The organism is Bacteroides fluxus YIT 12057 (assembly GCF_000195635.1).
GTDB classification, from domain to species: domain Bacteria; phylum Bacteroidota; class Bacteroidia; order Bacteroidales; family Bacteroidaceae; genus Bacteroides; species Bacteroides fluxus.
Window position 1 is genome coordinate 1 of sequence record NZ_GL882673.1, and the last position, 43,619, is coordinate 43,619.

Annotated in this window: 26 protein-coding genes; 5 read left to right on the forward strand and 21 right to left on the reverse strand. The window is 43.7% G+C overall.

The genetic code is table 11. The features are described 5' to 3' along the window. Positions 1–172 precede the first annotated feature (172 nt). Genes HMPREF9446_RS12435 through HMPREF9446_RS12450 form a run of 4 tightly spaced genes read left to right on the forward strand, consistent with a single transcriptional unit; the run spans position 173 to position 5,194 of the window. Entirely contained in the window at positions 173–1,504 is a 1,332-nt protein-coding gene (locus tag HMPREF9446_RS12435; RefSeq protein ID WP_009126030.1) for a TolC family protein, read from the forward strand. A 41-nt stretch (positions 1,505–1,545) separates the two neighbouring features. Beyond that, positions 1,546–2,637 carry an HlyD family secretion protein gene (locus HMPREF9446_RS12440; protein ID WP_009126031.1) on the forward strand — a complete coding sequence of 364 codons (1,092 nt, stop codon included), beginning with the start codon at positions 1,546–1,548 and terminating at the stop codon, positions 2,635–2,637. A 13-nt stretch (positions 2,638–2,650) separates the two neighbouring features. Continuing rightward, positions 2,651–4,291, forward strand: a complete 1,641-nt coding sequence (locus tag HMPREF9446_RS12445; protein WP_009126032.1) for an efflux MFS transporter permease — start codon at positions 2,651–2,653, stop codon at positions 4,289–4,291. Positions 4,292–4,327: 36 nt separating this feature from the next. After that, positions 4,328–5,194 (forward strand): helix-turn-helix domain-containing protein, encoded by an 867-nt coding sequence (locus HMPREF9446_RS12450; protein WP_039969446.1) that lies wholly within the window; start codon positions 4,328–4,330, stop codon positions 5,192–5,194. Positions 5,195–5,567: 373 nt separating this feature from the next. Here the strand turns inward: HMPREF9446_RS12450 and HMPREF9446_RS12460 are convergent, their stop codons facing one another. Both HMPREF9446_RS12460 and HMPREF9446_RS12465 read right to left on the reverse strand, forming a co-directional pair. Further along, on the reverse strand, positions 5,568–7,376 hold the full coding sequence (locus HMPREF9446_RS12460; RefSeq protein ID WP_148345810.1) for a RagB/SusD family nutrient uptake outer membrane protein: 1,809 nt from the start codon (positions 7,374–7,376) through the stop codon (positions 5,568–5,570). 30 nt (positions 7,377–7,406) lie between these two features. Then, positions 7,407–10,517 carry a SusC/RagA family TonB-linked outer membrane protein gene (locus tag HMPREF9446_RS12465; protein WP_148345812.1) on the reverse strand — a complete coding sequence of 1,037 codons (3,111 nt, stop codon included), beginning with the start codon at positions 10,515–10,517 and terminating at the stop codon, positions 7,407–7,409. A 389-nt stretch (positions 10,518–10,906) separates the two neighbouring features. On the opposite strand from HMPREF9446_RS12465, the gene HMPREF9446_RS12470 reads away from it, so the two are divergent. Then, positions 10,907–14,935 (forward strand): hybrid sensor histidine kinase/response regulator transcription factor, encoded by a 4,029-nt coding sequence (locus HMPREF9446_RS12470; RefSeq protein WP_009126038.1) that lies wholly within the window; start codon positions 10,907–10,909, stop codon positions 14,933–14,935. 78 nt (positions 14,936–15,013) lie between these two features. Here the strand turns inward: HMPREF9446_RS12470 and HMPREF9446_RS12475 are convergent, their stop codons facing one another. The 19 genes from HMPREF9446_RS12475 to HMPREF9446_RS12560 all read right to left on the reverse strand — a co-directional run bounded on the left by HMPREF9446_RS12475 (position 15,014) and on the right by HMPREF9446_RS12560 (position 43,409). Beyond that, positions 15,014–16,165: an MFS transporter gene (locus HMPREF9446_RS12475; RefSeq protein ID WP_009126039.1), complete on the reverse strand. Its 1,152-nt coding sequence runs from the start codon at positions 16,163–16,165 to the stop codon at positions 15,014–15,016. Positions 16,166–16,183: 18 nt separating this feature from the next. Beyond that, entirely contained in the window at positions 16,184–18,112 is a 1,929-nt protein-coding gene (locus HMPREF9446_RS12480; RefSeq protein WP_009126040.1) for a hypothetical protein, read from the reverse strand. A gap of 17 nt (positions 18,113–18,129) precedes the next feature. After that, the gene (locus HMPREF9446_RS12485) at positions 18,130–20,280 is read right to left on the reverse strand and encodes an alpha-glucuronidase family glycosyl hydrolase (protein ID WP_039969442.1); all 2,151 of its coding nucleotides are present in this window, start codon (positions 20,278–20,280) and stop codon (positions 18,130–18,132) included. A gap of 15 nt (positions 20,281–20,295) precedes the next feature. Next, positions 20,296–22,242, reverse strand: coding sequence for a glycoside hydrolase family 97 protein (locus HMPREF9446_RS12490; protein ID WP_009126042.1), 1,947 nt, complete (start codon positions 22,240–22,242; stop codon positions 20,296–20,298). A gap of 20 nt (positions 22,243–22,262) precedes the next feature. Then, positions 22,263–23,390 carry a glycoside hydrolase family 88/105 protein gene (locus tag HMPREF9446_RS12495; protein WP_009126043.1) on the reverse strand — a complete coding sequence of 376 codons (1,128 nt, stop codon included), beginning with the start codon at positions 23,388–23,390 and terminating at the stop codon, positions 22,263–22,265. Positions 23,391–23,398: 8 nt separating this feature from the next. Next, positions 23,399–24,877 (reverse strand): glycoside hydrolase family 125 protein, encoded by a 1,479-nt coding sequence (locus HMPREF9446_RS12500; RefSeq protein WP_009126044.1) that lies wholly within the window; start codon positions 24,875–24,877, stop codon positions 23,399–23,401. A gap of 15 nt (positions 24,878–24,892) precedes the next feature. After that, entirely contained in the window at positions 24,893–26,086 is a 1,194-nt protein-coding gene (locus HMPREF9446_RS12505; protein WP_009126045.1) for a glycoside hydrolase family 76 protein, read from the reverse strand. Between the two features lie 327 nt (positions 26,087–26,413). Then, complete coding sequence (locus tag HMPREF9446_RS12510; RefSeq protein ID WP_009126046.1) at positions 26,414–27,853, reverse strand: sensor histidine kinase; 1,440 nt, start codon at positions 27,851–27,853, stop codon at positions 26,414–26,416. A gap of 20 nt (positions 27,854–27,873) precedes the next feature. After that, on the reverse strand, positions 27,874–28,995 hold the full coding sequence (locus HMPREF9446_RS12515) for a sensor protein KdpD (protein ID WP_009126047.1): 1,122 nt from the start codon (positions 28,993–28,995) through the stop codon (positions 27,874–27,876). A 149-nt stretch (positions 28,996–29,144) separates the two neighbouring features. Beyond that, positions 29,145–29,717 (reverse strand): K(+)-transporting ATPase subunit C, encoded by a 573-nt coding sequence (locus HMPREF9446_RS12520; protein ID WP_009126048.1) that lies wholly within the window; start codon positions 29,715–29,717, stop codon positions 29,145–29,147. A gap of 12 nt (positions 29,718–29,729) precedes the next feature. Then, a complete protein-coding gene (kdpB, locus tag HMPREF9446_RS12525) occupies positions 29,730–31,778 on the reverse strand; it encodes a potassium-transporting ATPase subunit KdpB (protein WP_009126049.1) in 2,049 nt (682 codons plus the stop codon). Between the two features lie 32 nt (positions 31,779–31,810). After that, positions 31,811–33,517: a potassium-transporting ATPase subunit KdpA gene (gene kdpA, locus HMPREF9446_RS12530; protein ID WP_009126050.1), complete on the reverse strand. Its 1,707-nt coding sequence runs from the start codon at positions 33,515–33,517 to the stop codon at positions 31,811–31,813. Positions 33,518–33,535: 18 nt separating this feature from the next. Beyond that, entirely contained in the window at positions 33,536–33,616 is an 81-nt protein-coding gene (gene kdpF / locus HMPREF9446_RS19475) for a K(+)-transporting ATPase subunit F (RefSeq protein ID WP_087943576.1), read from the reverse strand. A 549-nt stretch (positions 33,617–34,165) separates the two neighbouring features. Then, the gene (locus HMPREF9446_RS12535) at positions 34,166–35,509 is read right to left on the reverse strand and encodes a sigma-54-dependent transcriptional regulator (RefSeq protein WP_009126051.1); all 1,344 of its coding nucleotides are present in this window, start codon (positions 35,507–35,509) and stop codon (positions 34,166–34,168) included. Between the two features lie 192 nt (positions 35,510–35,701). Beyond that, positions 35,702–36,889: an AGE family epimerase/isomerase gene (locus HMPREF9446_RS12540; protein ID WP_009126052.1), complete on the reverse strand. Its 1,188-nt coding sequence runs from the start codon at positions 36,887–36,889 to the stop codon at positions 35,702–35,704. Between the two features lie 18 nt (positions 36,890–36,907). Then, the gene (locus tag HMPREF9446_RS12545) at positions 36,908–38,290 is read right to left on the reverse strand and encodes an MFS transporter (protein WP_009126053.1); all 1,383 of its coding nucleotides are present in this window, start codon (positions 38,288–38,290) and stop codon (positions 36,908–36,910) included. A gap of 75 nt (positions 38,291–38,365) precedes the next feature. Beyond that, positions 38,366–39,538, reverse strand: coding sequence for a glycoside hydrolase family 130 protein (locus HMPREF9446_RS12550; protein ID WP_039969443.1), 1,173 nt, complete (start codon positions 39,536–39,538; stop codon positions 38,366–38,368). Between the two features lie 534 nt (positions 39,539–40,072). After that, positions 40,073–40,960, reverse strand: a complete 888-nt coding sequence (locus HMPREF9446_RS12555) for a helix-turn-helix domain-containing protein (protein WP_009126055.1) — start codon at positions 40,958–40,960, stop codon at positions 40,073–40,075. A gap of 169 nt (positions 40,961–41,129) precedes the next feature. Then, the gene (locus tag HMPREF9446_RS12560) at positions 41,130–43,409 is read right to left on the reverse strand and encodes a glycoside hydrolase family 3 N-terminal domain-containing protein (protein ID WP_245532277.1); all 2,280 of its coding nucleotides are present in this window, start codon (positions 43,407–43,409) and stop codon (positions 41,130–41,132) included. Between the last annotated feature and the right edge of the window lie 210 nt (positions 43,410–43,619).

Below are 43,619 nucleotides of genomic sequence, written 5' to 3' on the forward strand. Positions count from 1 at the left end.
TAATTTTACCCCCTCAGTTTTTTACGTTGACCCATGGTTTGCGCCAACACCCAAACCAATGTGACAAGGTTCGACATAAAAAAAGGAAAATATGAATAGAAACACATGATTTATGGATAGTATTCTTGCGGTATAAGCCACTAAATTTGTGCTTATTTATCGCATAAGCATTATGAAAAGACTACTATTCATTTTTTCTTTTTTCTACCTGTCGGTTGCAAGCGGAAGAGCACAAGAAACCCTGACACTTGAGAACTGCCTTGAAATGGGTATAGAAAATAATCTGTCGTTGCAGAGTAAACGCAATGAAATACAGAAAGGCAAATACGGCATTTCTGAAAACCGTGCCAAACTACTGCCACAAATCAACGCTTTCTCCAACTATAACGACAACATTGATCCCCCCGTATCCGTCACCGACGGTTCCGCATACGGGACACCTTATAATATAACCCACACATTGCGCTTCAATGCCAATGCCGGAGTGCAGTTGCAGATGCCGCTCTACAACCAGACACTCTATACTACTTTGTCCATTGCCAAGACAATGGACGAAATGAACCGGCTCTCCTACGAGAAAGCAAGGGAGGATCTTATCCTGCAAATCTGCAAGATGTACTATCTTGGACAAGTCACCGCGGAACAAATCGCTTTGGTCAAAGCCAACATTGCCCGCTTGGAAGAACTGAGGGATATCACATTGGCTTTTTACGACAACGGAATGGCTATGGAAGTGGATGTCAAACGGGTAAACATTAACTTGGAAAACCTGAAAGTACAGTATGACAATGCCAAGGCAATGCTGGAGCAACAATTGAACCTTCTAAAATATATCATCGACTATCCTTCCGAGAAAAATATAGCATTGACCCCGGTCAATACAGATGACATCATGCCGGTTTCACTGACCGGTCTATCAGAGAACCTCTACGAACTGCAACTGCTGCAATCACAAAAACAACTGGCCGAACAACAGAAAAAGATAATCAGCAACGGTTACATTCCCTCACTGAGCCTTACAGGCAGCTGGATGTTTGCAGCTTACACAGACAAAGCCTACCATTGGTTCCATTCCGGGCCATCCAATCATTGGTTCCGCTCCTACGGCCTGGGGCTTTCCCTGCGCATACCTATATTCGACGGACTGGACAAGCGCTATAAAACACGAAAGGCCGCCATTGACATTGAAAATATAAAGATAGCACAGGAGAATACCCGCAAGAATCTGCAAACTCAATATCTGAACGCTACAAATGATTTGATGAACAATCAACGCAATTTCAAAAAACAAAGAGACAATTACCTTTTAGCAGAAGATGTATATGCAGTCACAATGGACCGCTACCGGGAAGGCATCACTTCAATGACCGAAGTATTGCAGGATGAAATGCGGATGAGCGAAGCGCAGAACAACTACATAAGCGCACACTACAACTACCGCGTCACCACCCTAATGCTGCTCAAACTCACCGGCCGGATAGAGTCATTGACAGCCAAGAAATAGAGACTGAGAATGAAGTATAAATTTAAACAGCATAAAAAGAAATGGGAACAAAAGAAAACGATAGCACAGCAAGCACACATCAGGAAAAAGCAAAAAAGCTGAAAAAACTACGCCGTTGGCAAATCCTGGTCAGCCTAATGGGAGTGGCAATCATGACATGGGGAGTGATCCAGGTGGTATGCCTTTTCTTGGACTATAAAAACAGCGAAACCAGCAACGACGCTCAAATAGAACAGTACATATCCCCCATCAATTTACGGGCATCGGGGTACATCAAGAAGATTTATTTCACAGAGCATCAGGAAATACACAAAGGAGATACCCTATTGGTACTTGATGACCGTGAATATAAAATACGGGTAATGGAGGCCGAGGCTGCACTGAAGGACGCATTGGCCGGAGCCACTGTCATCGGAGCCACTCTGCAAACCACCCAAACTACGGCCTCCGTTTACGACGCTTCCATCGCAGAGATAGAGATACGCCTCGCCAAGCTGGAAAAAGACCGCCAGCGCTATCAGAACCTGGTGAAGAGAAAAGCCGCCACCCCCATACAACTGGAACAGATCGAGACCGAATATGAAGCGACCCACAAGAAACTGGAAGCCGTAAAACGGCAACAAAAGGCTGCTTTGTCTGGAGTAAATGAAGTTTCACACCGCCGCGAGAATACGGAAGCTGCCATCCAACGGGCAACGGCTGCTCTCGAAATGGCCAGGCTGAACCTTTCCTATACCGTAGTAACCGCTCCTTGCGACGGCAAGTTGGGACGCCGCACGCTGGAGGAAGGACAATTCATTACGGCCGGACAAACCATTACCTATATCCTGCCCGATACCCAGAAATGGATTATCGCCAATTATAAAGAGACTCAAATAGAGAACCTGCGTCCGGGACAAGAGGTGACCATCACCGTAGATGCCGTCAGTGACAGAAAATTCACGGGAAAGATTACAGCCATTTCCGGAGCCACCGGTTCCAAATATTCCTTGGTTCCCACAGACAATTCTGCCGGAAACTTCGTAAAGATACAGCAACGCATACCGGTACGCATTGATTTCACCGACTTGTCCAAAGAAGATAACGAGAAATTGGCGGCAGGCATGATGGTAATTGTAAAAGTAAAACTTTAATCGTTGACTCCGCATGCCCTCATATCCTAAAAATTATCCATTTTATAACTGGGTGCCGAAACCGGTAGGCATCATCATCTTGATATTCTTTTTCCTGCCGATACTTACGGTGGGCGGAACCTATTCGGTGAACAGTACGGAGATGATGAGTGGACTGGGTATTATTTCCGAACACATCCAGTTCACCAACTTTGCCACTTCCATAGGTATGGCAGCCTTCTGCCCTTTCCTGTATCGGCTGGTACTCATCCGTAGGGAGAAAATGATGTGCATCGCCGGCTTCTCGCTGATGTACATATTCAGCTACATCTGTGCCAAAACGGACAGTATATTCCTATTGGCACTCTGCAGCCTGCTTACCGGATTCCTGCGGATGGTATTGATGATGGTCAACCTCTTCACACTCATCAAGTATGCCGGACACATCGAAGCCTATGAGAAAATCACTCCCGGCAACGAACCGGAAACCGAAGAAGGATGGGACAAACTAGATATTGAGCGAAGCGCCGCACAGCCGGCCATCTACCTGTTTTTCATGGTACTGGGGCAGATAGGTACTTCACTCACGGCATGGCTTGCCTTTGAATACGAATGGCAGTATGTTTACTATTTCATGATGGGACTGCTGCTGCTTTGCATTCTCATTACATTCATCACAATGCCCTATCATAAATACGCCACACGCCGGTTTCCTATTAATTTCAAGCAGTTCGGCAATGCCTCCGTCTTCAGCATCATGCTGGTTTGCGTCACATATATACTGACGTACGGCAAGGTACTCGACTGGTATGATGACTCTACCATACAATGGGCTACGGCCGGCGCCATCGTTACCGGTGCCATATTCATCTACATAGAAGCTACCCAACGCAATCCCTACTACCAACTGGATGTATTCAAGCTACGTACCATCCGCATCGGATTCCTGCTCTATTTTCTGTTGATGGTACTGAATTCAAGCGCCATGTTTGTCAACGTGTTTACGGGAATAGGCATGAAACTGGATAACTTCCAAAACGCTACACTGGGTAATTGGAGCATGTTAGGTTACTTTATCGGCGGCATTGCAACAATCTGGCTCAGCGTAAAAGGAGTACACTTCAAATATCTGTTTGCAGCCGGCTTCCTGTTCTTGGGACTGTCTGCCATGTTCATGTACTTCGAGGTTCAAGGTGCCGGATTGTATGAACGCATGAAATATCCGGTCATAATCCGCTCTACGGGCATGATGCTGCTTTATTCACTGATACCGACATTCGCCACCCAACGCATGCCCTACAAATACCTTTCCTCCTGGATTTGTACCATGCTCACCGTACGTATGGTGCTGGCTCCCGCCATCGGTACGGCTCTTTATACCAATCTCTTGCAAGAGAGACAACAACACTACGTCACACGCTATGCACAGAATGTGGACATGCTGCATCCCGAAGCATCCGCTTCATTTGTACAGACCATGCAAGGGATGCAATACCAAGGCAAAAGCAAGGCAGAATCCGTGAACATGGCTGCCATATCCACCAAAGGGCGCATCCAGGTGCAAGCCACGCTTTCTGCCGTAAAGGAGATGGCCGGATGGACACTGTACGCCTGCCTTGCCTGCATGATATTTGCAGTTGCCATTCCCTATCCTAAACGGAAATTACTAACTTAGCACCGTTTTTAGTATGAAGCAATAATTTCGTATATGATGAATACTTTGCAAGAACGCTTATACCGTCTTGACCATGCGCTACAGAACAAGGAGAACATTTGCAGTTCGGAAGGCATGCTCCATACCTTTCCGGCTTCCTTAAAAAGACCATTCCTTATAAACGGTGCAGGTCTGGTAATCTGCCGCCGGGGCAGTTTCATGTTTTCTCTGAATCAGAAAAACTACTCCGCCCAAGCCGGAGAGACTCTTTTCATACCGGAAGACTCAGTCTTTCAAGTCCTGCAGGAGTCAGACGAGGTAGAACTGTTTATTCTGGTTTACCAGATAGACCCCATACGGGACATCATCGGCAATTCCGTAGCCTCCATGTATCTATACTCACAGCTTCGGACAGAGCCTTGTTACGTATGGAACACCGGAGACGAAGAAGAAGTATTGAAATACATGTCTCTACTGGACAGCACACTGGAAATGGAAGACAACACCTTCAACCGCTATGAACAGAAACTGCTGCTACTTGGATTGACCTACCGGATATGCTCCATCTACAACCGCAAGCTCATGAATCTGAAAACATCCGTAGGACATAAGCACGACATCTTCATCCGGTTAATCCAGCTGATAGACAAATACTATATAGAACAACGTGGCGTGGAGTTCTATGCCGACAAGCTCTGCCTGTCTCCGAAATATCTCTCGGCACTATCCAAATCCGTCTGTGGCTACACAGTACAGGAGCTGATATTCAAATCCATCGTCCGGAAAAGCATTTCCCTGCTTAAGAACACACAAAAAAGCATCCAGGAAATTTCCGACTATTTCAATTTCCCGAACCCCTCCTATTTCGGTACGTTTTTCAAGAAACAGACGGGGCTGTCCCCGCAGCAGTACCGCAAAAGGTAAAACCATATTCTCAAACATTCATACATACCCTGTGTAGAGAGTTCTTCTTTGAATGGAAAACTTTATTCCAAGCCTGTGAATATCCGTTCGCAGCTTGTGAATACATGTTCGCAGCCTGCGAATATCCGTTCGCAGCCTGCGAACAGAGTTTTCTTCTAACTCTGCCACTTTTTAGTCCTAACTCCGGAAGTTTTCCCGGCAGCTTGCTTGAAAGTTTCCAAGAGACACTTCCCTACAAAGCATATGGCGTCACTCCAAACGATAATTCCACCGACCGATTCATCCATATTATAACAAAGAAAGCCGCCTCAATTAATGAAACGGCTTTTTCTATGTTTTATCCGGTTAATATACCGGCAAGAATTGATTTCAATTACCAGTTCGGATTTTGCGGATAAGGTTCTCCTGTCGTGACACGGTCAATCATTTGTTGAGGTATAGGACGCAGCCAATGCCTGTCTTCAGTTATGTTTTCATAAGCCTTACCATCATCATATTTACGAACCCGGTCAATCAATGTACCGGTACGAGCCAAATCAGCCCAACGGCAATGTTCAGCCAGCAACTCACGGGTACGTTCTTCCAGAATAAAGTCGAGTGTCACATCGCCCGGAGCAATATCCAATGCTCCGGCTTCTGTTGTTTGTTTATTACGGGCACGTTCACGCACGACATTGATATATTTAGCAGCGTTTATATTGTCTCCCAACTTGAATGCAGCCTCAGCAGCCAGCAAATACGTCTCACCCAAACGATAAATGATATAAGAGCGGTCTGTGTTGTCATTAGGAATGGCACGGGTCCTATCCAAAAACTTCATGATAGTCGGGAAAATGGCGCGGCCATTATAGGCATCAGGTGTAAAAATCAGATAATGGTTGCCTTCACGATGCTGCGTTTTAGCTCTGATTTCTTCAGCGGACATGTAATAACCGGGATAGTACATTGCGGTATCGCCAACAACAGTGTAGTCCCAATTAAAAGATTCATCCTTACCATCGATTACATAATTCACAACCCCACCCTTTTGCGTTTTAGTAGCGTACCAAACAGTCTGGAAAGTTGCCTCATAGCGTGTATCTTTATCACGGTTATCAAATGCATTGTAAGTATAACCGGTAGGATTAATCCAAGAATAGCAACGACCGTCATTAATATTACGCTCCCCCAAATATTGGTCATAACCGTTTACGAAATAATGATTCAGCGTACTACGCCCGCCGAAAGTATTGTCATCATCCCAGTCCATACGGGCTACGAACAGTTCTTCTTTATTCTTGCCCGAAGGAGCATCATTAGCCTCATCAAATACATCCGCGTAATTATCCATCAGTTTCAACCCCAAAGAAGGAGCATCCGATATCAGTCCGGTTGCCATATCATAGGCTTTCTGGTAATATTCCTTAGCTTTCGCAGTATTATAATATTTGGTTTGTGTGTTACCTTTATAAATAGGATTGGCCGGATCCTTGTCAAAGACCCATCCCAATGTCAAGTAAACCCGTGACAGCAGATGGCGTGCCGCAGCGGCGGAAGCACGGCCCGATTCCAGATTATTGAGTTGCGGGCTCGGAGAACAGAGTCTTACGGCATTCAACAAATCAGGGACAATAACCTCTTCATAAACACGTACCATATCATGGCGCTCGGCCGAAGTACTTGGAGCCGCATTATAGGTCGTGGTCAGCGTGACATCACCAAACTGCTCCACCAAATGGAAATAATTGTAAGCACGCATGAAATAAGCCTCACCCAAATACTGGTCGCGCTGTGCAGCCGTCAATGCAGAAGTAGTGACATCTACTTTGCCGGCATTCTCAATCATATAATTCAAAGTATTGATGTGAACATAAGCATCGTTCCACAACTTTCTGGGATATTCATTGTTTGCATTATACTTTTCCAAGTCATAATTTGCAAGATCCGCACAACGATTGCTGCCGCCTACATTGTTCTTCAGTTCATCAGTACCGGGATTCATCAGTCCGTGAATTCCCTCTTCCGCGCTATATGTAGAGCGTACATTGGCATAGACAGAGTTCAAGGCCATTCCAAAACCGGAAGGAGTTGACATGAAATCCTGCATCACATTCGAGTGATTCTCTTCCTCTAAGAGATCAGAACAACCGGCTGACAGCAATACCAGTGATGACAAGGCAAGTGTCGATAATATCTTTTTCATATTCATTCTACTTATTATTCAATTACTAATTTAGAAAGTCAAATTCAAACCAAACACAAACGTACGTGTAGGGGGAGTCTTCAAGTTAATGGTGCTTGTGGTCTCCGGGTCAATACCACCGTCCTCACGATACTCCTTGCTGAACCAAGTATAGAGATTGGAGCCTGTGGCATATACACGGGCTGATTGTATGTTAAGCTTGGAAAGGAACGTCTTAGGAATATTATACCCTACAGTAAGGTTTCTCAATTTCAGATACGAACCGTCATAACGTGCCAGCAGTCCTTTGTTGGAAACCGTAGCAGTAGTAGGCTTCGGCCAGCGGGCCGTTGTATTGTCCGGTGTCCAATAATCTACGTTCAAGTTATTGTAGCCCCCTTGCAATGTATTCATCCAGCCATTATGCATATCTGAAGTGATGGTTCCCCCGCAACGGAACGTCCATAAGAATGAAAGGTCAAAACCTTTCCAGGCAAAACGGTTATTGATACCGCCTTCAAATTTAGGTGCACGTTGTCCGATGAATACCTTGTCATCTTCATTGATAATTTGTTTGGCTTTCGGAGTCACACCATCTTCTTCGTAATCTACATGATGATTCTTGATTTTAACCGTACCAATCACAGAATTGGCTCCGGACGTCGCATAACCGAATGATTCTGCCAACGCGCGGTCTTCTGGGGTGTCCTGCCACAAGCCATCATGCTCATAAGAATAGATCACATATCTATCTTGCCCTAAAAAGAACCCGGCATCCTTGTCGTATTCCACTCCCTCGCCAAGATCCATTATCTTATTACGGTTTCCAAAGATATTCAAATCAGTTGACCAAGAAAGCTTATCCTGCCCATCGCCTGCAATATTGACTGTAGTCACGTTGAACTCCAGACCACGGTTACGGGTAGCACCACGATTGGTCAAATAGGATTGGGAATAGCCCGAAGTAGAAGGCAAATTCACACCCAGCAACAAATCTGTCGTGTTTTGTTGGTACCATTCAATCGTACCCGTAATACGGTTATTCAAAAAGCCAAAATCGATACCTACGTTCCAGGTTTCGGTATTCTCCCATCCTAAAGATTTATCCGGAACAGAACCCGGACGAACTCCCATCACCCCATTGGTTCCTAATAAATATTTACTGCCAGTATCCAATCTTGACATGGTCTGATAAGGAGAAATCGCCGTACTGCCTACATTCCCCCAGCTAAATCTAAGCTTCATGCCTGAAAGGACATCAGCATTGACTTTCTGCATGAAATTTTCACGCATAAGATTCCATCCTAACGCTACGGAAGGAAACGCGTGCCACTTGTTGCCGTCCGCCAAACGGGAAGAGCCGTCATATCTCACAGTTGCCGTCAACAGGTACTTTTCTTTATAATTATAATTCAAACGTCCCATATAAGAAAGCAGTCCCCATTTTTCATAACCGCCTCCACCTGTCACATTACCTTGCGCAAGCCCGGGATTATAATACTGGATGTTGTCATCGTAATAATCATTGCCGGACACATTGTTTTTTGTAAACTCTTTCTCTTGAGCCGAGAACAAACCGGTCACATTAAAATTATGGATGTCGTTGAAAGAGTAATCCCAAGTCAAGATATTTTCCAAAGTATAATCTACGGTATGCTGGTACTCCCCAAAAGACCAGTCAAGCGCCCCCATACGTTTGGTCGTATTGCTGGCCTGAAACTGACCTATTGAATAATATTTCAGATTCACACCACCGTTAAAACGGTACTTTATGCCAAGAGGCAACTTCACATCAATATAACCGGTGGTGAAGGTTGACAGACTTTTACGATCATCCACCACTCCGTTTTCCTGTGTATCCAACAAAGGATTCCATACATTCTGCCCACTACCCGGCAAATAAGTACGCAAGGAACCATCTTCCTTATACGGAGTAGTGAAAGGGGAAGCACGTAAAGCCATTTCCATAGGATTGGTATCCTGTCCTTTGTTAATGATATAGGTATTCAAGGTTGAAAGACCAACTTTCAGGAAACTGGTTATTTCCGTATCAAGAGAGAGTTTGGCCGTCATGCGTTCAAAGCTATGTGCTTCATAATTGTTCTGCCCCTTATAATATCCTACAGAAGCACTATAAGTAGTACGCTCATTACCCCCATTGATAGCCACCTGATGATTCGTCGTCATACCGTTGCGGAATATCATGCTTTGCCAGTCCGTATCATTTCCGGCCAAATAGCCTTCCATTTCTTCCTGATCCCGGAAAACATCCCCCACGCGCATCAAATTCGGATCATCAATTCCGGTATAAGCATCCGGATTAGCATTGTAAGTAGCCCATTTCTTCAGCTGGATATATTCGGAACTATTCATTACATCATATTCCTTGATGGCAGTTGTAATACCATAATACCCACTGTAACTAACATTTACTTTGCCTTTGTTCCCCCGTTTCGTTGTAATCAAGAGTACACCATTCGCACCACGGGAACCGTAAATAGCCGTTGCCGAAGCATCCTTCAAGACGCTGATACTTTCCACGTCATCATTATTGATTTCGTTCAACCCGCCAGAAAAAGGGATTCCATCTACCACAATCAAAACATCGTTACCGCCATTGAGCGAACGTTCACCACGCACACGAATCTGCGGAGCAGCACCCGGATGCGTATTGCCACCTGCCATCTGTACATCAACACCGGCTGCAAGCCCCTGCAACGCCGCACCTATGTTACCGACAGGTGCCTGCTGCAACGCTTCGCTCTTTACATTCACCATAGCTCCGGTAATGTCGGACTTCTTTTGGGAGCCATAACCGACCACCACCACTTCATTCAGCATCTCGGCATCATCAGCCAATACGACCTTGACTGAAGGACCTGTCACTTTTACCTCTTGCGACTTATATCCGATAAAAGAGACAAGAAGAACCGAATTCCTTGAAGCATCAATAGCAAAATTACCGTCTATATCCGAAATAACGCCGGTAGTAGTACCTTTCACTACAATATTAGCTCCAATCACAGGTTCGCCGGCAGTATCCACAACCTGCCCCTTCACATGAATGGCTTGCTCTATAGCCGCCATTACATTTACACCATTTACGAGAAATAGGCATACCAGCAGGGGTATCCATAATACATGTGTTTTTCGTAACTTCATAATGTACATTTTTAATTTTAAGATTATAAATTATTCCTTATTGCAAATTCCGTTCAAGATCCGTGATAATGAATATACCGAAAAAAAGTTAAATCAAGAAGAGTCATCCATTGCCAACATAACTATCAGTTTTAAGGTCGATACTTTATTTTTCTGTCTGCAAAATTAGTTTTCCAATAAATAAATATAGTCAGCAAGTATGCCAAAAGTATCTATTTCAAGCGATTTGGAGCAAAAGATACACATTTGTCACAAATGGAAACAAAGCTGTTTTTTTATATCATCCTAACTACATTATCATTACAAATTCCCAAAGTATTTATGTTCCACTTTACAATTTTTCTCTTTATATTTGCGCATTGCATGCGCTAAATACACTACAACATACTATGAAAAGACTTATCCAACATTTGGCAATTCTGATTTTATCAATCCTGGCTACCCATTCATACGGATATAACCTGCGTCAGTTTTCCAATATAGACGGTCTATCCAACAGCGCTGTTCTTTCTTTGTACCAAGACAATGAAGGATTCCTCTGGTTAGGGACTTGTGACGGGCTGAATTTATATGACGGACTGAATATACGCCCTCTTACTTTTGCCGGAGGACAAAATCTATCGGGCAATATCATCGAAAACATCCTTGAAACAGAAAACGGCGTCTTATGGATTCAAACGAATTATGGGCTGGACAAACTAGATAAATACAAAAGAACCGTAACCAGCTATACACAGTTTCAAGGCGGATACATATTAAAGAAAAACTCCAAGAATGACATTTTCATTCTTTCTGAAAACAACATGCTCTATTATATCACCGGTACCTCCGATGAATTTCACAAACTGGCCATTCCCCAATTGAACAGAGAAGACATTATTGATATACACATCAGCAACAGTTACCTGTGGGCATTTACCAATCAAGGCATATTGAAATATCAGTTAGAATCCCACGATAACCGATACTCCATCAAAAACACTGAAAAAATAGAAGATACCCCCTTGCTGTATTGTTTTACAAACAACCATACAGCTTATATGATAGACAAGCAACACACCCTATACGAATACGAAATAGAACATAACTCAAAGAAACCCATCATCAACCTGAATAAAGAGATTGCCGCAAGAGGAATCATTTCAGATATCATCAAAGACAATGACATGTTCTTCATCGCTTTCAAAACCAACGGGGTACTGAGGCTTATCCCGCAAAAAGAGAAGTACGAGACAGAGGACATCGGAATCAAATCCGGCATATTCCGACTGCTGAAGGATCATAACCAAGATATCGTATGGATAGGAACCGACGGGCAGGGAGCCTATCTATACTCAAACGGACACTATTCCATCCAATCCATCACCTACAACAACTTGAATTTTAATATAGCCAAACCTATACGTTCCATTTTTCTGGATAAAGAGAATTCCTTATGGCTGGGGACCAAAGGAGAAGGCATATTGAAAATAAACGATTACAACGTCAACAGCAATACGCTGAATTACCATACAGAATTAATCACAAGCTCCAACAGTTTGCTATCGGACAACTCTGTCTATGCTTTTGCAGAAAGTTCCCATCCTTTATTCTGGATAGGCAACGACGAAGGTATCAATTACTATTCATACTTGGAGAAACGCATCAAACGCATACCCTGCAAAGAACCAATCAAGTATGTGCATGCCATCTATGAAGAACACGATTCCGTCCTATGGATATCTACCGTGGGCACGGGCATCCTCAGAGCCAGAATTGCAGGAACCGCCTCCGCTCCCCAACTGACAGATATCAAAAGATACACGATAGACAACGGTAACTTCTCTTCTAACTATTTTTTCACAATGTATCATGACGAACGCGGAGAACTCTATTTTGGGAACAGAGGTTATGGCACTTTCCGTATGAAAGGCGGACTATTAGAACCCGTACCCCTTAAAAACAACTATAAAGACAAAACCGCCAACGACGTATTCGCCATTATCAAAGACAATGATACATTATGGTTAGGCACCAGCTACGGTCTCATAAAACAGAGCAGCGGCAAGGAATGGTGTTTCAACAAAGAAAATGGCCTTCAGAACAGTACCATACATACTATGTTGAAAGACAATAGCGGAAACATCTGGATAGCCACCAACGGAGGACTGGAACGCTTCCATACCAATAACCATGAAATCCAAAGCTATAACCGGATAAACGGCATGAATATCATTGAATTCAGTGACGGTGCCGCACTGAAAACAAAAGACGCCCTGTTTTTCGGAGGCATCAACGGCTTGGCAGTCATACGCGAGAATCCGGCTTACCATACAACCGGCAAATACTCTCCCCCCATACGCTTTACCCGGCTAAACGTATTGGGAAAAGAACAAAACCTGCATGACTATATCCAGACCACCAACAACGACTCGAAGCTGGTGCTGAAATACACCCAGAACTATTTCACGATTTCATTTATAGCCATGGACTACATCAACTCCAACAACTATTCTTATTTATACAAAATAGACAAGAAAGAAAGCGGATGGATTGACAATGGCCTTTCAAACTCCGTATCCTTCACCCAGATGTCCCCCGGCGACTATACCCTCTACGTAAAATACAAGAACCGCACCAGCGGGGAAGAGAGCAAGGTTTACTCCATGAATATCCATATCCAGCCGCCCTGGTATCTCTCGAATACCGCCATACTGGCTTATCAAATATTGTTGCTTACTTTTATCCTTATCCTTATCCGCATTTATGCTTTGAGGCAACAGCGGAAGCACAAACTAATGGTACTCCAGCTGGAACAAGCCCATAAAGAAGAAGTGTACGAAGAAAAACTACGTTTCTTCACCAATGTCACTCATGAATTCTGCACGCCACTTACGCTGATATACGGGCCTTGCGAACGTATTCTGTCGTATGGGAATACCGACTCATTCATCCGTAAATACATCCTGCTGATAAAACAGAATGCGGAACGGCTAAATTCCCTAATCCAGGAAGTTATAGACTTCAGAAGGATAGAAACCGGACATAAGATACGAAAGATGCAGCAGTTGTCTGTCAGTGAGATATGCAACGACATCACCGCCTCCTTTGCCGAGCTGGCCGAACAGAACAGAATCAAGTTGGAAAACCTTATAGAACCCAACCTTTCTTGGAACTCCGATGCAAGCTGCTTCACCAAGATCATCAACAACCTAATATCCAACGCCTTCAAATATACGCCTACAGGAGGAACCATACGTATCACCCTAAAAACCGAAAGCGGCAAGCTATACCTTGCCGTCTATAATACCGGCAAAGGAATAAAAAAAGAAGACAAAGAGTCCATCTTCAACCGATATAGCATCCTGGACAACATAGAAGAGAATGCCGTGAAAGGACTTTCTTCACGCAACGGGCTTGGCATGGCCATCTGTCACAGCATGGTAGAGTTGCTTGAAGGACAGATACAAATAGAAAGCGAAGTAAACCAATATGCCGAGTTCATTGTAACTTTGCCGGAACTACCCATATCGGAGAAACAGGAAGATACAGAAGACTTGCCCGCCACATCCCTCCAACCATCGTTGGTGTCCATACCGGTGGCCGGCATATCCCAGCTTCCTCCTTCCGAGCCGGATGAAGCGAACCCCGCCAAAGGCCAAATACTGGTGATTGACGACAATGCGGAGATTTTGACACTGCTTCAAGAAGCCCTGTCAGAATATAAGGTAGTGACCGCCACAAACAGCGAAGAAGGTTTGGATATGCTGAAAAAGGAATATCCGGACCTCATCATCACCGATGTCATGATGCCGGGTACGGACGGAATAGAGCTGACCAGACAAATCAAGCAAAACAAACATACGATGCATATTCCGCTTGTCATTCTCTCTGCAAAGAACACGAATGAAGAGAAAATCGAAGGATTGGATTCAGGAGCAGATGCCTATATCGGCAAACCTTTCAACTTGAACTATCTGAAAGCAATCGTATCGCGACTGATTGAAAATTATAGCAGAATAAAGGAGTACTACAACTCTTCAGCATGTGCCTACGAATTCTCCAACGGACAACTCATGAAAAAGGAGGACAAGGATTTCATGCAGTCCGTCACGGAATTCATCAGCGGCAATCTTGAGAACACAGAGTTGGGACCGGAAGACTTGGCCGACCACCTGCAAATCAGCATCCGCAACCTGTATCGGAGGTTCAAGGAGATGGACCAGTTGCCGCCCAAAGATTTTATTAAAGATTACCGGATAAGCCTTGCCGCCAAATTACTGAGGACAACCACTCTGACCGTGCAAGAAATCATCTACCAATGCGGGTTCGGCAACCGTTCGCACTTTTACAAAGAATTCGACAAGCGGTTCCAGATGGCTCCTAAAGAATACCGCAATCAAAACAAGCAGAAAGACAGTTCCCTGGAGTGTGGCTAATACTTATAAATAAAAGAAAGCCCGACTCCGCAAAAGAGAACCGGACTTCGTAAAAGAGGGTCCAGATAAGCTCCGGGCTTATTTTCTACCTGCCGCTTTAAACGAACAATACAGCAAATAAAGCATACAAACAATAAGTATCAGCAGCCCTGCCGTCTGCGATTCCGTACAATCTGCCACCACCCCCATCAACAACGGCACAAAAGCTCCGCCGCACATACCGGCCATCATTATCACCGACACATTGTTTGCTTTATCCGGACAAACTCTTAAAGCAATTGAGCAAATAATCGCAAATATGGAAGAACAGCCGAAGCCAACCATACCCGCCAGAGTTAAAATACAATATTCGCCTTCCGCAAAAAGTAACCCCAAAGCAGCAACCAACATAATCAAGACATGAATACGAAAGTTTTTCAGTTCGGAAAAACTAATCAGCAACATTGTACCGGTAAATACCCCCAGGGTTCTGAAAGCGAAATAAACGCTGGAACTTAATGTGGCGTCCTGCACTGTATGGCCACAATGTACCATCATTAACTTTGGGATACATACATTCATCCCAACATCAATTCCTGCCGCACAAACCGCCGCCAGAAACAATAATAAGACATGGTTGTCCTTCAACAAGGCAAAAGATTCCGCAGAAGCGGCATAGGCACAGCCCCCTGCTCCCTTGACAGAAGTGAACGACAGACACAATGCAGCCATTAAAGCAATCACGGCAAATACCGGAAATACATAATACCAATTCCCCCAGAAACTCATGGCAAAGGCAGCGACAAACGGTCCGCAAAAAGCAGACACCCCCTTGATCAATTGGGTAGAGGTCAGAGCCACAGAAAGAGTATTACCCGACACAACGCAAAAAAGCAAAGGATTCAGAGCAACTTGCAGGGCAATATTTCCCACCCCCAACAATGTAAAAGCGATAAAGCAGCCCAACAAGCTATACATCCCAAAAGGTATAAACATTCCAAGCACCGTCAGCCCCATACCATAAAGCGCTACCTTCCTACAGCCAATCTTACTTGCCAAAGCAATTACCGGAGCAGGCAAAAACAGGAAGCCAATAAATACTACAGCCGGAAATAAACCGGCCATAGTATTACCCAATTGAAAATCACTTTGTATATAACTGACAGAAATACCTACAATGTCACAAAAACCCACTATATAGAAACTGAATAATACAGGAAACAGAGCCAATAATGAAACCTTGCCTTTCATAATACCTGCGTTTTTGCGTCATCTTTCCGTCTGGTGATAATCCAGAGTGATCTTTTCTCCATCCTTTTCTATCTCTATGAAAGTGGAATCAAACAAAGCCTTACAGTATGGATTATCATATCTATACTCCCAACGCAGCGGCATTTCCTTGCCTTGCACATAGAAAGGAGCATCCCAACCGTAGGACATCTTGCCTTCGGACGGAGATTCATAACGGATGTCCAACCCGTTATCTTGAACCAATGCGGCAGATATTACCTCTATGAACTTTGAGAAGCTTCCCCATTGCGATTTCGAGCCAGTTTCACAAATCCAGATATTTTGCCGGCCTTTCGCCAGAAAATCACATATTTCTCCTCGGTCGTCGGCCTTCAATTCCGCTGTATTTCTTGAGTATAGAGCAACATAACCATCATCCTTACGCCCAAAAATCCATGAACCGGAAATATGTACTTCATCAAAAGCTTTCACCGGGAAATAAGCATGAGAAAAATCATTCTTCTGATTGCCTGGTATATTATAGAGGCAAATGACTACATTCTTACTTTGAGCCGCACGGGGTAGAATTTCATTGCCCGCCCAATAATTGGGCGACCAACGCAGATTCTTTCCGCCCGGATGATTGGTATAGACCAAAGCCTCATTGCCCAATGTAGCCTGCCAGATATGCTGCTGATAACCCGGAGCGCCTTTCCTGTAATCCAGTGCGCAGCTCAGCATGTAGTCCGGAGTACGGTAAGTCTCTATATTTGCCTCGGAAAGAGCAAAGCGATCCAGATGCATATTCACCAGTTTACCATGTTCCGCAACCTGTGCATCATATTTCTTGATATATTCATCATAATTACGATAAGGCCATACATCATATTTTTCCGAAATCTGCTTGGACATGCGGATTGCCAAAGGATGTATAAATTCCTGCATTCCCCAGAAAAGATGACAATCCAATTCTTTTTCATACGAAATACCGTATGAAGGCGCATCTTCCACATTTATACTTACCCGCTGACGGTTTAACAAAGGAGTATCATAATCTACCGCTATTTTCCGGATAACTTCCGGACAACGGTAGGAACTGGTAGCAAGTGCCACAGGAGCTATGACTTCATCCCGGTCGTATGTCCCCACACCGAACACCAGCTTTGCCAACGGGGCTGTATTGTGCGCCCCCATAATGATGGAATGGGCATAGTTCCGTCCACTTGCCGAACCAAGAAAACCTTCATAGTTATTCAGCGCTACATCAAACATAAGCAAGTCCAGCACCATGCCTGCCTTGGAACGAATATCTTTGTCTTCAGCAAAATCATACAAATTGGCCAACAACAGCACCTCCACCTCATAGTAAGTGGACATCCATTCGCTAAACCCAAAACGGAAACGGTATTCCAGCCATTTCATCAGTCTCTCTTTTGCATGCGCCATGTGCTGCTTACCGTTCATGCCATTGGTGAACTTGGCCTTTTTATAGAGCTGGCCCGCCAGCAGTTCCGCAGTATGATAAAGTGCCTGGTGGTTTTCAGTATGATAACAGCGATAGGTCGTATCACGCCGTCCATCGTCCCACCAGTACTTGAAGTCCAGAATACACTCTTCAATACTTCCCTTTATCTCTTCCGGGAAGAAAGGTTGCCGCCTGTCCTGATAAACCATGCGAAGCAAGCAATTGAGAGTGAAATCATTGCAATCACGGTTCGATTTAATGACAGAAATCACCTCCCACATTTTATCCATTTCCAGAGGACGCCCCGAAGCGGCACGCGCAGCCTGCCGGAAAACACCGTAAAGGGGATGCCCGCTGCCGTTCTCGGCATAGTAATCAAGGAATTGTGTACGGCGCTCTTCGTAAGTGCCGCGAGGATGGCTCCAATACTCATCCCGCTGCCGTGCCTGTGTCGGTCCTGCAAATAACCAGGCCAGCAATATTGCAAACATTACGTACTTCATGTTTCTCTTTATTTTGTTTATTCATACAGTCCTTTCCAGTCGTGCGGAAAAGGAATGGTCTTATAATATTTCAATGAATGTTCCGGTTGTTCCAGGTCGGCGGGAATAGGCAGTCCCGAATATTCCTGAAAGAAAAGCAAACAGCCGTCCCGCCACCAGATTGCCTCCTGTTCCTGATACTCCAGCAGAGACGCAACGTGGTCAAAACGTTCACGGTCAATCTTGCCTTTCAGACCGCTCCATAGCTTTTGCATCAACCGGACTTCATCTACCCCTTTATAATAGTGACAGACCAATTCGTCCCACAACGTTTTTCCCGAAGGCATTTTATAATCCCAAGGAACACGATGGAACCACAACAAATACTCTGGAGGGCATGTTTTTATATTTTCAAATTTTTCATAAACCGGAGAATGGTACTGCAGGACAGCCCCTGTACCGCCGGCAGTTCTGTTCACTCCGATACTATCCTCAGTGATTTTGTGATAGTCGAAGGCAGTCCACACCGGATCATCGTGCCAAGGTTCGGGACCATTATGCGTATCGTAATTCATAATATGATTCAAGCCAAGAGGCATGGTATAGTTCACGTATGCTTCACGAGACATCTGCATAATTCGTAAGACAGGACTCAATACGCTGTCCTCATTAGAGAAGGTCATTTTAGCCCAATCTTCCGCAATCTCGGCAGAACTCGCATCCGGATTCCATGCCAAACGACCAAAAGCATACCAATTGGCCTGGCCGAACAGGTGTCCCGTCCAGTTAAGGTCCGTCCCGATATTAGGCACGCCGGCAATGGCCGAGATGCCATGAGTTTTTTGGTAGTTTTGTAAAACCTTTGAAACCGTAGATCCCTTACCATTCTCGTAAGTATCCGATTGAAGGGTTTCCTCAAACAAAGTACCCAAATACACCAGATGTCCCGCATGTCCAAGATTCTCCTGCGTAATCTGGAACTCTAAAGAAAGCGGTGTATCGGGCATTCCTCCAAATAACGGATGGAAAGGTTCACGCGGCTGGAAGTCGATAGGTCCATTCTTCGGCTGCACAAAAACATTCTTCCTGAACTTTCCGTCAAGTGGCTTGAATTCATTATAACCATTAATTACACGATCTACCTGACGTTCGTTCTGATAGACAAAAGCCCTCCAAAACACGATACCTCCGTATGGCTCCAAAACCTCCGCAAGCATATTCGCACCGTCAGCATGGGAACAGCCATAATCCTGAGGTCCCGGTTGCCCCTCGGAATTCGCCTTTACCAGAAAGCCACCGAAGTCAGGAATCAAAGAATAGATTTCTTCCACTTTGTCTTTCCACCATTTCTGCACCTGCGGGTCTTTAGGATTGGCCGTATCCAACCCTCCTATCTCCCGGGGAGCGCTGAATTTAGCGGTCAAATACACTTTTATGCCGTATGGACGGAATACATCCGCCAGCCCGGATGCCTTTACAAGCCAATCCGTGCGCAGACTTTTGGCTTGCGCATTCACATTATTAAGTACTGCCCCATTAATACCCACAGAAGCATTGGCACGTGCATAATCAATATAACGCTGCTCCTTATAAAAAGGAAGTCTCTCCCAATTCCAAATGCTATAACCGGCATAACCACGCTCTACCGTTCCATTCAGGTTATCCCAATGGTTCAGTACACGATATCTCAACTTGGGATTCTCCTTTATCGCCAACTGTTCCAAAGGCTGTGTGGTCTGCATCAATCTAAGATAATGGAAAACGCCATACAGCACCCCTATGTCTGTCCGGGCTGCTATGACTGTAACCATTTTGCCCTCCATCTTACTATTCTGAATCAGATAGCCTTCATCAGACAATCCCTCAATTTCAGGATAAAAAGCTTGTTTCCGGAATAAAGGTATAGATTGAGGCGTGCCAATAATCAGCATATTATCTTCCAAAGTTTCCGTTTCTGCAAGATCTATACCCAACAATCCAGACAGGCCGGCCCGCAATTCTTTCTTTGCAGCAGCCAGGCTTCCTGTTTCTCCCGGAAACAGGACTTTCCGGTTTCTCTGACGATAGGACTCAGAGAGTTCATTATTACCTAATGGTTTATAACGTAACCATAATTCATAACCACTTTCCGCATGCAACCATTGCATACAGCATAGTAGAAGAAACAGGCATGTATTTCTCAAATTCATAATACTATCTTATTTCTATTCAATCTTACCGGCCCATCCGCCATTACGCACCAACTTCATTGTCAACTTGGTAGTGCTTGTCACTTCCGCCTCTTTCCTCTTATAGTCCATCGCCTGGCAATCTGCATTAATGCCATCTTCAAAATAAGTCAGATGTAATCTTTTATCTTTCGGCAGAAAATCGAGGTTCACTTCTATTTCACGTCCTGTATTGTTAGTGATGGCACCAATAAACCATTTCTCCCCACTACGGCGGGCAATAACGACATATTCGCCGACCTTCGCTTCCAGTACTTTTGTTTCATCCCAAACCACCGGAACACTGGATATGAATTCAGTACAGGGACGCTCGCGATAGTAATATACCGGATTATCCGCCAGCATCTGCAATCCGCTCTCGAATACAACAAACAAAGCCATCTGATAAGCACGGGTTCCCGATCCCATTGCATTAGCACGAGTAGAACGATTATCCTCGGGTTGAGCAGAAAACATAGAACCGGGAGTAAAGTCCATTGGCCCCACTGCATTACGCATAAACGGTAGGTAAATGGAATTTGCCGGTTTACAATTGCCTCCTTGCTCCATACCCAATACCCCCTCATACGAAAGTACATTCGGGTATCTGCGTTCCAACCCTGCCGGTTTAAAGGAACCATGGAAATCGACAAACAGTTTATGTCTGGCAGCTTCTTTGGCTACCCGTTCATAATAGTTCACCATCCATTGGTCACTACGATCCATAAAATCAATCTTCACACCGGCAATTCCCCAATCTGCAAAAGTCTTGAACAAATCAAAATGATTCTCTACAGTCAGCCAGGTTAACCACAATACAATCTTCACATTACGCTCCTTACCATATTTTATCAACTCCTGTAAATCAATTGTCGGGTTCGGCGTGAACGGATCACGGGTACTCTTTGCCCAACCTTCATCCATGATAATATAAGGAATGCCGAAGGTAGAAGCAAAATCAATATAATACTTATAGGAATCCATATTGTAACCGGAGCGGAAGTCCACCCCATACAGACGGGCATCGTGCCACCATTCCCAACTTACCTGTCCCGGTTGAATCCAACTATAGTCTTCCAATTCACAAGGAGAAGAAAGATTATAAACCATTTCATTGGCAACAAGATCCCTATCATCATCCGAAATGACAAAGAAACGCCACGGGAAGCTTCTCTTGCCGGAAGTCTTGGCTATATAATCCGCCTCTTTTAATATCCTTACACTACGGTCACCGTCTTCACCGAACTCCAACGGACATTTTGGAAAAAGAGACTGCATGCCATTATTCCCAGTACTCTGCAAAAACATACATGGATAATCCCGCAAATCAGCTTCGGATATCAATATCTTATATGGCTTGTCCGTTTCCAGAAGCACTGGCAGGTAGCTCATACGGTCTGCCGGTTTATACTCCCTTGTCTGAACATGCGTATATGGATATTCATAAGATGTTTTAAAACCATTTGGCTGAGACATGTGAGCTAAATAATCCCCCGGGAAATGGATTACAAAATCTTCTCCCGTCACTTCAACCTCTCCTTTCCTATCTGTCACAAAACGATAGGCCAAACCTTTATCGAATACACGAAATTCTATAGCATAGTTACCCGCCATGTTCATACGCAAGGTATTGCAATGATTCTTTACCACTGCATTCTTCAAAGGAATCTCCCGCTTCACACTTTCATCAATCTTACCGCGTTTCACTCCCTTCAGTCTTGGCTCTTTTCCTAAGATTTCATCACCCAATGTCAGTGTTAAAGAACAGTTGTCCAACAACAAGTCATTTCCCGAATATACCGAATAATATACTTTGTCTTTCAGTTCGATATTCACCTTCAGTTTGCCGTCCGGTGACTGTATACTGATTTCCTTGGCAGAGACTTTCCCTCCATACAGCCATAGCACCGCCACCAATACAGATATAAAATATTTATGTATCATTACTTTTTATCGTTATAAGATTATTTTTCCAAAAATGCATTCACACACCACAATACAGGAGCTTGTCCGTGCATGTTTCCCAACAAGGTACGACGATTTAGGTAAAACTGACGGTCATTGGTCTTATTCGTCCCCTCACAGACACCTGCAACATCGCCATTTTTATCAATATGTCCCACCAAAGCAATCCATGCCCTACGAACTACCGGCGCATACGTAGCCTCATCCAGCCAACCTTGCTTTACTCCTTTAATCATAGCATAAATGAACATAGCCGAACCAGACGTCTCCGTCCAAGTTGTCGGGTCATCAACCAATTGCCCCCACAATCCGTCTTCTTTCTGATATTTACACAGAGTATCCATCATCTTCCGATACGATTCCAAAATACGGGGACGATTTGGATTATCCTCGGGTAAGAGGCCAAGTAATTCTGTCATACCTGCCGCCATCCATCCATTGCCCCGTCCCCAAAAGAAAGGAACGTCTTCGGCATGATAGAACAACCCGTTGGGGCGCTGTATCTTATCCAGATAAACCACCATTTCGGCAGCCGCACGATCAATGTATTTCCTGTCTTCAGTGACAAAAAAGGCTTGTGACTGGATAGCTGAAATCATAAACATATCATCAATCCAATAACGTGTCTGCCACGACAACCCCTTATCCAACAATGCCTGATATTCCTCTTTACGTTTCGTATTACGAGGCATTTTCCACTGCTCATCGGCATACCAGATTCCCATTTGATAATAAATCTCCTTACCGGTCTGCGCATATAATTGTAGAGGTATCGTTCCAAATACAGTATGATCCACATGGTCGGGCAAGGGTTGCAGCCGGCGTTCAGGCCCAAAAATCGGCAGAAAGCGTTCTTCCAATTGCCTGAGCAGCTTTTTATTGTTAGTTATATCCGCATAGCGCAAGGCTCCAAACCATGCGCAGGTTTCAGGATATGTAATTTCATTGGGAGGTGCAGGATTACCATTAAAATTAGGATGCGGAACTTCCACAAAACGTTTACTGACCAACTCCCCCACAGCTTTAGGAGACACTCCATCAGGCCAGTCCTTAAATGCCTTTTGAGCAGACACCCCAAAAGGCATACAAACCATTAAGCTTGCTATTATCAATTTACGCATATCCATTCTTCCACTTATTTGATATTATTCAATATATCCAATTTCCCATCACCGATAAGTTTCAATATCAGTTCACCGAACAATGTATTCTGCCAGGCAAACCAGGCCCGGGTAAACTTTTCGGGGTTATCCTTATTGAAAGACTCATGCATGAATCCCGTACCGGCATCCGTCTTCATCAACATCCTGATGCAGTCTTCAATTTCTTTGTCATCCTGGCTGGTAAAAGCCTTCATCATGATGCTCATAGGCCAAATCATATCATAACCAATATGCGGGCCACCGATACCTTCCCCCGCCTTACCCTTGAAAAAGTACGGATTATCCTCGCTCCACACAAAACGACGGGTATTCTGGTAAACAGGGTCGTTAACATCTACATCTCCCAAGTAAGGCATAGCCAAAAGACTGGGAACATTCGCATCATCCATGAACAGCTGGTTACCGAAACCATCTACTTCAAAGGCATAAATTGTTCCATACTTAGGATGATTAAAGGTAGCATACTTCTTCAGAGCGGCTTCTACTTCGTCCGCAAGTACCTTGCACTCATTGGCAAGCCCCTGTTCCTTGTTTACTTCGGTAAGTATTTCAGCCGCTTTACGCAGAGAAGTTACCGCAAAGAAGTTAGCAGGAATCAAGAACTGGTAAGTAGAAGCATCATCCGAAGGACGAAAAGAAGATACTATCAATCCTACGGGCTTCACCGGATGCCCGTATCCGTTATTTTGCATCGTATCTAGCTGGCGTTCGGTTCTGCGCATGAATTTATAAGGACCGGGACCATCTTTACGCTGCTGTTCCTTAAACGTTTTCAGAATATTCTTCACAGTTTGAATCCAGTCGGCACCAAAAACTGACGCATCTCCGGTCACTTGCCAATAGTGATAAGCCAATCGCAAAGGATAACACAAAGAATCTATTTCATATTTACGTTCATGCAGTTCCGGCTTCATATCTGTTATGTCACTCATCCAATCTCCTCCGGTGGGACCATCATTAAAAGCATTGGCATAAGGATCAATATTGATGCATTTCCAATGGCGCAATATCACTCCACGAAGCATTTTTTTAAGTTCTGCATCAGAATTAGCCAACTGGACATAAGGCCATACTTGGGCTCCCGAATCGCGCAACCACATGGCGTGGATATCACCGGTATAAACAAACGTATCGTCTTCACCGTCCAGTTTACGATAATGTACTGTAGTATCCAGTGTATTGGGAAAACAATTTTCAAACATCCAAGCCAAATAAGGATTGGTCAACATTTCTTTTACTTCCGCTATTTTCTTCTCTACGATATCCGATATGAACAGTCGTTCCTTTTTCTCCGGACGGCGGCTGACATACTTTCCGATATTATCACATACCGCAACCGCATCATTTCCCACACTCTTCACAATGGCATTACCTTCTGTCGGATAAAAAGATAGCCCCAGTATAAAGGCTGAAGCAGCTACCATCTTTTTGCTAATTAGTTGTCTTCTCATGATATTTTTAAGTTTCTATTGTTTCAAAGTTGATAAGCGGGCATACATTTCCACAAGAGCAGCCTGAGTAAGCAACCATTTATATGTTTTCTTACGAGACTCTTTTACAAACTGTTCATCTTCAAACAGGCCATTATCATTAGGATTGTGCGTCCACAAATAAGATAGGGTATTTTTGAAGTCATTCAAATATTGTGGATTCTGATCTATTTTATATAATTCCTCAAATCCACGTAGCATAATAGCAACAAACCAGATATTACCATTCTTCAAGACTCTGAAAGCAGTTCCATCCAAAGTTGCAAAATCTTCAAAAAAACGATCGCTACATGCCTTAGCCAGATTTTGTGCATCAGTCAGATATCGGTTATCACTGGTCAATCCATACATAAGCGCAGCAGCCTGCATCATTTGACCACTATTGTACTGATACTTTGTCTTTCCTATCGTTCCATCCAGTTTCTTATTATCAAAATACAGATAGTCAACAGTATCCTGCAAATTCTCTTGGGTCCAATGATACAAATCCTTTCCAGCCTGCAAATACGCTTCATCTCTAGTGGTCTGGTAAAGTTTGAGAGCCAACACCGATGCCGGAGCGTTGGAACAGGTATTCTTTGAAAATTTCTTTTGTTCACACCAATAAATACCTCCTCCCAACACGCTGTCACAGCCACTTTCAAGAAATTTCCAAATATTTTTGGAAGAATCCAGATATTCTTTTCTTCCAGTCAGTTGATACGCCTCCAAAAAATCAAGTCCCAACCAGATATTGTCATCATAAAAGCGATCTGAATACCCAGCTTCGAACAAATAGGACTGATAACAAAACGGCTTCCTAACTGTATCATAGTATTGACTAAGTCCCGGCAAGATAATAGAATCCAATAATTTACCATATTTTTTATCTCCCGTAGCTTTCAACAATGCATTTACAGCAGAAAACAAACCAGACGTCGGCCACAGATAAGCCACTTTATCCTTCCGTACTGTATCATTGTCCGCCAGATAAGTCACTAACTCATTTTCTTGCTTCGGATAGTTCTCATTAAATAAACATTGCTCCTGTATCTTATAATATTTAATCGTACTGTCAAGTAATTGGCCGGCATACTCTGTAAACTGATTATCACTTACTGAACGTACGGGATATGAACAGCTTTGCAATAAAACTCCAACAACAAAAAACAAACAAATTGCAGTTCTCATAATATTATCTTTTTATACATGGTTTTTAGAAAGAGAAGCCCCTGCCTATCAGGCAGGAATTTCTCTTTACCGGTTATCCCTATATCCTCTTACCAATCTGATTTAAAAATTATTTCACTGCAAATATAAACAGAAACAAAAGCTTTTTATTATCTACCTCTGACAATAGTGTATGAAAGACGAATTAGGCAGAAACAAACACAGCAACGACTCTCAACATGAATGTCCTCATTTCTGCCAAATTCGTGTACAAATCTTGTATAAATCTCTATTTTACAAAATCATACAGTCTTTTTATTCTCCAAAAGCCATGGCCCTGATTCCCATTTATGCCTTCAACCGAAGTATAAAACGGCTCCCCTTACCTAATTCACTCTGAACAGTAAGTGTACCACCATGTGCTTCTACAAAGTCCTTAGAAATAGACAACCCTAGACCGCTTCCCTGTACTTTCGTACCAGGGACACGAAAATAGCGGTCAAAAATACTTTGATGATAACGCGGATCAATACCTTTCCCAAAGTCCTGCACATACATTTCCACAAAATCCCCGTCATGCTTGGCGCCGATAACGACCCTCCCGTTCTCTTTGGAATAGCGGATAGCATTGCTCAACAAATTAGTGAGTACCCAAGCAATCTTTTCACTGTCGACAAACAATTTAGGCATTTTTTCTTCCGGATACTCCACTTCTATCTGAATACCGAATTTATCAGCTTGTACCTGATTGGCCTTGATGGCATACTCTATCAGCTCAATGGGCTTCGTTATCTTAGGCATCATCTGCAGTTTACCGGCTTCTACCTGCGTCATGTTCAGTAGTTCTCCGGTAATTCCAAGAAGTCGATCAGCATTTTCCTTAATGCTGTTTGACAATTGCTCCTGCTCATCGTTCAACGCCCCTACCCGTTTGTCCTCCAACAACTGCAGACTCATCAAGATTGCGGATATAGGCGTTTTCAGCTCATGAGAAATAGTCGAAATAAAAGTAGTCTTGGCACTATCCAATTCTTTGAATTCTGTAATATTTTTCAGTAAAATCACATCACCAAGATTATGAGGTTCGTCATCATCAGCCTCTGTATTTATAATGGTAATGTAAGAAGCTTTAAAGTAACTCTCCTTATTGTCTGCATAAATCTTCAACGGTTCTTTCTTTTCACCCGGATTTACCAATTCACGAACTAAACGGCGAAGCAAATCATTCTTTAAAGAAAGTTCCTCAGCCGAACGGCGAATTACCTCCTCCCGTTTCAAATTCAGCACAGTTAAAGCCTCATTATTAATAAAGAGAATTTCCCTATTACGGTTCAAACCAATAATAGGCTCATCAATACTATTCACAATAGCTTCAAGAAATTTCTTAGCAGAAAGTATGTCGTTCAGCGTACTGGCTCGATACTCCGTCAGTCGTTCCGCCATCCGATTAAAACCATCAGCCACTTCACGAAATTCCTCGTGTCCACTCATATCCAGACGTTTCTCATAATTATGGTTCGCTATTTCAAGAATCCCACGTGTCAGTTCTTGAATAGGTTTGCTGATAGAACGGGGAAGCCATACCAACAATATGATACTGGCAAAAATACATACTCCACCTATCACAGAAATCCAGAGCAACGCACGTTGCAATCCCGGTACAGCAGCAGGACTATCCGGCTCCGTAGCCGTCAGTATCTGTAGATTCACCACAGAAAGAGCAACCAGCAAAATAATCATTCCAGCCAATACCCCTACGCTGAGTATCAATTTTGTACGAATATTCATAATGTCCCTAAGAATTAATATTATGCAAGTATAATCAAATCTATATTTATTTGTGCCAAATCACGCACAAATTTTCGGTATTTCAATATCATAAACAATGATTTCGGGAAAGAAAGTGACGGACTTCCCATGCAGACGGTTGTTATCTGTTTCTCCCTACAAGTATCAACAATGCTTCCCAACACATCCGGTGATTGTACCTGAACAACCTCCCCCCCCAGTTCGGTCACCAATTTGAAGTGGTTCAACAAATATCTTTGGTTTGCCAGTCCGATACGGTCGGCACTTTCCCTAGGGGTCTGTACATAAAGGGCAACGAACGAAGTATTGTAACGGGTTGCCAGACGCGCAGCTTTACGAATGATACGGCGTGGTGTTTTCTCGTTGCTGCTGATACATGCCAGAAACCTCTCATGACGGACTCCCACACTGGTAACCACTTCATTCTCCACTTTCTTTTCTACCCGTAAAGCCACCTCTTTCAAGGCCAGTTCACGCAATTGGAGAATATTTTCCGTTTTGAAGAAATTATTCAAAGCAGTAAGAACTTTCTCCGGCTTATAAATTTTGCCGGCTTTCAGCCTGGCAATCAATTCTTCCGCAGTCAAGTCAATATTCACTACCTCATCTGCCTCTTGCAAAACGCTATCGGGAATACGCTCCTTCACCTCAATACCCGAAATGCCTTGTACTTCTTCATTGACACTCTCAATGTGCTGGATGTTGACAGCGGAAATCACATTGATACCTTCGTCAAGCAAATCCATCACATCCTGCCAGCGTTTCTCATTCCGGCTACCTTCCACATTGGTATGTGCCAGTTCATCCACCACTACTATTTCAGGGTGTATCTGAATAATGGCATCCAAATCCATTTCTTCCAGTTCTTTCCCTTTATAGAATATCTTGCGACGAGGAATAACAGGCAATCCTTCCAACATGGCATCCGTACCGGCACGCCCATGGGTCTCTATATAGCCTATCTTCACGTCTACCCCATTGTCAAGCAACTCGTGTGCTTCCTGAAGCATACGATAAGATTTACCTACACCGGCAATCATGCCGATGTAGACCTTGAACTTGCCACGCCGCGACTTTTTAATCAAATCGAGAAAGTGTTGTACGCTTTCTTCCCTACCCATTTCTTCTGTTTTTTATTTGTTGTTATATATGCTACATAACCCGTAACGGTCATCACGACCGCCACGGATATCCAACATTAATTCATGAGTTCTACAATTATATCTAAATAAATCATGGCCTTAAGGTAGCACCAAATACAACTAAAAAATTACCTATTCTGATTGGCTTCTTCCAAAGCGATGTTCAGTTCCAATACATTTACGGTTTCCGTACCAAACAATCCAAGAAAGGGTTTGCTGATGTTCTTATCTACAATGGCTTTCACTTCAGCCTCGTTCATGCCACGTGCCTGAGCCACACGTTTCACTTGTACATAAGCACAAGCAGGCGTGATATGTGGGTCCAGACCAGAGCCACTGGCGGTTACCATTTCAGCAGGCACATCCTTGCGGCTCAGATAAGGATGATGTACCAGAAAAGTATCGATACGGGCTTCCACTTCTGCCAGATATTCATCGTTCGTAGGCCCCTTGTTACTGCCCCCCGAAGCATCGGCTGTATAATCACCCGCAGACGGGCGTCCCCAGAAATAAATATCTTGCGTAAACATCTGGCCCACATTGGCAGCACCTACCACTTTACCATTGAGGGTTGCCACCTCTGCATTTCCCCTGTTGGGACCGGCGAACTGTGCAAATATCCACAAGACAAGGATATAGAACAAAGAGAAAAACAGGCAAAATGCAATTGTTATTTTAAATGATTTCCAAAGAGTTTTCATTTTATCTAAGTTTTAAAAAAACAGACTAACTATCATATCTATCAGTTTGATGCCGACAAACGGAGCAATGACGCCACCCACACCATAAATCAACAGATTGCGACGAAGCAGTGCACTGGCACCGATCGGCTTATACTGAACACCTTTCAAAGCCAACGGAATCAAGACAGGAATGATGATAGCGTTGAATATGACAGCCGAAAGGATGGCCGTTTCAGGGCTATGCAATCCCATAATGTTCAAAGGAGCCAACTGAGGGATGGCTACCATAAACAAAGCAGGAATGATCGCAAAGTACTTGGCAACATCGTTCGCAATGGAAAAGGTAGTCAACGTACCGCGTGTCATCAACAATTGCTTACCAATCTCCACTATTTCAATTAGTTTTGTCGGATCGTTATCCAAGTCCACCATGTTACCGGCTTCCTTAGCCGCCTGCGTACCACTGTTCATAGCCACACCCACATTAGCTTGTGCAAGGGCAGGAGCATCGTTTGTACCGTCACCCATCATAGCTACTAGTTTACCGGCCTGCTGCTCCTTTTTGATATATTCCATCTTGTCTTCCGGTTTGGCTTCTGCGATAAAATCATCTACTCCAGCTTTTTCTGCGATATATTTGGCAGTCAGCGGATTGTCACCGGTTACCATCACAGTTTTTACACCCATCTTGCGAAGACGTTCAAAACGTTCCTGAATACCCGGTTTGATAATATCCTGCAACTCAATTACACCGGTAACCTTCTGATTGACACATACTACCAGTGGAGTACCACCGTTGCCGGTAATTACGGCAATCACCTCTTCAATCTCTTTCGGGAACATGTTCCCGGCACTCTCCACAATCTTACGAATAGCGTCGAATGCACCTTTACGTATTTGAGTACCATCCTGCAAATCCACACCCGAACATTTGGTTTCAGCTGTAAACTTAATCATACGCGCACCGGTAGTATTCAAATCACGCATACGATGGCCGTTTTCGCGTCCCAGCTCAATGATGGACTTACCTTCCGGAGTCTCATCAGAAAGCGAAGACAGCAAGCAAGCCTCTACGAACAAATTCCCGTCAACACCCGCAACCGGATAAAACTTAGTGGCTTTACGGTTACCGATGGTAATGGTACCGGTCTTATCCAACAATAAGGTATCAATATCACCGGCTGTTTCTACAGCCTTACCTGACTTTGTGATTACATTAGCACGCAAAGCACGATCCATCCCTGCAATGCCGATTGCAGAAAGCAATCCCCCGATAGTAGTTGGAATCAGACAGACAAACAGAGAAATAATGGCTGCAATGGAGATATAAGTTCCCGGATGGTCGATATTCGTATAGTCGGCCATAGGAATCAACGTCACACAGACAATTACGAATACCAAGGTGAAACCAGCCAGAAGAATAGTCAATGCTATCTCGTTCGGAGTCTTCTGGCGAGTAGCACCTTCTACCAAAGCAATCATCTTGTCAAGAAAACTCTCTCCCGGTTGTTGTGTCACCAGTACCTTGATTCTATCAGAAAGAACTTTTGTTCCGCCAGTTACAGAACTCTTGTCACCACCGGCCTCACGGATGACCGGAGCAGATTCACCGGTAATGGCACTTTCGTCAATGGAAGCCAAGCCTTCCACAATCTCCCCGTCGGCAGGAATCGTATCTCCCGCTTCACAAATAAAATAATCGCCTTTCTTCAGACGTGAACTGCTAACGGTACGGATTTTGCCGTCGGCCAAAACTTTAGCCGGAGTCTCTTCACGAGTTTTGCGCAAACTATCAGCCTGAGCCTTGCCACGTGCTTCAGCAATGGCTTCTGCAAAATTGGCAAACAGCAACGTTACAAACAAGATGATGAATACCAAGAAATTATATCCAAATGATCCATATTCCGAAGTGCCCAATGAAAGGAAGCAAACAATCAGCATAACAGCCGTCACAACTTCCACCGTAAACATAATCGGATTCTTTATCATCACCCGTGGATTCAGCTTCACGAATGATTGCTTCAAACTTTCAATAACTTGCTCCTTCTGAAACAGAGAAGCTGATTTATTATCTTTCATACCTAAAAGAATTACCAATTATAAATGACTAATTACAAACTGAAATGCTCAGCAATTGTACTCAATGCGTGTGCCGGAAAGAATGACAAGGCAGCCACGATAAAGATGACAGCAAAAGTCATCACACCGAAAGTAACTGTATCTGTCTTCAGCGTACCGGCGCTCTCCGGAATATATTTTTTTCCAGCTAATAGACCTGCAATGGCCACCTGACCTACGATAGGCAGGAAACGTCCCAAAATCAGTGCCCAACCGGTAGTATAGTTCCAGAAGTAAGTGTTGTCACCCAATCCTTCGAAGCCTGAACCGTTATTGGCCGCTGCTGAAGTATATTCATAAAGCTGTTCACTCAGCCCATGGAAACTAGGGTTATTCAACCATCCCCCTTCACCTGCCACAAATTCCGGATAATGTGCAAACAGGAAGCAAGAAAGTGCCACACCACCCAAAATAATAAGCGGATGAAGCAGTGCCACAATGGTAGCAATCTTCATTTCACGTGCTTCCACCTTCTTACCGAGGAACTCCGGAGTACGCCCCACCATCAGCCCGCTGATGAATACGGTGATGATGATGAATGTATAATAGTTCATAAAACCTACACCCACGCCGCCAAACCACGTATTAATCTGCATGTTCAGCATTTCCATCATACCGGAAAGAGGCATTGTCGAGTCATGCATACCATTCACTGAGCCGTTGGAAGTAACTGTAGTCACAATGCTCCAAAGAGCAGTAGCAGCAGCCCCCAAACGAACTTCCTTGCCTTCCATTGCTCCATTGTCTTGGGCAATGCCCATCTCATCAATGCGTGGATTACCTCCCATCTCTTGTGAAACGTTGATGCACACACCGACAAGGAAAGCAAACAGCATTACACCATAAATGGAGTAAGCCATCTTTCTGCGTTTGGTATAAAAGCCAAGTGCAAGAATCATTGCCATAGGGATAATCAAAATAGACCAGCACTCTACAATATCCGTCAAGTAAGTAGGATTTTCCAATGGGTGTGAAGAGTTACATCCAAAATAACCGCCACCGTTTGTACCCAACTGTTTGATAGGGACAATGGCTGCCGTAGGGCCTTGTGAAACCAACTGGGTCTGTCCTTCCATCGTCTGAACTTCCATCTTGCCTTCAAATCCCATCGGAGTACCTTGTACTATAAGAATGAAACCTACAACCAATGAAAGCGGCAACAATACACGTGTACAACTCAAAACCAAGAACTTCCAGAAGTTACCGATAGTCTTCGTAGATTTTGCAGCCATACCCTTCATGACACCTGCCATAGCTGCCATACCGGTAGCGGCGGTAATGAACTGAAACAGCATGATAACAAACAATTGTGTAAAATAGGTCAGTCCGCTTTCACCGGAATAATGCTGCAAGTTACAATTGACCATAAAACTGATACATGTGTTGAATGCCAAGTCCGGTGTCTGGTTGACGTTTCCATCCGGATTCAATGGTAACCACTGCTGCGTACAAAGCAGCACCATGCCCCATACAAACCAAAAGGCATTCAGGATCAGCAGGGCTTTCAAGAACTGCTTCCAGTTCATCTCTTCCTCCGGATTGACTCCGGCTACTTTATAAATCAATCTCTCGACCGGCTTCATGAAATCCGACCATGTCTTTTCACCTTTGTAAACCTTGGCAATATACTTTCCTAAGGGATAGGATATCACAATCAGCAGAACAATCTGCAAGGCTATTCCTAAAATCTCAGTGTTCATTTATCCACTCTCCATTCATTAAAACTTTTCGGGTCTTATCAGTACATAAGTCAGATACCCGAACATCACAATACCTAATACAAATAAAACTGTGTACATAATTCTCTCTTTTAAATCTTCTCAAACCAATCTACACATTTCCAGAAAAGCCAGAAAGCGAACAAGCCGCTCAAGAGGCAAAAAATAAATGATACTGTTATTCCCATGTTTTTACCTTTTAAAATATTACTATATATTTTTGTCTGCCGGGAATATACTAAATGTGTGCCAGAGCAAAGAAGCAGACATTATCTTATTAATTATCAATAACATATACATCAAACAGGTATAAGAAGAAACAGGTTACACCCTTTCAGAATGAAAAGGTGTAACCTGTTTTGAAAAGGTATGTATTTTTAATTTATCCCGACAAAAGATCTGTAGTTACTTATGCTTCCCAACCTTTCTTCAGGAATAATCCCACCACGATCCTATATCGAGGGTATCTCAGTCCTATACAAAGATATCCTCAGTCGTATATTGAGATTCCCCCCATTATAGAAAGCGTTCTGAGAAGGGATAAAATCAAAGTTCCATTTTATCTGGGAATCAAGAATCTGTTTGATGAAAAATACTTAAAAGTTCATTCTTCATGAAGTTATAGAGCCCCTAAATCTTGTATTCCTCAATCTTCCGGTACAACGTCGTCAACCCTATTTTCAATAACCGGGCTGCTTCTGTCTTATTACCTTTAGTATACTCCAGTACACGAGCTATGTGCCGTCGTTCCATAGCCGATAGTTCAAAACTGTCAGGAATAGACTCACTGGAATTCTCATAATGAACATTCTGAATTTCAAGCGGCAAATCGGAAATGTCCAAATGCCCACTCTCACAAACAATCATACTACGTTCTATCACATTACGCAACTCACGGATATTCCCTTTCCATAATTGTGTATCCAGTGCTTCAAGAAAAGCAGGAGTAACCTCCGTTACCGGATACGCCAATTGCTCGGAAAAGTTCTTTATAAACGCTCTTGCCAGCAGCCGTATATCACCTGCACGTTCACGCAATGGCGGCAGATGTATCTGGAATACACTCAATCTATAAAACAAGTCTTCCCGGAAATGGCCGGAAACAATCTCCTGAGGCAGATTACGGTTCGTTGCAGCAATAATACGAACATTGACACGGGTAGGTTTTGTATCTCCTATTTTAATATATTCACCTGTTTCAAGGATACGCAACAGCTTAGCTTGCAGTTCAAACGCCATCTCACCTATTTCATCAAGGAAAATTGTTCCATTGTTCGCTTCTTCAAACAAACCCTTCTTGTCTTTCAATGCACCGGTAAACGAACCGGCCTTATGACCGAACATTTCACTCTCCAGCAACTCCTTACTGAACGAAGAGCAGTTTACCGCTACAAAATTCTGCTTGGAACGTTTACTATTATAATGAATAGCCTGGGCAAAAACTTCCTTTCCGGTCCCTGTCTCTCCTGTCAGTAATACAGGCACCTCCGTACCTGCTACCTTTCGAGCCAATGAAACGGCCTTCTTCAAGGCATTGGATTCTCCCAAAATAGAGTCAAAAGAATAAGTGAGCCCTATCTTTCTCTCCAGTTTCTCCAACCGCACGTTCATACGTGCTTTCTCTACCGCACGGCTTATCAAAGGAATAATCTTATTATTGTCGTCTCCCTTTGTTATATAGTCAAAAGCCCCGTTTTTAATGGCTTGTACCCCATCAGGGATATTGCCGTGTGCCGTCAACAGAATAACTTCTGCATTGGGGGTTGCTTTTTTAATTGCCAATACCAAATCTACACCATTCCCGTCCGGAAGAAAAACATCGCACAACACCACATCTGGGTTCTGGATCTCCAACTGCTTTAAGGCCGATCTGCAATCACCGGCCTGACACACCTCATAGCCTTCCAGCTCCATCATACGCGACAGCAAAGTACGAATTTGTACTTCATCATCAATGATCAGTATCTTACTCATATTCCATTATAAGTTTAAAGTGGTAAAAGGTAAAAACAGGAGACCGCAAATATAAATGTTTTCATAGAAATCTGCGGTACGCCTTTTGAACTTTTATAAATGAATAATGAGCCATTTTGAATTTAATGAGGCAGTATGAATGCATGAAGATCCAGACTCAGTAAGATGAACTTTGGACAGCCATAAAGAAACTTATGAGAAACGTTCAATAATCTCCATACACATACGCCCGTTGTGATAGGGGCATTTCCAGAAACCGGCTTTGTCATCGGCCGTGTTTATACTACCGTCACTGCGCACACTCCAATACCATTCTCCATTCTTATAATCTATCAGATGCCGCTTGATAAACTCCCAGCAACGGAGAGCCTTCCGCATGGCTACCTCATCACCGAAATACTGATAAAGATTGGCATGCCCTACCACATTCTCCGCCTGTACCCACCAATGACGTTCCGTATCGGTCTTATCTTTACCCGGAAACGTTTCGTAAATCAGACTTCCGTCAGGAGCAAGACCTTCATCAGATGCTGCGGCAATATATTCTACCAGAGGTTCTATTTTTTCCAATACAGTCCTGTCTCCTAAGACTAGAGCAGCCTCATGTATCAACCAAGAAGCTTCAATGTCATGTCCATAGGAAACAATGCGGTACTTGCTAACCCAATCATCATTAAAAAACAATTCCAAATGTCCCGTTTTCATATTCAGAATCTTGTCCGTAAAGATTCCAATCAAATTACGGAGTTGACCTTTCAAGCGTTGGTCTTTCCAAACTCTGAACAGATTTGTATAAGGTTCCAGAATATGCAGATGAGTATTCATCGTCTTGCGTTCATTTTCATCCTTGTCACTCAAGCGCATATCCGCAATCTCTCCCCATTCACGAGTCAGAGCTTCACAATAACCGTTCTTCACAGAATCAAAACTATGTTCCTCAATGCTTTCAAAAAGGCGGATGGCATAGTCCAACGCTTCTTCATCACCCGTAGCCCGATAATACTCGCTCAAGCCGTAGATGGCAAATCCCAAAGCATAGATTTGCTTTTTCGTATCCAGAGGCCTCCCTTTACAGTCAAGCGACCAAAAGACACCACCATACTCTTTATCATAAAAATCATCAATGATAACCCGTTTTGCCCGCGTCGCTGTAACAAGATATTCATCCTTTTTCAAAATACGGTACGCAGATGAAAATGTCCACAGGATACGTGCATTCAATACGGCTCCTTTTTCGGCTTCCGGTATCAGGATTTCCCGGCCAGTGATGCGTCCATAAAAGCCCCCATTGGCCGTATCCGTCATTTTTTTGATCCAGAATGGAAGGATATCAGTAACCAACTCCTCTTCCATTTCTTTCCTCATCCTATTTATATCCATAATATCTAACGATTTTTATCAATCAAGGACAGTACGCTTTTCTTTCAAATCAGCACTGATAGCTGCCATCCGGGACTTGTTCAGCGGATAAATGAGTAAAATCAAAATAGAAACTACAGCTATCATGGCAGGAATAAAGCTCATCAAGTATTTCAACCCATCCAGAGCTTCAGGTGTCTGCACCGCATTTTCAGCAGTGTTATAGCCAAAACAAGCCAATAAGGCCATTACAGCCCAACCGGCAAATGCCCCTCCAAATTTCTGTGCCATTGAACCCGAAGAGAAAATCAGACCGGTGGACGAGGAACCGTCTTTCTGCTCTGCATAATCTGCCACATCAGCATACATGCTCCAGATAAGCGGGGACACAATCCCTGTGCAAACGGAAATCAAGATTTGGAAAATCATCATCAACCACCATCCCAGGCTATCATTCGGGACAAAGAAGAAAAGTACGCTAAATATGGCCAGGCAAACCAATGACAAAATATAAGTTGATTTCTTGCCGAGCCTCAGAGAAAGAGGGACAGCCAATGCCACGCCAATCATATTGCAAACCTCCCCTACCATGAGGAATAATCCCGCATATAATAAAATGTGGAAGACACCGAAATCAAGAAAAGCATTTTCACTGATATAATCCTTAAAAAAATAAGCCGCTGTAGCGCCACGTACCGTACTAAACAAATTGGAGAGCAAGGCCGCACCATTCAATATCCACCAGGGTACATTGCAAACAAGCGACTTGATGTCCTTGCCTATCGACTCGGCAGCCGCACTCTTAACATGCTCGCAAGTCATACTGAAGCAGAGCAGGAAGCCTGAAAAGCAAAATATAGCGATGACTATCATTGCATACTGCCAGCTTTCCGGGTTATTATGTCCCATTGACTTGAACCAATTACACAACGGTTCCCATGCACCCAAAGCAATAAAGCTACCGCCGTATGCGAAAAACATACGGTAGGAGGAAAAAACAGTTTTTGTATTCGAATCATCTGTCATTACCCCCAACATAGCCCCGTATGGCACATTGATAGCTGTATATACCGTCATCATCAATATATAAGTGGTATAAGCCCAGATAAGCTTACCCGTTTCTTCCATATCGGGAGTCGTAAAGAGCAAAATTCCCGCCACTGCAAAAGGAGCCGCAATCCACAACAGATAAGGGCGGTACTTCCCCCAACGAGTATGGGTGCGGTCTGCAATAACCCCCATCATAGGATCAGACAGTGCATCCCAAATACGAGTTACCAACATCAGCAGTCCGGCGTCAGCCAGACTTAGTCCAAATATATTCGAATAAAAGAACGGCAGATAATAGGAAAATATCTTCCAGAACATAGAGGAAGACATATCCCCGAAACCATAACCGACTTTTTCTTTCAATGTTGCCATAGCATGCTGTGCATATTAATGATTAGTAGTAAAAGAATGAAAGGGACACACTATTTCCGTTCTTTCGCACATTCGTTATCTCATTATTTTCAGATTCTTGTCTATCATTTTTTTGAGCGTTTCCACAGAAGCGCATGAACATAACCCATCCACAGGTGTATGCATACAATAATCCACCAACTTATCAATGGTGGAAGTCGCTACATGCATCCGTGTATCGGAAGAAGCATAATAGATGAAAACCGTCCCATCTTCATCAGCAATCCAACCGTTGGTAAAGAGTACATTGCTCACGTCACCGACACGTTCTTCACCTTCAGGCACCATGAAAGCACCGGCAGGAGCAGCGATTAACCTGGCGGGATCTTTCAAAGAGGTCATATACATATAGAGTACATAACGCAATCCGGCAGCACAGCCGCGGACCCCATGCGCCAGATGCAACCAACCTTTTGACGTCTTGATAGGGTGAGGACCCTCCCCATTCTTCACTTCCTTGATTGTATGATAATAGCGCCGGTCAATGATGGTTTCTTCCTTTACTTCAGCATGTGTCATGTCATCTACCAGTGCCCAACCGATACCGCCACCACTTCCGGCATCAATAAACCCGTCTTGCGGACGAGTATAAAGCGCATACTTCCCATTTACGAACTCAGGATGCAACACCACGTTGCGCTGCTGGCTTTCAGTCTTCAAATCCGGCAGACGTTCCCAGTTTTTCAGGTCCTTGGTACGCGCAATAGCAGCTGTAGCCGTAGCGGAAGACAAATCTCCGGCAGGTGCATTGTCATCATGGCGTTCCGCACAGAAGATACCATAAATCCAACCATCTTCATGAGCAGTAAGCCGCATGTCATAAACATTAGTAGCAGGTATCACATCTTCGGGCATTGCTACGGGATAATCCCAGAAACGAAAATTATCTATACCGTTGGGACTTTCTGCAACTGCAAAAAATGACTTACGGTCAGCCCCCTCTACACGTACCATCAGCAAATATTTACCATTCCATTTGATGGCACCGGAATTCATTGTCGCATTGATACCGATACGTTCCATCAAATAAGGATTAGAGTCTTCATCCAGGTCGTAACGCCAAAATACAGGTGTATGAGCTGCTGTCACCACCGGATATTTATAGCGTGTAAATATACCATTTCCTTCTTCTATTGCCACATTCTTTCTCGTAATTAACTCTTCGTGTTTTTGAAAGAGCCTTTCTACCTTCTCTTTAAAGATTTCCATATTATTATGTTTGTTACTTAAATTTACATCTGTTGCGAAGGGTGCTTTTTGAGTTGCCATAATTAAAATAGGTTTCACAACAGCCATGTTCTGCATTCCACACATCATTATATACATATTATCATGATGCCTGGACATAAGATTATTTTCTGGCACAAAGATAGCTGATTGCACCAAGTGATAATGATACTATTTTATCCCTTTACTATATAAAACAACAGAAGAAAAAAAGAGCAAGCATTCACTGCAATAAAGTCACAGCCTCATCAACAGCCGCAGTAGCTTATTCCATTAGAAATACTTTACTCATCATTGACAAATAAAGCCTAACACATGATTACAATTGAATTACATGTACTATAATCGGGAATCTATTTAGAAAACCGGAAAAGATACGGGTTCTACAAGCCCAGAGTTATGTCAAAACAGCCGACAAACATAAAACAAGGCAAATCTTTTTCTGATAACAAGCAACAAACTATTCACCAACTAAAAAGCCGATTACTTTAAACGAAGAATACTGATACTATATTATCATATCACAATCTTCTTCTTCCTGTAGTTTTCACGAAATTCCTTTGGAGAGCAATCCTTCTTTCGTTTAAATATCCGGTTAAAGTTAGAAAGATTATTGAACCCACAATCATAACAAACTTCAGCAATCGTACGAGTGGAATCAACCAGCAGACGGGTAGCAAATCCCAAACGGATATCAATGATATAATCAGAAAGCGTCTTGCCGGTACGCAAGCGGAAGAACCGGCTGAAAGAAACCGGTGTCATCCCCACCATATCAGCCAAAAAGCCCAAACGGATATCTTCCTGATAATGATCGGCAATATATTTTTGGACTTTCTGTACCCGCCTACTATCAGAAAATACTTCTATCTTTGCAAAAGAAGAAGTGGAAAGCACTTGTGCATTGTCATACAAAGACAACTCATAGAGTATTCTCAAGAAGTTCATAACCGCATAAAATCCCTGTTCTTCGGAAGCCAGTTTATCAAGCCAGTTATAGACCTGCATAATGGCCTGCATGGGAAAAGAGAGACCACATTGCGCACGTTCAAGCATGCGGCGAATACTATCAAACTGGTTCTTGTTGATAACGCTTCCAAAAAACAAGTCAGACGAGAATTGAATCGTGATTTCACGGATATCTTTAGAGACACATTCATGCTGTTCCCAAACATGCTCCAATTCCTTTCCGGTTATCAACACCAAATCATAATCTCCTATGATCTCAGCTGAATCCCCCACTACACGACGTACCCCCGAAGCGTGTTCGGTAAAATTCAGTTCGTATTCAGCATGACAATGAATAGGGTAGGTAAACTCTGTTTTATGTCGGTCAGCAATATAAAAGCAATCCCGTTCGGACAAAGGAGTAATCTCCCTCATTATACAACTGTTGTTTTCCATGGCATTGTATCAAAAAAGTATCATGCAACAAATATACTCATTCTTTTTAATCCCGCAATCATACCCAGTGTTACATTTAAGGATAAAACCGTCATACCTTCTCTCAACAATTGCCACACCAAGACTTGGCAACTGCAACATTAGTTCCCGACAATCTTTTTCCCAGGCATCATTTTACCGTAAACGTCTCCTTCAACAAATCCTTATCATCCGAAGAGGCCCCCACCATCACGATGAACTCGCCCGGCTCTACAACCTTCTTCATCTTTATATCATAGAAAGCCAGTTTATCGGGAGTTATCTTGAAGTTTACCACTCTGCTCTCTCCCGCTTTCAGAGGCACACGTGCAAAATCTTTCAGTTCTTTCACCGGACGTGTAACGCAACTGAACTTATCGCGAATATAGAGCTGGACAATCTCCACACCGTCACGGCTGCCTGTATTCGTCACTTTCACACTTACACCGACACTACCGTCCTTCTCGATTTCCTTCCGGTCTAAATTCAAGTCTTCATACTTATAAGTAGTATAGGATAAACCATATCCAAACGGATAAAGCGGTGTACTTGGTTTTCCTGCCACATATGGATGGAAATACTGAGAAGGCTTGTGGTTGTAAATCATCTGGAGTTGTCCCACACTGTGAGGAATGGTTATGGCTAATTTGGCAGAAGGATTAACCTTACCATACAGAATCTCGGCCACAGCCTGTCCACCCTGCATACCCGGAGCCCATGCCTCTACAATCGCCGGCAGGTTTTCGGCGGCCCAACGTACACTCAAGGGACGTCCGTTAACCAATACCAGCACAGTCGGTTTACCGGAAGCGGCTACTTTCTCAATCAATTCTTCCTGCAAGCCTACGAGATCAAGGTCACTACGATCCGTGTCCTCGCCATCAGTACGGTCGTTCCAACGGAAGCGCATCATATATTCACCGGCCACCACGATGTTCAAATCCGCATTCTTAGCGTGGGCAGCCGCCTCATCCACTTTCTTCGGATCCATATTACGAGGATCCCAACCTTGGTCAACGAAATCAAATTGCGTATCGGGAGCTATCATCCGCAGTCCCTCGAGGATAGTTGTCACATTCTCCTCCTTTTCAGGGGCACTCCAGTCACCGAGAATATTCTGGTCATCGGCATTGATTCCCGTAACCATTATCTTTTTATATTTGGAAGGATCCAGCGGCAATACACCCTCGTTTTTCAGAAGTACGATGCCGTTGCGTGCTGCCTCAAGGGCTGTTGCGCGATGTTCGCCACACAAACGGATCTTCATAGTCTCTTCCACATCTGCATATGGTTGTTCAAACAGGCCGAGACGGAATTTGATGTCAAGAATACGACGTACGGATTCATCTATACGAGATTCCGGAATACGGCCTTCCTTCACTAACTCCACTACCATCTCATTCCAGTGGATACCGTGCATGTGCATATCCATACCGGACATAATGGATTGATAAAAGGCCTCCTTCAGATTCTCCGCCGTAGCATGCAGGTCATGGGTATGCTCAATATCCATCCAGTCGCTGACAACAAATCCGGGAAAATTCCACTCGCCGCGAAGCACATCCGCCATCAGCCACTCATTGCTGTGGCAAGGCACTCCGTTCAGTTCATTATGTGCTGTCATCAATGACATGGCACCTGCCTTGACACCAGCTTCAAACGGCGGGAAAAAGACTTCGCGGAGCGTACGTTCGGATAAATCCGCCGGAGAACCGTTCGTTCCGTTGATAGGCTCACTACCGCCTACAAAGTGCTTGATACAGGCCAATACATCTTCTTTACTGTCCAGACTTCCCTGATACCCCTTGACGGACTGCACTCCCATCCGTGTCACCAGATACGGATCTTCACCGAATGTCTCACCAACACGTCCCCAACGAGCATCACGGGCTACTTCCACATTCGGATTGAACGTCCAATGCATATTCATGGCACGCATTTCCTTAGCTGTCTCACGGGCTATCCGGTAAGCCATCAGTGTATCAAAAGAACAAGCCAGATTGATATTTGTGGGATATACCGTATTGCCCGGAGCATTGGCATTGCCGTGAATGGCATCAATACCAAAGATAATAGGTATCTGCAAACGGCTCTTCATGGCAAGAGACTGCAAATAGTTCGCCTCTTCAATCGTAAGCACATGAAGAAAAGACCCTATAAGCCCCTGCTCTGTCCATGCAGCTACCTCTTTGTCCGTAATACCGGGATAGAAAGCGTTTGCCGTATTGTTTTTCAACTCCTCTTCGGTCATCACGGCACTGTTTGCCTTGATATGCTCCAGACCGACAAACTGATTCATCTGGCCTACTTTCTCCTCCAAAGTCATTCTGCCAAGAAGATCCTCCACCCTCTCCTTTACTGGAGCTTCAGGATCCTTATACACTTCCTTCCGGCTTCCGCCACACGATACCAAGCAAGTAACTATTGCCATAACAATTAGTTTGTTTTTCATTGAACGTATTATTTTTGTAAGTAGATTTTTGTATTTTGCCACAAAGATAGGGAGATTCGATAAAATCAAGCAGCATTATTTTATCCAATCATAGTATCATTTGTTTCCAACTACCACATAGGTTGTTATCTCCTGGTGTCAGAACAATAATAAAGAGGCCGCTTGAGGGTCAACGTAAAAACCTGAGGG

What these genes read in the sequence shown, in the direction of transcription:
- HMPREF9446_RS12450 (WP_039969446.1), top strand. Translation starts at nt 4,328, where the DNA reads ATGAATACTTTGCAAGAACGCTTATACCGTCTTGACCATGCGCTACAG.
- HMPREF9446_RS12470 (WP_009126038.1), top strand. Translation starts at nt 10,907, where the DNA reads ATGAAAAGACTTATCCAACATTTGGCAATTCTGATTTTATCAATCCTG.
- HMPREF9446_RS12435 (WP_009126030.1), top strand. Translation starts at nt 173, where the DNA reads ATGAAAAGACTACTATTCATTTTTTCTTTTTTCTACCTGTCGGTTGCA.
- HMPREF9446_RS12560 (WP_245532277.1), bottom strand. Translation starts at nt 43,409, where the DNA reads ATGGCAATAGTTACTTGCTTGGTATCGTGTGGCGGAAGCCGGAAGGAA.
- HMPREF9446_RS12520 (WP_009126048.1), bottom strand. Translation starts at nt 29,717, where the DNA reads ATGAAAACTCTTTGGAAATCATTTAAAATAACAATTGCATTTTGCCTG.
- HMPREF9446_RS12490 (WP_009126042.1), bottom strand. Translation starts at nt 22,242, where the DNA reads ATGATACATAAATATTTTATATCTGTATTGGTGGCGGTGCTATGGCTG.
- HMPREF9446_RS12515 (WP_009126047.1), bottom strand. Translation starts at nt 28,995, where the DNA reads ATGGGTAGGGAAGAAAGCGTACAACACTTTCTCGATTTGATTAAAAAG.
- HMPREF9446_RS12445 (WP_009126032.1), top strand. Translation starts at nt 2,651, where the DNA reads ATGCCCTCATATCCTAAAAATTATCCATTTTATAACTGGGTGCCGAAA.
- HMPREF9446_RS12540 (WP_009126052.1), bottom strand. Translation starts at nt 36,889, where the DNA reads ATGGATATAAATAGGATGAGGAAAGAAATGGAAGAGGAGTTGGTTACT.
- HMPREF9446_RS12480 (WP_009126040.1), bottom strand. Translation starts at nt 18,112, where the DNA reads ATGAAGTACGTAATGTTTGCAATATTGCTGGCCTGGTTATTTGCAGGA.
- HMPREF9446_RS12505 (WP_009126045.1), bottom strand. Translation starts at nt 26,086, where the DNA reads ATGAGAACTGCAATTTGTTTGTTTTTTGTTGTTGGAGTTTTATTGCAA.
- HMPREF9446_RS12510 (WP_009126046.1), bottom strand. Translation starts at nt 27,853, where the DNA reads ATGAATATTCGTACAAAATTGATACTCAGCGTAGGGGTATTGGCTGGA.
- kdpA (WP_009126050.1), bottom strand. Translation starts at nt 33,517, where the DNA reads ATGAACACTGAGATTTTAGGAATAGCCTTGCAGATTGTTCTGCTGATT.
- HMPREF9446_RS12460 (WP_148345810.1), bottom strand. Translation starts at nt 7,376, where the DNA reads ATGAAAAAGATATTATCGACACTTGCCTTGTCATCACTGGTATTGCTG.
- HMPREF9446_RS12475 (WP_009126039.1), bottom strand. Translation starts at nt 16,165, where the DNA reads ATGAAAGGCAAGGTTTCATTATTGGCTCTGTTTCCTGTATTATTCAGT.
- HMPREF9446_RS12550 (WP_039969443.1), bottom strand. Translation starts at nt 39,538, where the DNA reads ATGGAAATCTTTAAAGAGAAGGTAGAAAGGCTCTTTCAAAAACACGAA.
- HMPREF9446_RS12555 (WP_009126055.1), bottom strand. Translation starts at nt 40,960, where the DNA reads ATGGAAAACAACAGTTGTATAATGAGGGAGATTACTCCTTTGTCCGAA.
- kdpB (WP_009126049.1), bottom strand. Translation starts at nt 31,778, where the DNA reads ATGAAAGATAATAAATCAGCTTCTCTGTTTCAGAAGGAGCAAGTTATT.
- HMPREF9446_RS12440 (WP_009126031.1), top strand. Translation starts at nt 1,546, where the DNA reads ATGGGAACAAAAGAAAACGATAGCACAGCAAGCACACATCAGGAAAAA.
- HMPREF9446_RS12500 (WP_009126044.1), bottom strand. Translation starts at nt 24,877, where the DNA reads ATGAGAAGACAACTAATTAGCAAAAAGATGGTAGCTGCTTCAGCCTTT.
- HMPREF9446_RS12545 (WP_009126053.1), bottom strand. Translation starts at nt 38,290, where the DNA reads ATGGCAACATTGAAAGAAAAAGTCGGTTATGGTTTCGGGGATATGTCT.
- HMPREF9446_RS12495 (WP_009126043.1), bottom strand. Translation starts at nt 23,390, where the DNA reads ATGGATATGCGTAAATTGATAATAGCAAGCTTAATGGTTTGTATGCCT.
- kdpF (WP_087943576.1), bottom strand. Translation starts at nt 33,616, where the DNA reads ATGTACACAGTTTTATTTGTATTAGGTATTGTGATGTTCGGGTATCTG.
- HMPREF9446_RS12465 (WP_148345812.1), bottom strand. Translation starts at nt 10,517, where the DNA reads ATGAAGTTACGAAAAACACATGTATTATGGATACCCCTGCTGGTATGC.
- HMPREF9446_RS12535 (WP_009126051.1), bottom strand. Translation starts at nt 35,509, where the DNA reads ATGAGTAAGATACTGATCATTGATGATGAAGTACAAATTCGTACTTTG.
- HMPREF9446_RS12485 (WP_039969442.1), bottom strand. Translation starts at nt 20,280, where the DNA reads ATGAATTTGAGAAATACATGCCTGTTTCTTCTACTATGCTGTATGCAA.